Raw genomic sequence first — 57,185 nt, 5'->3', positions numbered from 1 at the left:
ATGATAGAAATTAACCAGATTGCCGTGCCAAGGAGTGCAAATCCCAAAACGACCCGAAGCTTGATCATCCACGGGCCAGACTTTGGCAAAAAACGGGCCAGTCCGGGTAGCGCTGCTACGGCAAGATAAGGAAAGGCCATGCCGACCCCGAGTGCCACGAAAATCTGGACAATTGTGAGAGGATCGCGCGCCAGGGCAAAACCAACTGCGGTGCCCACAAAGGGGGCGGAGCAGGAGGTGGCCAGAATGGTAGCGAATACTCCCGTGAAAAAAGCCAGGATGCGAGGATGGCTACGCATGCCGACCCCTGCCGCGTGTCGCGCAAAGCTCGGCGTCGAAACCGGGAGCCAGTCCCAAAGGTTTGCCGCAAATAATGTGGTAACAACCGCCATGGTACCCAGAAACCACGGCTGCTGGAATTGAATCCCCCAACCGATCGCCTGACCGGCTATTTTTAGAAGAATTAAAAGCGTTGCGATCACAAGGAAGGAAGACACAACACCTGCTGCGGTCGCCAGAAGATTGAACCTGAACTGCAGTCTTTGTGTGCCGGTTGCTGATATCAGGCCGAATAGCTTCAACGAGAGCACCGGCAATACGCAGGGCATAACATTTAAAATCAAACCACCGAGAAGTGCGATGAGGATAATGCCGGGAGTATTCTGGTCACTTGATTGTGCAGGCAGCGGACCATCTACAGGTGCGGCCGCAAATGTCGCGGGCTGCGTCCCACCCGCTAATGTAAACTGCAAATTTTTGCCGGCGATCGATGCAGCGGCATGGTTTTTTAGAAACACACTTAAAATGGCACGGTGATTTGTCGGATTGAGCGTAATCGTCGGAGCACCCGGTGCGGAGCCTAGTAATCCCTCTATAAAAACATCAGGATATAACAGAGGCTTTGAGCCCATGTCGATTATAACCGAAAGAACCGATCCCGGACTTGGGGTATCGACACGTGAAATAACAACCGATGAAACTCCAAGCCCCGCTTCGGCTGGTGTTCCTGGAACAGTGGTCCACGCATTGGCGATCATCGACGCCTCTGGCCCCGGAAGTGCCACGCCGGAAGGGAGCGGCAACGTGAACTTCGCGGTATAAGGAACACAAATATCCTTGCATGCTGCATAACGCACGCTGGCCTGCAGGCGCGCTGGCTGAGTTGCTCGCTCGAGCGTGACCGCAATCGGCAGTACCACGCTATTCTCATAGCCTTGGGTGATCAAACCATCTAGGATGAAACGCTTCGGTGCGGGCCAGAATAACTGGGCAGATTTTAAATTTTCGGAGCCACCCCAATCAATCGATGGCGGAAATCCTGCGTCGCCTGGACTGCGCCAATAGGCGTGCCAGCCTGGTGCCAAGCGTATCTGTAGAGCAGCATCGATTTGTCCGGCTGAGCCCGTCGCTTCCACGGCTGTAATCAATCTGGCCGCTGCGTTGCCATCGCCAACCCACGGCGTTGTTGCAGCAAAAGCAGACCGAGATATTAATGTCTGTAGTGTGAGGCTTAGACACAGCGTCAACGCGATAAATTGAAGCTTCGTTTTGATAACGTTCATGAGATAGCCATCAATTTCAATGACAATTTCCGCGCCAAATAGAGTGAAAGCATCGGAATTAAAATCCATTGTAATATGGGTAGAAGACCGGTTCCAACGAACGGTAGTCGTGGCATGTAAGCGCTGTAAGTCCAGAAATGATGAATGGACATATTTCGCCACTCGCTGAATATTGTATAAGCTAATCCTGCAAGAAGGGTCACAAAAGCACCCACTGGGAAAAACTGTCTCGATCGTAGAATGCGTGACGTGCATATCCCTAGAGCAAGGCAGGACGCCGCAATCATCACATCACCGATCCAGCAATGCACGATCGCAAAAGTCAGATAAACCAGAGAAGCTGTCTGCCACAATGTATAGAATGGCTGCTGGAGAATTTCCCAGAGGAGATTACCTGCCGCCATGGTGAGCATATAACGACGAATAAATTGCCATTGTATCACTGATGTCGGCTCTATTGAAATAACATCCTTCAAAATCTGGTTCCTCAGCGAGTTGGGCGCGGGGATGCACGGATTTAATCGTGCATCCCCGTCCAATCATTTATTTCAAAGCTTATTTTTGAGCCGAGCCAGCACCAGACGCCGCTTCTTGATTTAGCAGCTTTGTCTGAGCATTGATCTCGTTTGTCATGGCATTCATCATGTTGATTTGTGCTGTCATCATATTGGAGCATGACGCCATCATATTCATCATGCCCATCATATCACCGCCGGATTTTCCTTTCGTTTTATCATGGCCGGCCGTCATGCCGCCTCCGCCCATCATACCGCTACCCATCATGCCGCCACCCATCATTCCACCGCCATTTCCTGCGGTCATATCATTTGTTGGTGCAGGCGGCGTGGCTGCTCGCGCCGTCGAAATACCAGCTGCAACTCCAACTAAAACGGTTGATATTGCGATAACTTGTGCGATTTTGATCATTAACTTATTCCTTTGTTGGTTGCGTGTAGTTTCTTAGAATTCGCCCGGTTGAACCGTCGCATAAATGACGGGGGTCGATGTTCCAACCTCATAAACATTGATCGGGCCGGAGCTCATGCCCGTCATACTTGGCATTCCCGGTACACCTGCCGGCATGCCCGCAATGGCAATGCCTTTAATCGCAGGTCGCTCCGTCAAAAGTTTTTTTACAATCGAAGCTGGGACATGACCTTCGATCACATAACCATCAATCTTCGTGAGATGACACCCATTTAATGCTGTCGGCACCCCAGCTTCCTGAGTCAAGGCATCGAGGTTTGGTGACGGTATAACTTTAACATCAAAGCCGTTTTTATCGAGATATTGGGCATAGTTCTGGCAACAATCACATTCAGGGTTTTTATATAATGTCGCCTGGATAGGTGCCGCGATTGCGGATAACGGCGTCACCGCCGAGAGCGCGAATACTGCATATTTTAGCATGTTATTCATTGTTTTTGACTCCTTGTTTGATACAAATTTTAGGCGATACGAATTACGGTCATCAGGCCAAAATCCTGGTGTTCGACGACGTGGCAATGAAACATCCAATCTCCCGGATTGTTGGCGACAAACGCGATTGTCACCGTATCTTTCGGTCGCAGGATCACTGTGTCGCGGATGTGCGGGAATTGCTCGGCGTTCCCATTACGCGAGAGCACATGGAAACTGTAGCCATGCAAATGCATGGGGTGCCACCATTTGGTCTGGTTGATTAGGCTAATGACGGCAGTGCGGCCCAGCGGCAGCGTCAAAATCGGCGCCATGCCCTGGTTTAAACCGTCGGGTCCTTTGATACCCCATATTTGGGGCGTGGCGGCATTTCCGTCAGCCATCATCCCCATTCCACCCATCATGCCTCCCATACCCATGCCGCTCATTCCACCACCAACGATGGTAAGCTGATGGCGAACAGGGTTTGTGAGATCGGGTTTGGGAACCGGATTAGGCGGTAGAATAATCGGCTTCGTGGAGATGGTTAATTTTGAATCTCCTGAATAAGCTAGATCAACCAGCTTATAGCTCTGGTTATTCCCATAAAACTCGTCCGTAACCGGGTATTTGCTTCCAGGCTCGCCGGTTGCTTGAAGCAGCAGATCCACACGTTGTGCCGGCGCAATTACGGTTAGACCACCATCCGGCTCAAATGGCTGCGCAACCGGTTGGCCATCCAGTGCCATCACGACAACACGATGCCCGGCAAAGCGCAGCGCCATAAAGCGGGCAAGACAAGCATTAATCAGCCGCAGGCGGATCCTCTCACCAGCTCGGATGGATACCGGCGTCGGGATTGTACCGTTAATCGTCACCGTCGGGCCGATGCGGCCCGACATCATGCCTTCCATCTCATTATCAAAGCCATCAACAATCTGATTGTCTGAAAGCAGTTCCCAGTCTTGGAGAACCCAGAGCACATCGCGGTCAAAACCGGGCGGCTCTGGTTCTTCAACAATCAACGCACCAGCCATGCCGCGGCCCATTTGCTGGGCTGTATGGTCATGCGGGTGATACCAGAATGTGCCGGCATCCGGCGGTGTGAAAGCATAGTGAAAACTGCCACCAGGCTTGATGCTGGCTTGCGTCAGGCCGGGCACGCCATCCATGGCGTTGGGCAGGCTGATGCCATGCCAATGAACCGTCGTGCCTTCATTCAGTCCGTTTATAACATCGGCCTGAAACAGCTTGCCCTGCGCCAGTCGCAACACCGGCCCACTGACCATGCCGTTATAGGCAAGGACCGGCGTCTCCGCCTGCCCAGCCCCCATGATCGGCGCCAAACCTGGCGCGGGTTTGAGGGTTACTATATCCTTGTCGCCTTCGGCGACGGCACGCTGGGCAGCAAATAGAGGTATCGTTAAAGCGGCACTACTCGCCATTAGTAAACGCCGGCGACTCAACGCCTCCGGCCAAAAATTCGACATGAAACAATCCTCAACAGATGAACCACGATTTCCGAATAGATTGGTAAAATCGTAAGCAAATTGGCGCTAAGCGCCAACCAAGCTGCTAGAACCGCCTTCCGAAATTTCGGAGGCGGTTAAATCAGGTGATTCTGTCTGGGAGGGTATGGGTCAGGGTTTTGCGACATACCCAGCGGGAACGTCGCGGCAATAACCCGATGAACTATCGGGTAAGACACGGTGCTAAAAACCGCCACCGGGTTTGGCGCCAAAAGAAGAGGAGCGATGCAGAAAGCTGTCATGCAGGTTGCAGCTTTGTTTTGAACAGGGCTATTGGATTGATGGTCGCTACAAGGCTGCCCATGACAACCAACCATCACGCTCATATTCGCTTGAGCTTGACTGGTTTGCATCGACATGGCGCGGGCGAACGACGGGACGGACAACGTGATCACAATGATCAGCGCCAAAATCCCGCGTCCAAATGCCTTGTAAAGGTCCATCGTTGATTATGATAAGCCATGAACCGGTTAGCCTCAAGTAGCGGCGCATCCGTCGCCTCACGGATTAGTTACCCACGTGACAGCAGAAGTTCTACTCTCCAGCCGTCGCGGAAATTCAAAACCAAGAGACGACCGAGTTCGGCCAAAAATTTACGCCCGCACCGGGCCAAAACTCCTCACAAAACATTGATTTTATTTGTTTCAATCAATCAATCTCGCTAATACACTAAGGGGTTCTGAGCCGCGAATGCTAAGGAAGCGGCGATATCGGCAATCGACCTGAACAGCACCAGCGCGTCATCCGTCGACGGTAAAAAGCCACGGCGGCGCCAAAACCCCGCCGCCTCGTCATCAATGGCATTGACGATAAGCGCCCGCCCGCCGATCAGCACGGCGCCATTCACGCTGCGGGCAAGGGCGTGATTGAACAATCCCAGGCCAATCCCTTGCCCACCCCAAGCGTGGTCCGTCGCAAGCTGCCCGAGCAGAATACATGGCACCGGGTTCGGTGGCTGGCCGGTGCGGATCGCGCGTGGCAGGCTGGCTGGCACAATGGCGGTCGGCGCCAGGCCGTAATAGCCTACCACCCTGCCCCCCACATGGACGACCATGACTACCGTGAACCCCTTTTGCTGGTTGGCCAGCGCCCGGGTCTTCAGCCAATGGTCGAGCGAGGGCTTGCCGCAGGAGAACTGGGATACATCGTGACCGGCATTCAGCAATTCCGGCGCGGAGAGCCGCGGCTCCGCCATCAGCGTTTTGCCGTTTCCTTCTCCCACGGCGCCCTGCGGCGAAGCGATGCCGCCATTTCCGGCACGGGAGCGGCAGGCGCGGACACAGCTTGAATAAAGGCCTCAAACCCCTCTGTGCTCATACGCACCAGCGTGCTTTCCATAAGCACTTCCTCGGCAGCCCGCACCGCAGCCTCACGCACAAAATCCGTCCGTGAGCGCCCGCGCAAATCGGCGGCGCGGTCGATAATGGCGATGTCACCTTCCGGCAACCGCATCGAGAGCGGATGGTCCTTACGTTTGGCTGATGGGATCATGGCTGTGGCTTTTGTCATGGGATTCATATAGATCGCCGTAGCGCATTATACAATACAATCCGCTTACTTCCCTCATCGACCATGCCGCCTCATTTGCGTCCGCTGCTCCATGTGATCCTGCAAATCTTGGCCTCGTTGACCAACCCGATGCCAGAATTCCGCCTCAGCCTGGTGAGTGACCAACGGGCGACGGGCCAACCTGGCCAGAAGCTCCGCCACATCCGCGCCGATACGGGCAACATGTGCCAATGCCCCGCCATGACGGCGCATTTGCGCCGCCAAACCGGGTAGAATCTCGGCAAACGCCTGTGCAACCCGGCGGCTCATCAACCCCTCAGCCAGCATCGACGGCTGATCCCTGACATCCCCGCGCGCTTCCGCTGCCCGGTGAACCCTCTGCATCGCCTGGACCGCGCCACGCCGCAGGCCAACGGCACGATCGATCAATGCCAGCGCCGCTTCCTTTTCGGGCGCTTGCGCAAAATTGCGGATGATGTTGTTCAACAGATCACCGCGCCCAATCTCGCGCTTATCACCCAGCGGCCGCCGCGCAATCACCTCGGCCCGCTCCGCCCCTTCCGATGTCACGATAAAACTCTGCTCCCGATGTCGGCTGCCCGATGTATAGGCCCCAAACGCCGAGACCAGTTTCGTGCCGGCGGGCATCGCATGAATATGCTCCGTCACGGTGGTGCCCTGCGCGGTATTTGTTGTCAGCGCATCACCATAAGCCAATTGAACCCTGCCGCTGGCCTCATCGCGCAACGTTTCCCAGACGACCTCCCCCTCCCTGCCCACACCATTCCTGAAGATCAGCCCGGCGCCATCGACGGCTATAATTTCCAACACCGACCCGTTGCGACCGATATTCCCGACCGTGCCGGTCTCGGTGAATTTGGCATTTGTACGCCGGAACAACCGCACGCGGTCCCCCACGGCGAGTTCCAACTCATATTCTCGCTCTCCCGCTCCATCCGTGGCTTTGACGGTGACCTGATCCGGCCCAATTTCCCCCATGGTCCGGCGCTGCTGGCGAATAGCCAGGCTGATATCATGCGCTTCCGCGTTACTCGGCGCACTCACCGAAATGCTGAAGTCTGGCCGATCCCGGTTCGCCTCAAGCCGCTGCCGCCATAGGAAAGCCGTTTGCGCCACCGCCTCTTCATACCCGCCCGGAACAACCTGCAACGTGCCGTTGGCATCCTTGCGGCGCACGGCCTCCTCTGTCTGGCCATTGCGGAACATCAGCACGGTCTCGCGCTCGTCCGCCGCCTTTTGCCTGACCGAAGAGCCCAATTCCGGCACCTTGTCGGCGCCCAGGGCCTGGCGCAGCAGCTCGATCACCGGCCCGGCCTCCACCGCCTGCATCTGCTTGGGGTCGCCAATCATGACCAGTTGGAAGCCCTTCTCTGCCTGCGCCGCCATGATGGCGTTCAGCTGGCGTGTGCCGAGCAACCCCACTTCATCGACAACCACGACGGATTTGCGGCCGAGCACGAGCTTTCCCCGCTCCAAATCCCGCAGGAACGCCCTCACGGCGCGTGTATTCGCGGCCGCGATCCCGACTTCTGCCAGATCATCCGATTGCCTCCACGCCAGGGCGATGCCATGGACCACCCTGTCTTCCGCCTGCCAAGCCCGGACCAAAGGCTTCAGCAAGGTGCTCTTGCCGGAGCCCGCCACGCCAATGGCGAGCCCAACCCGTCCGCCAGTGCCCAGCTGATCGATGATCCGCCGCTGTGCGCGGCCATGCGCGCTGGTAAAATCGATGTCCGGGAATGAGGCCACCGCTGCCGCGATGGCTTTGCGCGAGAGCGCGGCACTGTGGTCCCGCGCCCCAACCCGTGCCGTCTCGATGAGCCTCTGTTCCTCACGAAGCTCGAGCGTCGTGGTCACCGCCACCCGGTCCCGGCCCTGGCGCCCCGGCACACGCCCCCAGATCAATGCGACGTCCTCACCCCGGCGCTGAACACCGCGTTCACGAAAGGCCTGCGTGATGGCGTCCACGTCAACGGCCTCCCCAATCCCCGCGGCGATCAGCCCCTTGGCGGCGGCGATCCGGGCATCCGCACCAGCAATTACCGCCCGTCGATCGAATTGCCTGCCCAGCAGCGGCAGTGCGGCCTGGAAGGCGGCCTCAAGCCGCTGCTCCCGGCTGGGACGAGGCATGACACCATCCGGACGCAGCACGCTTCGGTGCTCATAACCCAGCCGCTTTACCGTCGCTCGCCAGGCGGCGAGATCGCTGACATCATCGCTCTTGGCCTCACGCGGGTTCTGCACCCCGGCTTTCAGCAGGGCGATTTTGCGGGCCGGGGACAATGTTTCCCAATCAAGGCCAAGGGAGCGCGCATAGACCCGCGCCGCTGCGGTGCCGCCCATGGTCCGCTTGCTGAATTGCGCGACAATGCTGTCGGGCACGGCGGAGAGTTTGGCCATCTCGGTTCGGGCATCGAGTTCCACCTCCACGCCATGGGCGCGCAGATGATTGGCGAGATAGGCCTGATACAGCGCGCCCCATTCATGAATCCGCCCCTCAAGCAGAGCGAGGTTGATGCTGCCAACCCGCCCGCTCGGCGTCTCGACAAGGTTGAACACGGCAACATGGGTGTGCATCTGCATGTCGCCCGGTGCGCGGCCCTGCGTGCCGGTGAGCGTATGCAACTCCGTGACCGGCTGGCCCTGCTCATCCTCCCGCACGATCTCAACCGTCGGCCGGGCTGCGTAATGGTCGAAGGATACCCAACCGATGGATCCAGCCTCATAGCCCCGCTTAGCCGCGTCCCCGATTGAGGCCCGGCCGATCTCCTGCTCAATAGCGGCCATGACATTATCGATGGCATCCCGATGTGCCTGGTGCAGCATCGCTCGCTCGGCTTTGGTGGGAGCAAACGCCCAGGCGATGGAAAGCGATTTGGGCGCGGAGAAGGTCAGATCGATATAGCCGATTCGCATCTTGGCGGCTTCAAGAATAGTCCGGTATTGGCGGGCCTCCACCTCCCGCCCCTCGGCATCACGCCCGGCGTGAATATGCACGCGTTGTTCGGTAGTCAGCGTTTTGTCTTTGACGCACAGGCCCGAGAGCAAACGTCGCACCGCCCGCTCAGCTTCCTCGGCGGGCAACGCCTCGCCATTGACCTTCCGCCCGGCCAGCATCCGCGCCAGTTGTTCGGGCGTTGGCACCCGTGCTGCATCCAAGCCAAAAATCTGTGACAGCGGCAGGCTCGAGGCACGCTGCACCCGGCCCTCGATGGCGCTGCCATCCGCACGCTGCCCGTTCAGCAGGCACGCCACCTCATCCGGCTTCAACCCGCGCTGCGGCTCAATCCCCAGTCGCCGCGCCAGCATCGGGTTCATGTCCCGCCGGGGCGCTGCCGTCGCGCTGCTACGATCTGGCGCAACAACGGCCTCAGCCATCGCAGCATCGAAGCGCCTCTCGTTGTCGCCTGCCCCCGCCCCGCTCCCTTCGCTGGCTGGTCCCGCCCCAGACTGCCGAGCTAAGCTAGCCAGCGCCTCTTCACGGCCCACCAGCCCAGCCGCCGCGAAGGCTGCCAAGGCACGCAAGATCAGTTCATCCCGCCCGTCACCCGCGCCAGCGGCAAGCGCGACACCGCTCTCGGCGAGACGCTCTGCTTCCACCCGCACCAGCCCATCCAGCGTTTCCGCCGCCAAAGGAGTGCCACCGGCCGTGAACCGGCCGTAGCGCGACGCGGCCGCATCGGCGAGCGTTGGCGGCGTTACGCCCTGCTCGTAATATTCCGCCATCGCCGCCATCTCGGGCGACAAGGTCTGCTGCAATAAATGTTCGCTCATGAACCTCGCCGCAGCTGGCGCTCCCGCCGCCCCGGTGCGATAGGTCAGCATTCAGCCGCCCTCACCATCCATGGCCGGACTCTGTGGCCATTCCGGCCCGTTATGATCCGGCGGTGCTTCGCCGGGCGGCACGCCAAAGGCCACGCTCAGAACCTGAGCCAGACCATCGAATTTCCGTTCCACATCGCCGACCGATGCATCGAGCTCCATGATCGCGGCGGTCAGGCCCTGCAGGGTTTTGAGCAACGGCGAAGGCGCTGAATCCGCAGTGGCAAACTCATTGAGCTTGCGCAGCATCGTGGTCTGAACATGCAACGTATCGAGCATCAACCCCAGCGCGCCATTCATCGCCGCCTGCCCGGCATCAAGTGCGGCCAGCCGAGTGGCAATTACCTCCAGGGACAAATGCGAAGATGCGGGCGAGCCTCTACGATTCGCCTTGTCGTTCGGACTTTCCATCAGACAAGCGAGACGGCGCTACGGCAGCTCAGCGTGGAATCAGAACGAGTTTTCATGGCGTCAGCCGCCGCCGATGCGGCACGTCCAGGGGCGGTGCTTCCAGATCATTGAGCGTTGGCTGGCGCGCGCTGTCAGGGATACGCGCCTCCGCCCGTGCATCGCGCAGAAGGCTCACTGCCCGGGCCAGGGCGGCATTCTTCTCCGGTGTGGATTTACTCGCCACCGAAAGCCAGTACGCGGCGGCGGCACGGTCGAGATCGGCGTCAATTTCTGACATCGGTTCCTACTCCTTCCTGGTTTGATTGCTGGTTGGGACCTACCTGATATCCCGGCTTGTGGAAGCGGTTTTCCGCGACAAGCGCCCGCATCTCGGGTCTGCGGAAATAAATCGCACGCCCGCAGCGCAACGGGGCCATGCCGCGCGCCAGGACGAACATCTCATCATCACGCACATCATGCAGCAACTCCGCCTTACGGATCAGCGGCCGACCGATTTCATGGTAAGAAATATTTGAACCGCGCGAGAGCGAGGATGCTTGCATGGCTTTGCCGGATTTGCCGGTATTCATCCCCTCGGAACTCGCCATCACCCCATAGGTGCCAAAGGAGTTTTCGAGCTCAGTGGCGGTATCGAGATCCTGCACCGCCGCGTAGCAGCGATAGGAGACGCCGTCATACCAAGAGCGTTTGCCCTGTTCGCCCCATTGCTCGACGATCTGCCCGCTCGACTGATAAAGCAATTGCATGGTGATGCCGTATTTGCGCCCGGCATCCCGCGCGGTTTCCAGGATTTTCATATAGCCAAGCCGCGCCGCTTCATCGAGCAGGAACAACACCCGGCCCTGCATCGCGCCATCCGCCTCGTACACGGCATTCAACAGCGCGCCGATGATGGTGCGCGATATCCCGGGTTCGGTCTCCAACGCCTTCAACGGCATTTTCAGGAAGATCGTCACCTTGCCGTCCAGCAGGGCGGAGGTCCTAAAACTGTTGCCGGAGACCAGATTGGCAAAGGCCGGGTTGGCGAGCCAGGTGGTCAGCTCGGCGGCGCTGCCGATCACCCCGCTGAAGGTCTCATCCACCAGCCCGCATACCGGCCCGGCTAACTGGCGCGCATATGCGCTGGGGCTCGCCTCAAAAATCCCCCGCAGCACGGCCCTGACCTCATTGACCGGCATAGCGATCGCCCGGCGTACCGCGCGCAAGGTCTTGAGCTTTGCCGGCGCTGTCTCGTCGAACAGAATATGGGCCAAAAAACAGCGCACCATATTGCGCGCCATGCTGTCGAAAAAATCATCTTTTCTGGCCGCTGGCTTGGTATCCCCGCACACCCAGGCAACAACGGAATCGATGTTGGTGGCCGCCAGCGGCGAGGTGGTGTCGATCCAGTCCAGCACGTTGAAGCCAGTCCCTGCGCGCGGGTCGAGCTCATGCACCATGTGCCCCATCGCCTTACGCGCGTCCCGCAACATCGGCGCGATCTCTCCGGCGGGATCAAGAATGACCGCTGAGCCGGTCCAATGCAGCAAGGTGGAGACGGCCGTGGTGGTCTTGTAGCCACCGCTGCCGATGATCATCAGCGAATGGGTCGGCCCCTCACGGCACGGATCGATCAGCAAAGGCGCCTGACCGCCCTGCCCCCAGCTTTTGGCATCGTCCGGATCGAAGCGCCGAACCGCCACCTTCTCCTGGTCAACGCGATAAGCCTCACCGACGACAATGCCGCCAAAGGCAGGATTTGGGCCAGGAAAGCGTTCGCGCGCCGCCGCCATCGCCATCCATGCGGCGCGTCCATGATTATCGGTCACCGCCAGCGGCGATTTGACGATACCGCCAAAGAGTGGCCGCCGGAGTTTTGGGCCCACCACTTGCTGGCCGCGATAGATGAGTGCTGTGATCATCAGCACCGGTGGCATGGCACCCACCCCGGCACTGATTTTGAGCCAGAGCGACACGCGCGGGTTACCGTCAAAATTCAACGCATACAGCCACCATTGCCAGAATGGATGCGGAAACTCATGCAGCATTCCTGTGCCGAACAGAAATACAAATGATGCCACCACGGTCCAAGCGATCAATGTTAGGATAATGCCAAAACCTCCTTTGACGATGAATTGGCCGGTTTGTTCTGAGATGGAGACGCTCATGATTTATGCCGCCCGCAACAAATGCGCAGCACTCTCACCACGGCGCGCAGCGTCAGCCGCAAACCACACTTCCCCGATCTCGTACACCGCGCCCTCATTGTGGAATGGAATGATCAGATCGACGGCTGCGGATAAAAACTCCATCAGCGTCTTGTCATCCCACCTCCCGCCCTGCGGGCTACCCTTCACCAGGGCAAACAACCGCCTGAACGCCTGCTCGGGATTACGCCCATGGATGGTGGTAATCGAGCCGGGATGACCAGAAACGATTTCATTGATGTAGGTCCAGGCGGCATCGTCGCGTAGCTCCTGCAACAAGATCCGATCCGGCTTCATGCGCAGGCTGGCTTGCAGCAGCATTTCCGACGTCACCCGCGCCAAGCCGATATTATCCTTGGCATAGAGCAACCGGACATGATTAGGCTGGAGGATGACCAGCTCCAGCGTGTCCTCAATGGTGATCAGCCGCTCCTGCGACGGGATGGCGCTGATGAGGGTTTTACTCATCGTCGTTTTGCCCGAGCCGGTAGCACCGCACAGCAGGATGGTGAGCCGCGCCTGCACCGCGCGCTCCAAGAAGGTTTTGATGTCACCAGCATCATACAGGGCAAGCAAGGCGGCAAAGTCCCGCTGCGCCGCCTCTTTGCGGCTGGCCCAGTTATTCCAGCCCGCCACCTGGTAACGGCTCACCAGCGAGTCGAGCGGTGCCACCGAGCCTCCCGGCTTGCGGATGGTGATGCTGAGCGTACCAGCCGGAACGGCGGGCGGCATGCAGATTTGCAGCCGCTCCCCGCCGGGCAATTCGGTGGCGCAAAGCGGGCTGCGCGGTCCGACATCCTGCTTACGCAGCGCGCCGGCCAGCGTGGCGATATCCTCGAGGTCCGCATAATCGAGCGCTATGGCTTCCGCCCGGAACTGGCCGCGCTGGCGGACAAACAACTCCCCCGGCCGGTTGATACAAATCTCTTCCGTGGCGGGATCATCCAGCCAGGACGCCAGCGGCTGCATCAAATATGTCAGCAAGCGCGCTGCCTCACCCGCCATTGCCCGTCTCCGCGCCGGTATTATCCAGCCTCAACCGGTACACGCTGGAAAAATCCAGATCATGCGCCACGATCAGCGAGACGGTATCGCCCTGGTTCTTGGTCAGTGTCGGCGGAATGTTGATGGAATTCGCCAAGGCCGTGTTGGCAACCGACTGGCCATTGCTCTGCGCGGCATACACAAAGCCAAGTGCTGCCTGCTGCGAGGTCGAATTGCTGTTGCCATTCCCTGCCGCCGCCAGGGTTCCGGCCTGCAACCCGCCTTGCACCATCGTCAGCATCAGCGCCCCGCCAAACCGGTCCCAGAAATGATTATCCACCTCGCCCGGCAACCCCGCCCGGCCCAATTCATCGGAGCCGGGGGAATCCAGCGTGACGATGACATGATCCGGCGTCTCGGCCCGGGTCCAATCGACGAACACCCGGTTCTGTCCGTGCAGAAGCCCGCTCTCCAACTGGCCGACGATCTTTGTGCCTCGGTCGAGCAGCACGACATTGCCAGTAGCACCGCGAATATCGATCGGCACCACACAGGTCACAAACCCAGGCAACTGGCTATCGATAGCCGTTTGCAGGGTGCACGGGATCATCGTGCCCTCGGTGATCACCATGTCCGGATGCCGCATAACCGAGGCCTGCTCGCCATCGAGAACCGTGGGCTTAAGCCGCGCCGCCAAGGGGGAATTATCCTGCATCGGCGTCACCGCCGCCGTGGCGCCCGGCTGACTGACGCTCGAGGCGGCCGGCTGTTTGGGAACCGGCACCGACGATCCGGAGAAGGCCAGGATCGGCGCCGCAGCGGGCGAGGTTTGCGCGGGTGCGTCCAACAACCCAGTTTGTGTAGTGGCGGGCGCTGGTAGTTTTTGCGCGGCGGGCTTCATGGCCGAGTCCGGCGGCCCGTTAAAAACTTCGCCGCCATTCGTATATGCCGCTGGAATGATTTTTTGCTGGTCCGCCCACTTATGGCTGAACAGCGCGTTGAACCAGATGAAGCCCAGCCCCAAAACCGCCACCAGCGCCAGAATGCCAAGCTTGGTGCCGGTGGTCAGCTCCCGGCGCGGCGTGCCTGCAACGGGCGAACGCCCATCCTCCACCGGCGAGGCTGCCGCCTGATCGCTTCGACTCCCCATCTCCGGCCCGTTGGGAGCTTGCCCGCTCATGGCGTGGCTCCCGGCAGGTTGTTACCGGGCGGCACAACGACCCGCGACACATCCGGGCTGGTCGTACCCGTCTCCGGATTGCCACCCACCGACTGGTAACCGACGTTATAAATATCCAGCACCGTGCCGCCATCGCGCAGGCGCCATTCCCGTGCGGTCTGGTCGAGCTGCACGATATCGCCATTGACGGCATAGCTGGCCGTTGCCTCCTTCCCATCCGGGTCAATCACGAAGATCGAGGGGATGCGCGCGTTGCCTGCAAATTGCAGTAGCGTGGAATAGCCATTATCCCAGACTGCTAAGGGTGCCAGCGAGCGGTCTCCACGTGCGACGTATTTGTAATTGCGCGGCCCGGCATAAGGGTTGCTCTGCTCATTCTGAAATGCCGACTGTGCGGCGGTTTGTGTCGCCCGCGCCAAAGCCAGCCTGTTGAGCGCCGCCACCTTTTTGGCATCGGCAGCCGCGCGCTCCGCCGCCGCTTTAGCCGCATCCGCCGGATAGGTGAACTGCACCGAGTAGAACACACCCGCCGCCCCATCTGCCGTGCTCGGGGCATTCACGGTCTCGATCTCAAAAACATAGCGCCGCAGCGTGCCATTCGGGCGCTGGGTGAGCACGATAATCGGCTGCAAGGTGAGCGCTGCACTGGGCTTGAGGAACAGGTAATTGCCCTTCGGCACCGCCGCTAGATGCAAACTATCGGTCTCCGCCACCGAGGTCACCATCTCACCCGGCGCGAAGCTCACCACCATCGTCGCGCCGATGATCGTCGATAGATGCACAACCTGGCCCGGGTTGTAGGCGACATAGCGCATTCGGCTGTCATAATGGCCCGCATTCGGCGTCTGATCAGCATTGGCGCCGCGCGCCATCACCATACTTGTCACACCAATCACGAGCACCAACGCAAAAGCTCGTCTCATGGCGCTGTATCCTCTTCATCTTGATAGCTGGTAATGATGATGCCTCCAGGATCGTCCAGCCGTTCGGCATCAGGCATGGTATCGACCTGCTCGAATTGCTCCGTCGCAGTCCAGGTGGTGGTAACTGCGGTATTCATGCCCGCCTCAAAGATCCGTTGGTAGCGAACTTGCGCCACGCCAGGACCGATCAGCGCCACCGAAATCGGCTCCACGGTCACGACGCCATTCTTGCCGATGGTCACCTGCGGCGATTGCGGGTTTGGATAATTGAACCACGCCTGATAGGCGGCTTTTGTCGCGGCATCCGACATGCCGGAGACGATGTCATACCGATACCGTGCGGTATCGTAGGAATAACCTTCGCGCATCTGCACATATTGCCAGAGGGCCGCGCGGATCACCGCTTGATGCGTGGAGGCCGGCAAGGTTGAAAGCGCGACTGAATTATCGATCGTGCCATCCGGGCGGATGAGAAAATACACCGGCACCAATTTGGTCAGTGGCAACATCGAGGCCACCGCCCATGCCAGCCCCAGATTGGCGAGCATGGAGAGGCCGAACGCCACCAACGCGCCCTTGGAGAGCAGCCGGGCCGAGCGCGCCCGCGCTTCCTGAAACGACAAAACCTCGTTGTAATGCTTATCCAGCATGGCGGGCGCGAGCGGGAATGCGCCGGAATTCTGATCCATCACGCCCTACCGGTCCGCAACCTTGGGAGGGGCGGCCAGATCCTGCGGTGTCGGCTGCCAATGCCCCGCATTCAGCGCGAAGATCGGACCGGACGCCACGGCAAGATGATCAGGATTGGAACACCCAGCGAGAAGCCCGAAGGTGATGAGAATAAGACAAAATTTGATGAATTTGCCAGCGAATCCCAAAATACCTGGAAGCGGTTTGGATGACACGAACCGCCGGTAGAGAATCCACCCCCAAAAGGCGCAACTTGCACCCTCGGCAAAATATGGAACAAGACGAGCATTGCTGATCATCGGACCAATCCTGTGTTTGATTTACCACGTGAAGATTGAACGATACGCCCCGCTTGCGTTGCCGAGGCGGCCATGGCGAGCGGGCTGACGGAAATTCCGCCGCCGATATAAGCGGCGATCCCGGGCAAGAAGCAGGTGATCAAGCTACCAATCGCCAGAAAGATGACGAGCTGGGTACAAATCAAAATGGCTTCCGGCTTAGATGCCGTCGCGACATTTCCCAACGTGCTGTTCACGTAGGTGACGAAGCCATTGATGATAATCGCAAGCACAATATCAACCAACAACGTCAAAATCATCAAACCGATCAACTTGCCGATAAATCGGTCAGCCACGCCACGTGTTGCGCTGAATAAATATCCCGAGAGAACAAACGGCCCCAGGCACACAACAATATCCGTCAAAATCCTTGTCGATTCGTAGATCAAGAACACCAGACCAATGGGAAACACCATAAGGCTCTGCAAAATTGCCAGCTGAACTGAATAAAGTACGTTGAGGAAATTCATATGATTTTCGGCAATCGCAAAAACTTCTGATGCGGAATTCCAAAGCGCGTCAAACTGATGCGCTGCCGGTGCTGTTCCGGTCACCCCCAGGAATGACGAAGCAAAATAATTCGGCAAGCCCGCCGTGAAGAAGCTCACGATATATTGGTCGTAGAGTGTCGTGGACATCAAAATTGCCATGACCAGACTGACGGTAATAATCCTGCTGACCCCCTGGCGAACTCCGACGTCGCCGCGCATAACCAGAATGCCCGTGACTATGATCCACAGCACAACCAGTGCGGTCAGCGGCCCCTGCACAGCTGACATTGCCGCATTGACTGTTGTCTCCAGGCTGCTGGTAAACGGCGCCTGGATAATCTGATCAAAAGTGTAAAACGGCGCATAATTGTCAGCGCTGGCCATTTTTTACCTCATGGTGCCGCAGCGGCGTTTGGATTAGTGTTGGCGCTATTCGATATGGCAGCCTGATGCATCTCATCGGCAAGCAATTGTTCTTCGGCCGATTCAACATTTTGACAGGCCGCCTGCGATATTGAAGCGGCGTTGTCGCCACACCGCGCCTCATCCCTTTTGGCGATGGCGGGATTGGCAACATACCAGCTGGCCGTGTGCACTGTGGCAGCGGGCGCAGATATACCCGCCTGGCTCGGTGCCGCATTTCTGGACGAGCGCATGTTAAAATCAATACCAACAATCACGCCAGTCCCGGCAATAATAACGGCCAGGCCAATTATGATCTGCAATCTGGATGGATAAATCATCATTGACCTCCATTAGTAGCCGCATCGGATTGTAATTCGCTCACAAGGTTGGTCTGATCCTGATCGAAATGCTCTTGCTGCTGCTGTTGCTGCGACGACGCCTGCTCGCTCGCCAGCACCTGAAGGTTCTGTGCCTGCGCCTGCTGCGCCTGCACGAATTGCGATTCCGCCGCGATGCGGCCATTGATCGCATCGACCTGGGTGATCGAGGTAGCGGCGTTCAAATCCGATTCCAGATTCGGTAAATCCTGCATACGCTGTTGAATCGCGGCGAGATTCGTCGATGCAATGCCTTCGATATTTGCGATGGCATTGCCATTGGCGTTCAACTGCGCACTCGCGGCCGAACCATCCGTTGGTGCATAAACATGGTTCTGGTTATAATAACTTGCGGCCGCACCGGACGGCGCGGTTGTTCCTCCGACCAGCCCCGCCATCGCGTTCGCCATGGGCATCGGGTTTTCGATCGACTGGTTCTCCATTCCAGCCGCCATGCCCATGACATTAGTGGGGTTGGTGAACATCTGATAGGTCTGCTCAAGCTGCGACAATTGCGCCTTGAGCTGCTCCACCGCGATGACCGATTGCGCCGCGGTCTGGATGTTCTGTCCCAGATTGGCGCTGTCGATCACCGCCATTTGCGCGGCGGCCTTTGGCGCCAACCCGAGGCTCAGCATCACTCCCGCGATCACAACTGCATATGCAAGTCTATTCGGATTCAATTCATCCTCCTGTCAGTCCTTGGCGTCATGGTAGGATCTCAAAAATTCCGACAGCCATTTGTCTGGCTCATCGCCCAGCTCGCGGCGCAGTTTTTCTGCAAAGCGCACGGTATTCGTCCGGCCGGAAAGTATAGCGACATAATCGCGCATCTGGCCGAGATCGAATTCACAAATAACGCTGGCTTGCTCGCGCTTGAGCAGGAAGCGGCGCTTACCGACCGCCATCTCTTCGCGCACCGCGCGATATTCTCCTTCAGTGCATTTGAGGCCGTCAATATAAACCGCGCGGTCCGCCGTCGGCGACGGGAACATGATCTTGGTCTGACATTGCGCCACGATCGACGGCCCCAGCGGGCTCTCCAGAATATGCTCGGGCATCTGCAACGCCAGAAACACCGCGCCATTGCTCTTGCGCACCGTCAACAAAAGATTATCAACCACCGCCGCGAATTGCGGGTTTTTAAGGTAGAAGCGGAATTCATCGATACTCAGCACGACGCGCCGCCCATCGAGGATTTGTGTCACACGATAGAGCAGATAAGCCCCCGCCGGCGCGCAGACCTCGTCATGTTCGAGCAGTTGGGTCATATCGACGCCGGTGATCGCGCCATCGAGCCGCACCTCGTCGTGCTCCCCATCGAACGCCCAGCCCAGCGCATTACCCCGGCACCATTTCTCGAGGCGAGGACCCAGCCCCATCGGGTCGGCATGACCGAGAAATTCCCGCAAACCAGCCAGCGAACGCAGATTTTCCGGCATGCTCATCTGCCGGGCGATCGCACGCTCCAGGCGCTTCTCTTCCTCCGGATTTAGCCCGCCCTTGCCATCACTTTGCACTAACGCGATCAGCCAACCCCGCAGAAAATCCCGGTCCGCTTCGGTATCTTTCAGCCCACGCAGCGGTGCCAACCCCGACACCTCACCACGGCGCAATTCCAGATAAGTGCCGCCCGTGGCGCGCACCAGCAATTCCCCACCCCGGTCCTTATCGAAAAACACCACCGAGCCAGCCCGGCCCGATGGGGTATTTTCCTCCACCATCGCCTGCTCGAACATCGCCAACAGGAACATCAGCAGCGCGGTCTTGCCCGAGCCTATGGGACCGAAGATGATCGTCATCGCAACATCGGCAACATGCGGCACGTAGTCATAGGCTGTGCCACCATCCGTGCGGAAGCGCGCGATAGCAGCACCCCAATGTCCGCGCTCTTCTCCTGCTGGGAAATTATCAAAGCTCGACAGCCCAGCAAAATTGCGGGAATTGATTGCCCCGGGCCGCGTGCGCCATTCCAGATTACCCGGGAGTTGCGACCAAAAGGCCGCCTCCAGCCCCAGCCGCTCCTCGACCACCACCGCCCCGGCATCGGCCAACCGCCCGCGCGCCCGCCCCGCGTGCTCCTCTACCGCCGCCAGCGAATCTCCATAGACCGCCAGCGAGAGGTGATGCGCGCCCATAACAAATTCATTGGAGGCCAGGGCATCCGCCGCTTCCTCCAACCCGGCGATCTGGCTCACCGCCTTGTCCTGCGCGCCCAGCATCTGGGCGGATTTCAAAGACAGCCTATCCTGCGCCTGGGCACGGGTAACAAAGGCGAAGGATTGCGCCAGCACGATGGGGAACGGCACCGAAAGCAGCGTGTTCAAAATCCCAGGCCGGGTTTTTGCCGGATACTCCCGAAAGGAGAATATCGTCCCGAACAAGCTCTTATCCGGCGCGCGGATCTCTATCCCCCGCCGCCCGCAAATAACGCGATCAGTGTAAATCGAATCACCCAGATGCCCGGAAACAACCGGCACCGGCAGCGGCCTGCCGGTGATAATCAGGCGCAACGCCTCGGCGATTTCCGAGAAGGCGATCCCATCCCGCTCATACACACCAAGTCGCCTGACTCTGAACCCTTCCAGCCCATTGGCCAAAACAAGCCATTGGTCCTCTAACTCTCGCGCCAGCCCATCAGCTGCTTCCGGGGGGTTACGCCCAAGCCGCGCCCACCTTCTGGCCATGCCCGAGCCAAGCGGGCTGCGCGGCGAGATCAGCAGGCTGATAAAATAATCGTTCCGGTACAGCCGACCCGCCAACACCTCGTCGCGGTATGCGGCGTCCAGCGCGTGGGCAAAGCCGGAGCTGAAGCAGCGGGTGGGTGCTGCCCCCAGATCGGCATGGCGGATGAGATGCGTATGGATGGTGACATTGTCGTCGGCGAGATTGCGGTAGGTCGTGTTCAGTAGCCGCAGTCTTGCATTGCGCAGCGCATGATCGGCCAGCTCGAACGCCTGGCCCTCAACATGCCCCATCGCCAGCAGCGCCCCGCTTTCCAGCAGCACGGTCTGCGGCCCGATATGTCCGATATAGGGCAAATATTGCGTGGCGGCGCGCTCCGCGCGGGCGCTATCCCCCCACATCGCGCATACCCCGGTAACGAGCGCGGCCAGGAACCGGTGCAGGTGACACCGAGGCCCCGCCCCATCTCTTGCTGTCCACCGACCGGCCTGCGGTGCGCAGATACAGCATCACAACACCGACGGCGTTATAGTCCCGCGCCACCAACTCCCGAGCCGCCAGCCAGAGCGGCGCCATGACCACCAAATAAAGCGGGTTCTTGAAAATCACGACGATCAGCCCGGCCAGCATGAGCAGCATCGCCCCCAGACTAAGTGGCACGCCCATGAACATCGCGGGCCTCGTCGCCGCGAGATATAGCGTGTCAGCTTCAAGGGGCTCCATCTCAACCGCCCCCGGTCAAAGTCTGGCCGAGATAGGAAGCGCCAAACATGATGACGATGCCGCCGATGATGCCCGCGATCACGCCGAGCGACGCCCGGCCGAACATGAACAGAAACCCGATGCCGATAATCCCGAGCACGGCGATTGTCTCACCAAACGGCCCCAGGATGAAGGTGCAGACATTATTGATCATCGTCTGCGGGCTCGCCCCGCCTGAGACAGTCTGGGCGTAGGCAAACGCAGGAAGCCCAAGCATGACCGCCAGCAGCGTAACGGGCCACGTTCGGGCAGCCACGGGCCATAATCTGGTCAGGCGAAACATCCGTGCCTGCGCAAGAAGCATCCGGGCGATCATGTCCATCATGGCGACCTCATCGTTTGGGGTGGGGAAGCAGCCTCATCGGCCAGAGCAATTTTTAGCGCCGTCGCATCCAGCCCGAGCGGCACCAGCCAGGGCGCGCCATGTGTCCTCGCGTAACTGCCGGTGGCCGATACATCCCAGGAGGGTGGCATGTCTGGGGCGATGGCAGGCGGCAGCGGCGGAACGGATAGGGCCGTCGCCGCCTCATCAGCATGGCGCATTACGCGCCTCGCATAGCCGTTCATGATCCCTTTGAGTGGTGAGCCGGTATTGTAGATCGACAACGCCATGAGCAAAGCTGCCTGCTGCCTGGTGGGAACCGGGCCTGTGCCGTAAGCGGCTCGCAGCACTTCCGCACCGCCCGCCAATGACGAGCAAGGATCAAGCGCCGCGCCTATGGTCATTCCCAACGCGGGCAGGTTGGCGCTGTTGATTTGCATCAAGCCCAGATCGACAGAATGCCCTCTGGCCATCCAAGTGGCTGCCTGAGCCTCAGCGGCGGCGAAGCTCGCCGGGCTGGCACTGGCATGGGTACTGTTATCGTGCAGCATCCATGGATGAAAATCGCTCTCCGTGCGGGCAACACCGCGCAGAACCCATACCGGCACCCCTGGCGCGCAACGCGCCGCGAGACCGGCAAAATCCGCATCCGATAACGTCGCAGCGAAGACTGGTGCCGGGCCTGCCGCGATCAGGCACACCAGCATACCGGTGAGCCGATATCTCCGAAAGTTGGCCCGCCGCATGGCCATCTACGCCACCAGAACCCGGCGTCCGCTCGTCCGAACGGACAGGCGTTGACGCATGGATGAAAGCGCTGCCGGAGTAGCCTCCCAGATACCGGCGGTTATGTTCCCAATCTCTGGACGTGCGCGCGCCAGCGGTTCCGGGCTCCAGCCGATCCGCGCATAGATGCGGGTCATCGACGTTTCATAAACACCAACGACGAACTCAATGCCCGACGCCAGGCATAACTCGCACAAGCCGATCAGTAATTCGGCGGAGACTGTACCCACATCCGGGGCGGAACTGCCAAAAATAGGCGGCACGCAAAATCGCGTGCATTCCCAGATCGTGGGTGCCGCCACGTCGACGTCACCATCGAAGAAATGCTTAAACTCGCCTTGCAGCATCGTCGGCCCGGTGGTGGCAAGCAGCCGCAGCGAACCGTGCACGCGCTGATCGCCATCAACCGCGAGGAGATAGACGGGATCCGCCTCCTCGTCATAGCGATCCGTTTCACGACCGTCTTTAACAACGACATCCCAACCCAGGCGATCATGAAAGACCGCTGCGCGGGACTGAAACATCTGGTCAAATAACGCCGGATGCTCGATCCTATCGTCCCGGCTCAAATTTATGATCATCTTTGCTCCGCTTGAGTTCGTTGAAATATTTTGACTGCCGAAATCTGGTTTCCGCCGGGGGGGGGGAGTTTGCTGAGCGTCCCCGGCGCGGTGGATTCATTTTTACAAACCAGATCAGCGAGCTTGCAATCTTCCGAATCGGAATCTTGACACGAGCAATCAATCACGCATTTCATCGAAATTTTATCTAAATTTGGCCGGCGAGTTACGCGCTGGACAATGTAAATCACCCCGGTCACGAGACGTGCCAGGGCATGCTTTCAACCGATTGAGGATTTGACGGGACGGGTTTTCGTCGGGTGGCAGCCGCCGACTTAAATTTACGGGCGCAGCATCTCAAGTGTGATGGTCTTGGCAACTACCTGGTGTATCGTAGCACAATCAAGCTTAGCGCAAGCAGAACTCAAAAATAGACGAACGGCCCGGTCAGTAATTTTTAACTTACCTGCGATCTGCTTTACCGCTGCGCCCTGCGCTGCAAACTCAAGGCATGTCATTTCACGTGCCGATAACAATGGTTTTGGCTTGGCATCTCGATAGCCAGATAAATCCACAATTCGATCATGCATATAATGCGCGATCATCTGGAACTCTTTCATGTAGCCAATCCGGCGCTTGTCCCATTCTCTCATCGACATATTGGAGGTGATTGTGAACAAGGCGCGTTCTCCGGCTGCCCCTCGTACAGGCAAAGTTATTCCTTGTCTGCCGACATCATACCGGTCAGCTTCGGCGAAAAAGCCACGTGCAACTGCGCTCTCGCGGTCGAGATTTACCCAATCCAGGGGCAAAAAGCTCTTCGTGCCACTCACAACCACCGGATCGATTTTGAAGTAGTCGTTGTCCTTGTATCGTGCGATCCAGCCTGGATCATATGTCAGCAGTAGGATCGGATTGAACACCTTCGCACCCGGAATATAGAGCGCATGATAGGCAATGTTCGCCAGGTTGTAGACCTTGCATATGTCGCCAGCAATCTTTTGCATTGCGGCAAGGCTCTTGGCCTCGCCAATTTGCGTGACGATCTCTGCGTAGCAGTCATCGTTATTAGCAATCATTATAAGCCTCCCAGTCGATTTGGAGACAACGCATTTTGCACTACCGCATTACGAATGTTTGCGTAAATTGAAATATTGGTAATATCCGGGAAGCGCGAATGGACCGTTGGCTGTTCAGGGCGTTGCACTGCTGTTGTTGTTCATCACCACGTCATTGCTGCGGAAAATATCTCCGCGTGACCCTCAAGATTCCATCTCTACCGAATGCGCTAGCATTCCTTGGTCTGTCGTAGAAACGTAACCTGATACCACATCAGACAGACGAGATTAGAGATCAGGATTAAGCATAGGGATGAGGTTAGGATTGCACTCAGGATTGAGATTAGGAATCAGCATAGGAATGAGCACAGCTTTGGGCTGATGAACCAAATTTGACTTTGTCAAGATTCCGATTCGGAAGTTGAAATTCCAGAAGCAAAAATGCCAAGGTGAAGCTTTGAATTTCACCAAGCTGGTTCATCGCATGGCCCTCAAGCGTACCCCTTCCGATGATGAGATCAACGCCCTGGCCGCGAAGTTTCTTGCGCTATGGTCATCAGGTGATGTCATCCGCCCCTGGTTGCGCCTGCACGCCGAAATGCTGCTGGCGCTGGTGCAAAGTGGCTGGTCATGGGCAGCAATCGCGCGCGCCATGACCATGGCAGGCATCACCTACCGCACGGGTAAACCATGGACGGCGGATTGGCTGCAGAGCGAAGCCTACCGGGCACGTCTGCCATTGAAAGGCTATCGGCGCCGCAATCAGACAATGTCTTCGCAGGGGTTAGTGGCGCAAACACCGATGCCACCCGCTCCGCCAGTATCTGCACAATTTATCGAGCCATATCCATCGGATGTTGCGGGCGAGCCTGAATTTCAGCCAGCGCGTTTTATCGATTGGGAGGTCAGACGCTCGGAAACTGACGCGCCGCCTTCCGACGAGCCAGCCGCCCCCATCATCCGGCCGCCATCCCCCACTTACGACGAAGTCATGGAACGCCTGCTCGGCAAAAAGCCGCCGTCCTGAACAAGGCTGATCGACCTCTTTAAAAAGGAGCCCCACAATGCCTGAACAGAAAGACAACACGCCGGAATTACTACGGTTTCCAAATCCAACCTCCGGCCGGCCGCCCTCTCCTGCCACCCCGACATCAATATTCAATTTTGGGCAGGACGAAGATACCGGCCCGGAGATGGAACTGGTCAGCGCCGCCGGTCAGGCAATGGCTTTGCCCGGCCCGGCGCCCCTGACAGGCATGGATTTAAGCGGGCGGCACAAAATCATTTTCTGGGTGGGGCGGGGCAAGACCGGCAAAACCACCGGCATACGCTGGCTGGCGGAGAAAACCCTGCTGAACGGCACGCCTTTGCTAATGGCGGATCTGGACACTACGAACGACACCTTCTCCCGTTATATCGACAAAGTGGCGCGCCCGCCGGAAACCATCGACCCCGCAATGTCCCTGAAATGGCTGGATCGATTACTGCAGCACAGCCTGACCCAGAAAATATCGGCGCTGATCGACCTTGGCGGAGGCGACACCACGTTGCGCCGCCTCGCCGTCGAGCTACCCGATCTGGTCGCGCTGTTTGAGGCGCAGGGCTTCGCGGTCGTACTGTTCCATACGGTCGGGCCGCAGGAAGAGGATTTGTCGCCACTCGCCACCTTGCAAGGGTTGGGCTTCAAGCCAACCGCCTCCGCCATCATCCTGAACGAAGCCATGGTGGATGTCGGTGAGACGCGCGACATGGCCTTCGCGCGCATTCTGCGCCACAGCGCTGTCCGTCGTGCCATCAATGAAGGTGCTGTGCCGGTGTTCATGCCAAGGCTCGTGGCGGCCCAGCCCGTGGAAATCCGCCGGCTGAAATTCAATGACGCCGTCGCGGGCAAGAATGGCCGGGCCGACACACCGCTTGGTCCGTTCGACCGCGCCCGGGTCAGGCTATGGCTGGAAGCGATGGACGCCAATTTTGCGGGAGTCAGCTCATGGCTGCCGTAAATGAGCCCAAGGACGATCTCGACCTGCGCCGATACAGCGAGATACTCGGTCGGGATATCGCCCAGATGCAAGACGAGCTGGAGCGCGCCATCCAGGTCACCGGGCTTAAAAACGACCCCGTGCTGCCGCTCATCAAGGCTTTGTCCTCCTCGCTGCGCCTGCAATGGCGGCTGCATAACCAGGCCGTGCGGTATTTCCACGATGCCAGCGACCGGCTCGACCGTGAATATCACGACACAATCAAGAAGACGCAGCTTGCCATCCAGCAGACCGAGGCAACGCTCCAGACCAAACAGGCTGGTATCGTCGAGCAGCTGACGCCCAAACTCGCCGGAACGATCAATTACGCCGTACGGCAGCAGGCAAAGACAGTGAAGTACAAAACCATCGCCGCCTGGTGCGCCGCGGTGCTGGCGATTAGCCTGGTGCCCAGTATCTTCACCTACGCCGCCGGGCTCAATGCCGGGCGTTTCCAGGGCGAGGTTGCGTCTAACCTGATCACAGCCGCCATGAAGGCCGGACCATCGGAGGCCATCGCGTGGGGGCAGCTGATGCAGGACAATAACGGCGCCAGCGCCATGGCGGTGTGCCGCAAGAACCTCCAACAGGATGCCAGCGGCCGGCATTACTGCATGCTGCCGGTCTGGACCGATCCCATTTCACCAGCGGGCCCCTCAGCGCTTGCTCAATAGACGCCAACTCCGCCCCCACCCGCCGAACGAACCGCAGCCAAGTGCTTTCTCCTTGCCATCCCCAGCCCTCCGGCCTAAATATGACTACTGTAGTTCACCCCACCACCCGGAGGCCGCCATGCGGGAAATCCAACTTCGCGACGCCAAGGCCAGCTTGTCTGCCGTGGTTGACGATGCCGTGCGCGGCGAACCCGCCATCATTACCCGCCACGGCAAGCCCGAGGCAGTGGTATTGAGCTTCGCGGAATGGCAGCGGCTCTCGCATGTGCCTTCCTTCGGCCAATTGCTGATGGCGGCACCTCTCGATGCGGGCGATCTGCCGCCGCGCAACCCCTCCCCGCTCCGTGATAGCGGCCTTTGATCCTTGTATCTCGTCGATACCAATGTCATCTCGGCGCGCGCACCTTCGCGCGTTCCCCTGCCCGAGTTGGCCGCCTGGATGGACGCCCACTCGGCTGAATTATTTCTCTCCACCGTCACCATCGCCGAGATTGAGGATGGGATCGCCAAGGCCAAGCGTGAGGGGGCAACCCGCAAAGCCCGTGACCTAACCGCTTGGCTGGAGACCGTGCTGCACCTCTACGCGGCCCGCATCTTCCCCTTCGACCTTGCCACTGCCCGCCTCGCCGGCAGTCTATCCGACCGCTCCCGAGGCCAGGGTTATGCGCCCGGCTTCGCCGACATCATCATCGCCGCCACCGCCCAGCACCACGGACTGACCATCCTGACCCGCAACCTGCGGCATTTTGAGCCGCTGGGCGTGCCAGTGCATGATCCGTTTGCCCGCTTGCCCTGAGCATAATCATGGCCGGCAAGAAGTCGTCAAAAGCCACCATTCTGTTTCCAACGGCCACTTCCGGCGTCATTGCGCCCATACTCACCGTTTCTGGATGTTCATGGTCTGCTCCGACGCGGCCATTCGATGAACTCGACGGGCCGCATTGACAGCTCCGCCATAACGTAGTGTCCTGAATTCACCGAGGGGTGTTCCGTGAAGGAGCTGAGACGTCGCTTTGGGGCAACCCGCCGCGATAAACCCTTTGAACCTGATCCGGGTCATACCGGCGGAGGGACGGGGATTTGCAGATTGTCTTTGCACCCGCTCTCTGTTTTTTGGAGGGCGTTGCGCGTGACCATTCAACAGAAGCTGCATGAAGTAACCACCGGGCCGATTATCGGCTCGCGTAAAATCTATTCCGCACCACTGACACGACCAGACATACTGGTGCCGTTCCGTGAGATTGCGCTGCACCCCAGCGCCAACGAGCCGCCGCTGTGGCTCTACGACACCTCCGGCCCTTATACTGAAGATGCGGCCCGCATCGACCTCGATGCCGGGCTGGTAAAACCCCGCGCCGGGTGGCTCGCCGCGCGCGGTTTCGCAACCGCCACCGGGCGCGCGATCAAACCCGAGGATAATGGCTTTACGCCCGCCGACCGGCTGGTGCCGCTCTGCCCGGCGGCACATGAGATTCATGTGGCGCAGGATGGCCGGATGGTCACGCAATATGAGTTTGCCCGCGCCGGGATCATTACCGAGGAAATGATCTACGTGGCGCACCGGGAGAATCTGGGGCGCCACGCCGCGCATGAGCAAGCGGCTGCCCTGCGCGCCGATGGCGAAGATTTTGGCGCGGCGATCCCTGAGTTTGTCACGCCGGAATTCGTCCGCTCGGAAATCGCCGCGGGGCGGGCCATCATCCCGGCGAACATCAACCACCCTGAGCTTGAGCCGGTGATCATCGGGCGCAATTTCCTGGTGAAGATCAACGCCAATATCGGTAACTCCGCCGTCACCTCATCGGCTGCCGAGGAGGTTGAGAAGCTGGTCTGGGCGATCCGCTGGGGCGCGGACACGGTGATGGACCTTTCCACCGGGCGTAACATTCACAATATCCGCAGCTGGATCCTGCGCAACTCACCCGTGCCGATCGGCACGGTGCCGATCTATCAGGCGCTGGAGAAAGTCGGCGGTGACGCCAGCAAGCTTGACTGGGAGGTGTTCAAGGACACGTTGATCGAACAAGCCGAGCAGGGGGTGGATTATTTCACCATTCATGCCGGGGTGCGCCTGGCTTATATCCCGCTCACGGCCCGCAGGGTTACCGGCATTGTCTCACGCGGCGGCTCGATCATGGCGCAGTGGTGCCTCAGCCATCATCGCGAGAGTTTTCTCTATGAGCATTTTGGTGACATCTGCGACATCATGCGCAAATACGACGTGTCCTTCTCGCTGGGCGATGGCTTGCGCCCGGGCTCCAATGCCGACGCCAATGATGCCGCTCAGTTCGCGGAGCTGGAGACCCTGGGCGAGCTGACGAAAACCGCTTGGGGAAAAGGCTGCCAGGTGATGATCGAAGGCCCCGGCCATGTGCCGATGCACAAGGTCAAAGCCAATATGGACAAGCAGCTGGCCACCTGCGGCGAAGCGCCGTTCTACACGCTAGGGCCGCTCACCACCGATATCGCGCCGGGCTATGATCACATCACCTCAGCCATAGGTGCGGCGATGATCGGCTGGTTCGGCACCGCCATGCTCTGCTATGTCACGCCCAAGGAGCATCTTGGCCTGCCCAACCGCGAGGATGTAAAAACCGGTGTCATTACCTACAAACTCGCGGCCCACGCGGCAGATCTGGCGAAAGGACACCCCTCTGCCCGGCTGCGTGATGATGCGATTTCCCGCGCGCGGTTTGAGTTCCGCTGGGAGGATCAGTTCAACCTCAGCCTGGACCCGGACACGGCGCGCAGCTTCCACGATGAAACGCTGCCCAAGGAGGCGCATAAGACCGCGCATTTCTGCTCCATGTGCGGTCCAAAATTTTGTTCCATGAAAATCAGCCACGACATCCGCGAGGAAGCTGACCGCCTTACGGGGTTGGAAAAGCAGAACGAGGCTTTCGCACTGACGGGTGGTCAACTTTATGTCCCGCTCCGGGAGCGCGCTGCCGATACGCCGGAAGTAACAGCGCCCTCCCCGGGGTAGCGTTTATCTCAGATCGGCTGCGGGGTCGCTTCTGCGCGGCGGGTGGACGCCAGCTCAATGAAGGCGCGGATATAGTCGATGTCCGCATCTGCCTCGCGCAGCCCTAAGAAAATCTGCTTGGCAACGCCATCGCGCCCCAGGCGGACGGGGCTGACGTTGAACTTCGCGGCATTTTCCTCCACCAGCCAGCGCGGCAGGGCGGCCACGCCGCGGCCATGCGCCACCATCAGCAGCATGATGTCGGTGGTCTCAATCGGTTTATGCTGCCGGGGGCTGATTCCGGCGGGGGTAAGAAACTGGGTGTAGATGTCCAGCCGGTCGGCCGGGACTGGATAGGTAATCAGCGTTTCTTCGGCTAGCTGGTGCGGCAACACAAAATCGGCGTCGCGCAGCGGATGCTCTGGTCCGACTACCAGAACCTGCTCGTAATCAAACACCGGCGTGAAGCGCAGGCCCGGTTTATGGAGCGGATCGGGCGTGACCAGCATGTCGATCTCGTAGCCAAACAGCGCGCCGATGCCGCCGAACTGAAATTTCTGCCGCACATCCACCTTCACCTTCGGCCAGTTATCCAGATACGGCGCCACGATTTTGAGCAGCCATTGATAACAGGGGTGACACTCCATGCCGATGCGCAGCGTACCCCGCTCCCCTTTGGCGAATTGCCGCAGGCGCTCCTCGGCATGGGCAAATTGCGGCAGCAGGCGGTTGGCAGCCGCTAGCAGAAACTCGCCGGGCTGGGTCGGCTGCAGGCTGCGCCCTTCGCGCCGCCAGATTTTTACCCCGATCTGGTCTTCCAGCTTGGCGATGGCATGAGAGAGCGCCGACTGGGTCAGGTTGAGCTGCGCGGCTGCCGCCGTCAGCGAGCCCTGGCGCTCAACCTCGCGGATAATGGCCAGGTGGATGCGTTCGAGGATCGCCATGCGCAGCTCCATATGTGAATGAATTTCATCGATTTATGAATTTATACCATTTTTATTCATGAACTCAACCAGATAAGAAGCCGCCTCCTTCGCTCCTCATTTTTCAGGTGAACGCCCATGGTCACGACCCATAATCTCGGTTTCCCGCGCATCGGCGCCAAACGTGAACTCAAATTCGCGCTTGAATCCTACTGGAAGGGGCAATCCTCGCGCGAAGATTTGCTGCGCGCCGGCGCTGAGCTGCGCGCAAAGCATTGGCAGGACCAAGCCGCGCTGGACCTGGTGCCCGTGGGTGATTTTGCCTTCTACGACCAGATTCTCGACATGAGCTTCACCCTGGGCAACCTGCCCGCGCGCGTGCGCGGTTTCCACGGTGATGCGCTGGACAATTACTTCCGCGTGGCGCGCGGCCGCTCGGCGGCCGGGACCGATGACCATGCCTGCTGCGGTGGCGTGGCGGCGGGCGAGATGACCAAGTGGTTTGACACCAATTACCATTACATCGTTCCCGAGTTCGAAACCGGAACGCAATTCAAGCTCGACGCCTCCCGCCTGCTGGCCCAACTCGCCGAGGCCAAGGCCCAAGGCGTGAAGGCCAAGCCCGTGATCATCGGTCCGGTGACCTATCTGGCGCTGGGCAAGGCCAAGGATGGCTCAGACAAACTCGCGCTGCTCCCTCGCCTGCTGCCAGTCTACGCTGAGCTGCTGGCTACCCTTGGCGCGGCGGGCGCTGAATGGGTGCAGATTGATGAACCCATCCTAGTCACCGAGCTGGATGCCACCTGGCAGAACGCTTTCCGCGCCGCTTACCAGAGCCTCGATATCGGCGCGGTGAAACTGCTGCTGGCCATGTATTTCGGCCAGTTACAGGATAACCTCCCGCTGGCGGCCGCGTTGCCAGTGCAGGGCGTGCATCTCGATGCCATCAATGCCCGCGATGAGGTCAAAGCCTTGATCCAGGCCAGCCCGGCTGAGCGCGTCATTTCGCTGGGCGTGGTCAACGGCCGCAACATCTGGAAGACCGATCTGGAGGCCACGCTGGACTGGCTGGAGCCTGTAGCGAAAACGCTCGGTGAGCGGCTGTGGCTGGCGCCCTCGTGCTCGCTGCTGCATGTGCCGGTTGACCTGGAAAGTGAGCACAAACTGGATGCCCAGATCCGCTCCTGGCTGGCCTTCGCCGTGCAGAAACTTGGCGAGATCAGCGTGCTGGCCACCGCGCTGGCCCAGGGACGTGACGCTGTATCGCCTGAGCTTGCCGCCAACCGCGCCGCCGTTGCCGCGCGACGTGCTTCAGCGCGGGTGAATAGCCCGGCCGTGAAAGCCGCGGTGGCCGCGATCACCGCTGAGCTTGGGCGCCGCCAGAGCCCGTTCGCGGTGCGCGCGGCAAAGCAGGCCACCCTTCTGCATCTGCCGATCTACCCCACCACGACCATCGGCTCGTTCCCGCAGACCAAGGAAATCCGCCTGGCGCGCAGCGCGTTCAAGGCCGGCACCATTGATGAGACCGCCTACACCCAGGCCATGCGTGCTGAAATCGAGCACAGCGTGCGCGAACAGGAGGCGCTGGGGCTGGACGTGCTGGTGCATGGCGAGGCCGAGCGCAACGACATGGTTGAGTATTTCGGCGAGCAGCTTGAGGGCTACGCGTTCAGCCAGTCCGGCTGGGTGCAGTCTTATGGCTCGCGCTGCGTGAAGCCGCCAATTCTCTTCGGCGACATCAGCCGCCCGAAAGCGATGACGGTCGAATGGATCAGCTACGCCGCTTCGCTCACTGACAAGCCTGTGAAGGGCATGCTCACCGGTCCGGTGACCATCCTCAACTGGTCCTTCGTGCGTGATGATCAGCCGCGTTCCGTCTCCTGCTATCAGCTGGCGCTCGCGATCCGCGAGGAAGTGTTGGATCTGGAAAAGGCTGGCGTGCGCATCATCCAGATTGACGAAGCGGCGCTGCGCGAAGGGCTGCCGCTGCGCAAATCCCAGTGGCAGGATTATCTGGACTGGGCGGTGGACTCATTCCGCATCACCGCCAATGGCGTCAGGGATGAAACCCAGATCCACACCCATATGTGCTATTCCGAGTTCAACGACATCATCGCCGAAATTGCTAATATGGACGCGGATGTGATCACCATCGAGACCTCGCGTTCGGACATGGAACTGCTCGACGTGTTCGATGACTTCAACTACCCCAACCAGATCGGCCCCGGCGTTTACGACATCCACTCGCCCAACATCCCCGATCAGGCGCATATCATAGCGCTGATGCAAAAGGCGGCGGCGCGTATTCCCGCAGAGCGGCTATGGGTGAATCCCGATTGCGGCCTGAAAACCCGGCAGTGGAACGAGGTGATCCCGGCGCTCGCCAATCTGGTCAGCGCGGCACGCGCCTTGCGCGCGGCAGCGGCATGAATTCGCTTTCCCTCCCGCGGTTTTATGAAGCGCCGCTCTTTGCGGATGAAGCAGGCGATGTCGAAATTTCCTTCGAGTTCTTCCCGCCAAAAACGGAGAAGATGGAGATCACCCTGTGGGACACGGTGCAGAGCCTGGCCCCACTTGGCCCGCGCTTTGTCTCCGTCACCTACGGGGCAGGCGGATCCACGCGCGAGCGCACACATGCCACGGTTGCCCGCATTGCGCGTGAAAACAAAATTTCGGCGGCGGCGCATCTCACCTGCATCGATGCGGACAAGGCGAAAATCCTTGATATCACGCGTGCCTATTGGGATGCGGGCGTGCGTCGCATCGTTGCGCTGCGAGGGGATTCGCTGCAGGCCGGCCAGAAATATGCGCCACACCCCAACGGTTTTGCCAACGCCGCGGCACTGACCGCCGGGCTTACTGTAAATCCGTGGCACCTTTTGAAATATCGGTCGCAGCTTATCCTGAGCGTCATCCGGATTCCGCGAGCATGGAAGCCGATCTGGACAATCTGAAAGCCAAGATCGATGCCGGTGCCAACCGGGCTATCTCGCAATTCTTCTTTTCGCCAGATGTATTTTTCAGGTTTCGCGACCGCGTTGCCTCGGCCGGCATCGATGCGGAAATCGTGCCCGGCATCTTGCCGGTCTCCAACGTGGCGCAGACACGAAAATTCGCGACCATGTGCGGTGCGGCGATTCCTCAATGGATGGACCGGCTGTTCGAAGGTCTCGATGATCATCCCGAGACACGGCAACTGGTGGCCGCCACGCTGGCGGCAGAAATGTGCCGCAAGCTCTATGCCGGTGGCGTTCGTCATTTCCACTTCTATACACTGAACCGAGCCGAGCTGAGTTATGCAATATGCCATCTGCTCGGCAAAAGGCCTTTAACTAAGAAGACAAAAAACGCCGATTGAGCGCGGGGTTCATCGTCGGAAAAAGGCTAAAAGCACTGTCTGGTTTTAGCCGCTGCCTGTCCTAATGCAGTCCGTCTGGAATCGGCCCATCCTGCTTATTATCGGAAACGTCGATGGTAGCTGCGGAATGGCCGATTTTCGCAGTATAGCAGCCATTTTCGGAGTCATTACGAATGACTGAATTATTTGTGACCGATACTGAGCGTCAATATTTGTAAGTCATCTCGGATGAGGAGTTCCAGTATGGCCTGTCTACTCTGACAATTCAAAAAGTTTTTGGTGCAGCTTTTTTCAAAAAGCTGCGTGCTCCGTGCCTGGACTTTTTGCTAGCTGATATCGACATTTCCCAAAAGCTCCCGTCAAGTTTATAACACACCCCCGCCCGGCATCGCCGGGCGGGGGTCGTTGTGGTGCTTACTCCCCATTTTGTTTACGGCTGCGGGACCAGATGAGGGTGTACCCGTCGCTGCCTTCATCGCCGAACAGGTTGGCGTAAATCGGCGCGCTGAAGCTCGGATCATCCAGCTTGACCGAGATATAATCCCGCCCCTCAGCGGAGCGTTTGGACCAGCCAGCACCGAGATCAGCTTTTGAAACGTATATACGATGGCTGGGGGCGTTATCACTTGTACGGTTGGCTTCCGGCACGATGCGCACATTCTTCGTCTGTACGCTCAAGGTTACGATTTCACCGTGGAATTCATTGCCGACTTTCTTAAAGGTTCCGATGGTAGCCACGTCAATTCTCCTTGCTGTTTCGAGCCCGCGACCATCGCAGCCTCGATGGCGATCAATTGACCGGGGGCACGATCGGCCTGCACCGCATGCGGCCGTAGCGTCAGCGTAGGATGGCGGCGGCGGGCTTTTTTGAAGCGCAGCGCCCGCGAGGAGACAGCTTTAGCTGTCGGGGAAAAAAGCCCGCCGCCGCCATTGCAGGAAGGCGATCGTCCTTCGGTCAGATCAGCCACTGAGAGGCCGCGTGGTGCGGCGACCAACAGGCCTGGAGATAAACGGCAAACCCGGACCTGCGAGCAATCGGTAACAACAATAGTGAAATAACTGGACTTGTTTCACAGACATGCATGCTCGTCCTGCCGAAATCGGCACCAGCCACAACGCCACCGTCTTCATCACATGATGTGTCAAAGCTAAACACGGGTGAGTGCCAACATGCTCCAACGTGGGGGGAACAATCTCGGCCAACTACCCTGCCCCGGTTCACGCACCGCCTGCGCCAAACCGCGGCGATGCCGCCGACGGTCGTCACCTTTTCTGCTCCCATTCCGCCGAACAAAGTGGAGTTAAAGGCCCTCGATAAATCCCCGCCCAGTGTCGCCGGGCGGCTCAGTGTTCAAGCCGCCGACAGCGTCTCTATCAGCGGGCAAGCCGCCTCACCTCCGGCATCGCAACGCTGCACGGCCTCGGTCAAAACGCGTTCCATGGCCCGCAGATCGGCGACACGCCTGCGCACATCCTGCAAATGCGCGCTGGCAAGGTCTCGCACTTCACCGCACGCCTGCGCCCCGGCGCCTGCCAGATGCAGCAGTGCCCGCACCTCATCAAGCGTAAAACCAAGCTCGCGCGCCCGCCGCACAAAAACCAGCCGCCCAATATCGGTTGCTTCGTAGAGACGATACCGGCCCCGCCGGCGCGGCTTCGGCAAAATGCCGATCTTTTCATAAAACCGGATGGTCTCGATCGCGCAGCCCGTGCGGCGTGAGAAATCTCCGATCGGCATGTCATCCCGGCTCATGGCATCTCGGTTCATGGCATCTCGGTTCATCGGCCACCTTAATTCAGTGCTTGAGTCTGTAGCAACTACAGATGCTACGAGCCGATGACGCCTACCGCAAGGAGATCATAAAATGCCGCCAATCCCAACCGAACCAAACCCAACCAGTCGTCCCATTCGAGACACAGGTGCGACGCTCCTGACCTTGAGCGGCCTGGGCGCCGCGTTCGGCGTGGCCTCCTGTTGCGGCCTGCCATTCCTGCTGGCAACGGCGGGTCTCAGCTCGGCATGGCTATCCGGCATCGCGCTGTTCGCCGCGCCGCACCGGCCGCTGCTACTGGCCATGACAGCATTGTGCCTTACGGCGGGTGCAGGGTTGCTGTGGCGGCGCCAGCCCGCTGGCGCTTGCGCAACCGGCGCTGTGTGCGCCAAGCCCATGGTCCGTGGCATGACGATCATCAGCCTCATCGCCGGGCTGGTGCTGCTGGTTATCGGCTATCTCTATGCGTGAGGTATCTGTGATCCTGGAATCAACCATCACCTGCCCGCATTGCGGCTTTCAGGCGACCGAAACAATGCCGACCGATGCCTGCCAGTATTTTTACGAGTGCAAAGGATGCAACGCCCTGTTACGGCCCAAGCCCGGGCATTGCTGCGTGTTCTGCTCCTTCGGCAGCATCCCCTGCCCACCAATCCAAATCGATGGCGGGCAGGGTAGCGGATGCTGCCCCGTGGGATGAGGTGCTATCGTTTAATGCGGCGGATCGGCATTGTGAGGGCTATGCGCCCCCATTCCCAAAGCTCCACACCGGAATGCCGAGTTTTTTGGCCTTCTCGGCGAGGTTTTCCTGAATGCCGGTGCCAGGAAACACCATAACGCCGATTGGCAGGGCATCCAGCAGCGCATCATTGCGCTTGAACGGCGCCGCCTTGGCATGCCGTGACCAGTCGGGGCGATAGGCAATCTGCGTCACCTTGCGGGCATCGGCCCAGGCGGCGGCGATACGCTCGGCCCCCTTCGGACTGCCGCCATGCAGCAACACCATATCCGGGTGCTTGGCATGCACTTTGTCGAGCTTGTCCCAGATCAGCCTGTGGTCGTTGCACTCCATCCCGCCGGTGAAGGCGATTTTCGGACCGGAGGGCAGCAGCGGCTCGGTCTCGGCCCGGCGCTTGGCGGCGATGAAGTCACGGCTGTCGATGAGTGCGGCGGTCAACGCGCGGTGATTGACCATCGAGCCTGAGCGCGGGCGCCAGGCTGAACGTGTTTGGCGCTCAAACTGCTCGGCGGCCTGGTCACGAAAGAATTCCAGGCAGTCGCGCCGTTCCAGCAGTGTCTGCCCCTCGGCCGTGAGACGTTCCAGCTCGACGGAACGTATCTCGGAGCCATCCTGCTCCTTCTGGCTGCGTTTTTGCGCCTGCTCATTATCGTCAAGCGCCCGCTCGATCCGCCCAACGGCGCGGTGGAACAAATTGACCGTGGCCCAGAGCAGTTCCTCGAGATCAGGCTCCAGCCGCGTGTCGGACAGGGTGGCTGCGAAGGCATCAAATATATCCGCAACGGCGCCCGCGATCAGCGGCGCTTCGGGCAATGGCCGCGGGTCGGGCTCGTCCTGGCCAGGATGGTAGCCATAAAGCTGGAGTTCGTTGAGAATATGCGCGGTGGATGAAGCGGCATGCGGTGGCTCATAGCCGGTATCGTCAAAGTCGCGGGTCATGGGGTGCTCCTGTTTGCCGGAAGCCCGCGCCCATCGCGGCCTTCCATGGCGATCCCAGCCGTGGGCGGCGGCGGCCCGCACCGGTGAGGCCGGAGCGTAAGCGGAGGATGGCGGCGGGGCCGCTATTTTGCTTCGCGATGCAAAGCCCCGGCGTCACTCGGTATGATCAGTGTTGCTGACCGTTCCCCGGGGCGGCGGAAAATAGCGGCCCCGCCGCCATTGCGGGCCGCCGCCGCCCACGGCACAGAGCGCCCTCTCGGAAGGCCGCCGGCGCGGCCCCCGGCAACATAGGCATACCTGCCTGCGGTAACTCTACCGGCGTCATAGAGCAGCAATCAGCGCTTCCACCGCGTCAAATCTCAGCTGGCTTCATGAAGCGCGCGACATCCTGCGGCGTCAGTTGCACCCGCAACTTTGCCCGTAGTTCAGCGAGACCAAGCGCGCGGAGATCATCGTTGAAATCGCCAAGGGATGGCGAGAGGGTGATCGCCTCGATTCCGGCGGCATAGGCGCGTTCGGTCAAGCCCGCCAAGGCGCGCTCGCCCGCGGAATCAGCATCGCGGGCAATGTAGAGCCGCCGCAGCCCGGTAGGCAGCAGCAGGGCAGCCAAATGCCCGGCCGAGAGTGCGGCTGCCATCGGCATGTTGGGCATCACGCAGCGCAGCGACAGCATGGTCTCGATGCCCTCCCCGGCGACGAGCACATCAAGACCATTCGCCAGACCGAACCGGACGGCATGGCCGAGCAGATGGCCCATTGCACGCCGTGGTGTCTCAAGCGGTGCCTTGCCCAGCCGAATGCGATCAAAGCCGCCAGGATCGAGCCAGGTGCGGTGCACACCGGTGATCATGCCATCAAGATCGGTCACCGCCGCAATCAACGCGGGCCAGGCTTCCGGCATCGCGTCAGGTGTCGCACGATAGAAGCAGCGTGGGTGAAAGCGCAGCGCACCAGAGTCGATATCAGCAACCGCCACCGAGGTAATACCGCGACGACGCAAATAGGTTTCGCCAAGCGTTCCAGGCAGCGATTGAGCCTTGGCGAACAGACGCCGGGCAGAGCGTTGAACCTGTGCTGCCATAGCATCAGTATCGTCTGTATTATTTGGTGCGGGATCAATGCTGACAGCGGCTGGAGCGCTGTCGCTGCCAGCCAGCCCGAGAAACCGCCGCGCCTCCTCGGCTACGTCGCGGAAATCCGTCAGGCCGCAGTTTTCCCGGATCAAATCCAGCAAATCGCCATGCGTGCCCTCGGCGGCGTCCTGCCAACGCCCGGCGGCGCCCTTGCCCGTGCCGCCGCCACTCAGCCGCACAAATAAGGACCGCCCCGGCGTGTTATGAACATCTCCCACCAGCCAATAGTGGCCCTGGCGCCGGCCAGCCGACAGATAATGCCGGCACACTGCCTCAGCCTGCCGGGCCAGCATTTGCGCCAGCTCAGCCACAGGCATGGTAAAATCACGCTTGGGCATCGCTTTCTCCTCCACCACCAAAGAGTTTCCGCCAACCGGGGCACCAGCCCATCAAGCTGCCGAACAGCGCAGCCTATCGTTCCGCCCTGCCCACGCGCTATCTTCCGAATCGGAGGTTGGCCGGGCCACCACGCCCGCCAAAAATCTTCCACTCCCACGGCATCCGTGCTACAAGTGACCATCTAACTGGTCAGGAGCATCCCATGGGCAGCGTTAACCTCGCCGACGCCAAGGCGCATCTGAGCGAGCTCGTCGAACGGGCCGCCGCCGGAGAAGCCGTACGCATCACCCGAAGGGGCAAGCCGGTGGCGCAACTCGTCGCGGCTGATATCCCGCGCAAGCCGGTCAATCTCGGGGCGCTGCAAGCCACAACCGCGAATATGCCCACCCAGGCTGAGCCCGCGCGTGAGGCCATCCGTAAAATGCGCGACGAGGCGCGCTATTGAGCCTGTATCTCGACACGTCACTGCTGGTCGCCGCCCTAACCAATGAAGCCGAGACCCCGCGCATGCAGGCCTGGCTGGCGGCACAGCAAGCCGGAGACCTCGCCATCAGCGACTGGGTGATGACCGAATTCTCCTCGGCCTTGTCGATCAAATTACGCACCGGCCAGCTGCAACCCGTCCACCGCGCCGAAGCTTTGGCGATGTTCACACAACTCGCCGCTGAAAGTTTTTTGCACTTGGCCGTCAGCGGGCCGCAGTTCCGCACCGCTGCCCGCTTCGCGGACCAATACACGCTCGGCCTGCGCGCGGGCGATGCCCTGCACCTGGCCATCTGCGCGGATCACGGCGCCACCCTATGCACGCTTGACCGCCGCCTCGGCGAAGCTGGCGCAGCACTGGGCGTGAAAACGATGCTGCTGTAATCGCCCACGCAAAATGGGCCGTCCCGCTGCCGGGTTCGGCCCATCCGCATTGGTCATGGTTCTGCGTAAATTGTCCCGGGCATCCTTCTACCCGCCCTCCTGCCCGGCGATGTCGGCAAGACAGTCCGACAGAAACTCCGTGGTCGAGCAGGCTTTGATGGCCTCGGCGGTAATGAACAACGCCATGCCGCCAAAACCATCGGCGCGCATTTTCGAACAGGTGAACGCCGTCATCACGGTGATATAACGCAATTTGGCTGAGCGCCGCACGATGTCTTGGAGAATCACCTCCCACGACAACCCGCTCATATCCAGCTCAATGATGTCATCACCCGATGTGGCATTTTTGAGTTTCTCCTCCACATAGAAATACACTTGGCTTTTGCTGCCGCGGGTCGCGTCCAGCGCCGCGCTAAGTTCAGCGCGATTGACCCAGATCAGATCCGATGGGCCTTGCCAGGAATGGAAATACGTTCCGTCGCCATCCGAGTCCGCATCAAACATCTGCGAGAGCAACAAAAGCTCCAGCTTCGTCATATCCGCATTCGGAATGATTTCCGGTATCACGGTCGGTGAAAAATAATCCGCCATTTTGGCCTCCAGAAATGCAAAACCCGGCACGGGGCCGGGTTATTGGTTGAAAGAGATAAATGATAAAACGAGAAGGTCAGGCAGCATCGACTTCGAAAGGATCAAGCTGCTGATGCAGCGCCATGGTCCGGCCCATCCAGGGTTCGGGGCGGATCGCTCTGATCCAATCCGCGAAGCCTGGTATGAAGCCGAGATCTTCACGGACATGCTGCTCGCCGATCAGGCGCACAGGCACAATACGCCCCGTCGAGATCGTCATGACGGAACCAAAAAATCTCTCGGCCATGAAGATGCCTTCGGCATGATGGCGAAGTGCTCGATGCCGAAAATCCGATGAGATCATCTTGCTCTCATCGAACCAGGTATGCAGGCTCAAAAAATCTTCCGCCGTCCCGCCCCATTTTTTTGCAGAGGATAAAGCGTGGTGATAAGGATGCGCCATCTTCGCCTCCTCAAAATTCATGCGAATAGTTTTCGGAGGCGGTATAGCGCTCATTATAGTCGAGCGTGATGCTGCCCTCCGTTACGTCGAAGGTAAAATCGCCATAGGCGCCCTCATTATTCTCCCAGCCGCAATGCGTCTGCGCCAAAAAATCATAGGATAGCGCCTCAATGGCTTCGCGCACCGTATGGGTCTGGCGTTCAACGTCCGGGCTATCCCAGCCCGGCCGGAAAATCTCAATCCGCTCATCAGGCAATTCAACGACAACATCGCCGCTCTGGGCAGTGATGTCCTCGATCTGGCCGCTATCGCCATAGCCGTCGAAATTCACGATCACGGCGGTAATGCCATGTTCCGCCAGAATACCGAAAAGCACTTTCTTGTTGCCCTCGAGCACGGCACACGCGCGCTCGCGATACGCGCGTTCTTTTTGTTCCCATGCCGCCATAAAAAGATCAACCGCAGGAAGCGGTTGCTGACCAGATGCTGGATTGTGATTGTCTGACATGATCTGTCTCCAGAAATGCAAAACTCGGCACGAAGCCGGGTTTGGATGGTGTGAAGGAATAGAGGCGAGGCGGCCTTTGGGCCGCCTCGGGGTTCTGGGATCACTCCGCCGCGATCTCGTGCGGCTCGATCTGTGCTTCGTCTTCAGCGGATGGAAGATCGGCAGCCTCAACCACCTCGTCTGCCACATCCGCGCTGGCATCGGCGGCGACGGCACAATGCGTGGCTTCTGCCACAGAATCTGCCCACATCGTCATGGTCTCCACGCCTTTCGTGCGCAGCGCCTCTGGTAGCCAGCCAGAGCCCGCCAGCGCCTGCGCTGCGGCCTCGGCCATGGCGTCCTTCTTCAGCCCCTCAAGCCGTTGCGCGGCCTGCTCGCCCTTAGCCTCGCGCACCGCCTCCAGAATGCGCGCCTTCGTCACCCGGCCGAAATAATTCTCCGCCGTCGGCACCCACCCAGCAGCTACCAGATCAAGCGTCATCGTCTCAGCCAGCCGCCCTGCATGCGCCAGCGCCCGGGGGCGGCGATTATAGGCGTCATGCGTGGCATTCAGCGTCAGCGCCACGCAATGGGCGAATAAGGCCTCCCGGCTGTCGCTGTCGAACGCCGCCAAAACCTCCCATAATTCGCTGGTATCCTCCGGCAATTGCGCCGCCCAGGCCTCGTGCCGCGCATCAACCCGTGCCGCCAAGGGCGTATCAGCCAAGCCCTGCGCCTGGGCGCCGAACATCACGCTCTTCGCCTCAATCTCCAGGCAGGATTCGGCACCGTAGCGGTAGAATAGCCGCAGGCACAGCGCGTGCAGCAGGGCGAGGTAAGCAATACCGGGCTCATGGCCCAACGCCTCGCGCAGCGCCAGAGTGCGATAGGCCGTCAGCTCCGTCAGCAGCCGGTCGGGCAAAGGCTTGATGCCGTCTTCCTCCTCCGGCTCCGGATCGGCCGCATCACCGACATGCGCGACGATGATGCGGCTTTCCAGCATGGCGGGATCGCTATCATCATTTGCGATACCACTGCCCTCGCTTGCCAAATCCACCTCATCGGCTTCTTCAACCACCACCGGCTCATCCTCGGGGCGAACATAGCCGCGTTCCACCCGCAGCGCGCCACTGCCGTCGATACTGACAAACACACCTGCCATGGCAATTTCGGCAGGGTCATACACCGGCGGGCGCTGGGTCAGCGCGTCAATCTCCGCCTCGATTTCCGCGAGGCGAGCATCGGCATCATCGGAGACTTCATCCGCCACGGCGGCTTCCTCCTCGAGTTGCTCAGCCTCGACCCGTAACGCCTCGACCTGAGCGATTTCTTCATCGGTCAACGGACGGCGCGTGCCCGGAATGCGCCGCAGGCCGTAGCTGTGGCCATACGGAAATTCAGGTGCCATTTCGACCCATTTCCAGCCCTCGGCGCGGAGAGCATCGCCATCGCGCTCCAACTTTTCCGCCACCACGCGCACCAGCAGCCCGGCATCCTGCAACCAGCCGCCATCATCCTGCTGGAACAGATCGCGCATGATCGGCCCACCTGCCGCGATATAATCCTCACCGGCATATTGTGCCCGCTTGTCAGAGGCGCGCACCGCCCCTTCGGTCAGCATCCGGCGGATCTGGTAAGGCTCTTTGTTGTAGGAACGCTGCAGCGCCTCCCACACCTGCTCCTGGCGCTCATGGTCCGGGCTGACCGAGAACGCCATCAGCTGGTCGAGGTTCATCTCGTCCTCAGCATACACTTCCAGCAACCGGGGCGAGACGGCAGCCAGCCGCAGCCGCTGCTTCACCACCGAGACCGCGACAAAAAACACCGCCGCAATTTCCTCCTCGCTCTGCCCCTTCTCGCGCAACGCCTGAAACGCCCGGAACTGATCCAGCGGATGCAGCGGCGCACGCTGCACATTCTCCGCCAGGCTGTCCTCCTCTGCGATACCCTCGGTGCGCACAACGCAGGGGATCGGCGCGGTCTTGGCCAGGCGCTTTTGCTTCACCAGCAATTCCAGCGCGCGGTAGCGGCGCCCGCCGGCAGGGATTTCGAACATGCCGGTCTCGGCACCCGCCTCATCCAGCACGGGACGGACCGTGATGCTTTGCAGCAGCGTGCGCCGCGCAATATCCGCCGCTAATTCTTCGATCGAAACGCCGGCCTTTATGCGCCGGACATTGGATTGCGAGAGCACCAGCCGATCGAATGGGATATCGCGCGAGGCACTGAGCGTGATTTTCTGAACAGTTTTGGCCATGGGAAAAACTCCATGACGGGCGGCCCGGAGCCACTCTCCTGACCTATAACCCGTCACGAATTTTTGCTCCGCCCTCTGCCTCTCTGCCCGGCTCCATAAAAAATGCCGTGGACCAAAACCGGCCCACGGCAAACATAACCACGAAGAACAACGCGCCCGTTACGCCGCCCGTTCCAACAGCAGCTTCGCCTTGCCCTCCAGCTCCAGCCGGGCATCCTGATGCGGGCGCGAGCGCGCCAGCGCGGTGATGCCCTGCACGAAGTCGAACACGCTCTCCGGCGGATGACCTTCCTCCTCCAGTACGGTGGCGATAATCTTCGCTGTCTCGCCCTTGCTGAAACCGCGCTTACGCAGAAAACTCTCGCGCTCATCATCCTGGCGCGCGACAATCTGTTCCCGCGCGGCTCTAATCCCCGCCACGAACGGCGCGGGCGAGGAATTGGCAAATCGCCGCAGCGCCGGTGCTGCCTCATGCGCAAAACGCTGGGTCGCGAATTTGCTATGCCGGATGCTGATCTCCTGAAAATCCTCGGCGCCCCAGATGTTGCGATTGGCGCAAACCGCGCGCAGATAAAACGACGCGATACCCAGGGTCTTCGAGCCGACCTCGCTGTTCCAGCAATAGAACCCGCGAAAATATAGATCCGGTTCACCATTCGGCAACCGCCCCGCCTCGATCGGGTGCGTATCATCGACCAGAAACAGAAATACATCCCGGTCGCTGGCATAAAGCGTTGTCGTCTCCTTCGTCACATCCACATACGGGTTGTGCGTCATGGTCGCCCAGTCCAACACGCCCGGCACTTTCCAGGCGGTATCGCCGGTGCCATTGCCGGCGATCCGCATCACCGCCGAGACAAGCTCGTGGTCCCAGATGCGCCCATAATCCGGACCAGTAACGGCGCGCAGTTCTACCCGCCCGTCGTTGGTCTCCAGCGTCTTCACCAGCTCGGCGCGGTGATTGAGCAGTCCATGTTGCAGATTAATCCCCGCCAGCGGCGCGGGCAGTTCACGCATATACCCCGTCGGCGCACCCACCAGCCCGCAAAGCTGGGCAAAACTCCAATGGGTCGGCACCACCGGCCGCTCCTGTCCTGGCACAATCAGTGCCAGCCGATCGCCATCGTCACGCCGCGCCTCCACCCGGATGGCTCGGCTCTCCACGGTCCGCGCCTCAGCCCTCTCCGCACGGGCCCTCACCGCGTCATACAACTCCGGCAGCGACAGAAACCGCTCATCGTCGGGCCGCGAAAACCATTCCGACGACACCCGCCCCAGCCGCTCACCCCGGCTGACATCGACCTTAAAACCCGCCAACCCAGCCCGGCCAGCGTTCGCCCCTACAACCGCCACCGCGGTAGACGTATTGATATCCATGGCACTTCTCCATGACAGGCGCCGGAAGCCTCTCCTCCGGACTAAAACCTGTCATGAAGCGCCCAGCCCAACTTTTACTCTCTGGCCCGGAACCGAGACAAAAGTGGATGGAAACCTGTTTATCCGGGCTCACAAGTTTTTTATCAAAAAGCTTCGACTTGAACTATGGCCGGTGGTGCTTGCTGGTTTCATCAGCGCAGTGGTGACCAAACAGACGGAAGACGAAACACGCGTGAAGCCGGCCAGAACGAGCGCCACAGCAATGGATTCTCAAGCCAGAAGGGGCCATCGTTGGCCTGTTTACGTTGCCCGGTCTATGATTGACCGGCGGGCTTTATAAAAGAACGGACATGCAGCTTCTACTGGCCGAAGACGAACAGAAAACGGTTGATTACCTCACCAAGGGGCTGCGTGAGGATGGCCATGCCGTGGACACGGTGGGTAACGGTACGGACGCGCTAGACTTGGCACTGCGCCATGAATTCGACGTCATCGTCCTCGATGTCATGCTGCCAGGCCTGGATGGCTGGCAAGTGCTGACCCGCCTGCGTGCCGCCGGCCGCGCCACGCCGGTTCTGTTCCTGACCGCACGGGATCATGTGGAGGACCGCGTGCGCGGGTTTGACCTCGGTGCCAATGATTATCTAATTAAACCCTTTGCCTTCGCGGAATTGTTGGCAAGGCTGCGTAATCTGGCACGTCAGCCCAAGGCCGCGCGAGACAGCAGCGTTGTCGCGGTGAGCGATCTTGAGATCGACACCCTACGCCACCGTGTCTGCCGGGCGGGGCAGGAATTGCAGCTCACCGCCAAGGAGTATGCGCTGCTACTTCTGCTGGCGCGCAACAAGGGGCGGGTTTTGTCGCGCACAATGATCGCGGAGGCAATTTGGGGCCTGTTCCACGACCAGCAATCCAACGCCGTGGATGCGCTGGTGCGCCGCCTGCGCGCCAAGCTGGACACCCCCTTCGAGACCGCCCTGCTGCACACGATCCGCGGCACTGGTTATGTTCTGGAGTCATGAAAATCCGGCTCCGCCCAACTTCCATCAGTGGGCGACTGGCACTTCTTTACACGCTGGGCGCCCTGCTTGCGGTTGGGTTGTTCGCGCTGTTGGCCAACGGGAAGCTGGAGACGAATTTCACCGCCGCGCACAAGGATTTTCTCCAGGCCAAGGCTGCGGAATTTCAGGATGATCTGAACGAAGGCGATGGCGCGCCGAACCTACTCATCAATGAGATTTTGAAAGAGACTGATGGCGCCCGGCTGCGCGCCTATGAGGCCAGGGTACTGGTGGCGGGGCGGCAGGTGGGCGAGACGCCGGACATGGGCGCGCTACTGCCTGTGGCCATGTTCCCCGCCGTGCGCGGCGTACAGAGCCTGCCGCTCATCCCCTACCAGACAGGCAATAGCTCCTGGCTGCTGAGCAGCCTGCCCCTGCAAGGTGCCCAGGGGTCAGGTGGCGTGGTGCTGCAAATTGCCCTGGACATCACGCGGGACAAGGCGCTGCTGACGGATTTTCACCGCGCCCTGGCCGTGTTCTTCGTGCTGATGGTGCCGCTTTTGCTGGGGGCCGGGCGGCTGGCCGCCGCACACGCGCTGGCGCCAGTGACGCGCATCGCCAAGGTGGCGCAGAGCATCACGTCCGCGCAACTTTCCCGGCGCATCCCGCTGGACCCGCCCTGGCCACGCGAGCTGGCCGGGCTTGTGCAGGTCTTCAACCAGATGCTGTACAATCTGGACTCCAACTTCGGCCGCCTCTCACGCTTCTCAGCCGACATCGCCCATGAGCTGCGCACGCCACTCTCGAACCTCAATGGCAGCCTGGAAGTCTGCCTGACCCGCCCACGCAGCGGCGAGGAGTATCGCGATACGATTGCCTCAGCCCTGGAAGATTGTCAGCGCCTGACTGGGTTAATCGAGAACCTGCTTTTCCTGGCGCGCGTGGAGAACCCCAGTCACGCGCTTCGTTATGAACGTTTCGAAGCAATTGAACTTTGCGCCTGGGTGATCGCCCAATATGACGCCCAGGCGAACGCTAGAAATTTACTTATCCGCACCGAGGGTGCGGCTGCGCTTTATGCCGACACGCTGCTTTTCCGGCAGGCGGTGGGGAATGTGCTGGCCAATGCGGTGCGCCATGCGCCGCTTGGCTCGCAGATCACGCTGAGCATTTCCGGCTCGCCCGCCAGCGGCGTGGAAATTGCCATCGCCGACCAGGGGCCGGGTATCGCGCCCGAACATCTGCCCCGGCTGTTCGATCGCTTCTACCAGACTGACCCGGCGCGCGGCCATAAAGCCGCGCAAGGCTCGGGACTGGGACTTTCCATCGTACATTCGATTCTAGATCTGCATGGCGGACAGGTGACTATCGAGAGCGAGGTCGGCAAAGGTACGGTCGTGCGGCTACGCTTTCCGCCTCTGGAGGCGTGAAAATGATAAAATTGTCATCGAATTAGCGCCGTTCTGGTGGGCTGCCTCGCCTAATGGAGCCGGATGACTAGCTTATTAAGGAACGCACAACGCCCAATCTGGCTGATGCTGGCCGCTTTTGCCCTCACCGGCGAGGCGCCGCCCGGCTGGGTTACGGTCCATGCCACGCAACAGGCGCCGGTTCTCTCTGGCTTCGCCGCTGTGCAGCCCGGCACCGATGTCACCATCAATGTCTTGCAGCCCGGGATACTCACCAGCCTCTCTGTAGCACAAGGCGAGTCCGTGAAGCCGGGCCAGCTCATTGGACATCTCGGCGGGCCGGAGATCGCAGCAGCTTTGGTGGAGGCGCAAGGGGCCAGCAAAGCCGCGAATGCTACACTGGCTGCGGAACTGAGCAAACTCGCGAACCATTTTTCCACCCAAGCGGCGGTGGCGCAGGCCAGTGCCAATGCGCAGGCCGCAAAAGCCAAACTGACGGCGTTGCAAGCCGCCACATTGCTGCAAAGCCCCGTGGCCGGGCAGATACAAAGCCTGGCCGCCGGGCCTGGGGCGGCGTTGCTGCCAGGTCAGGCGGTGGCGGTCGTGCAGCCCGATTCCGGCGCCTGGGTGAGGGCGGTTTTGTATGGTGCGCAGGCAACTACACTCGTCCCGGGCACAGCGGCGCGGTTTATTCCCGCAGATGGCCAGCCCCCCGAAAGCGTGACACTGCGCGGTGTACTCAACAAGCAGGCGGATGGCGGGCTTGTCCTGGCATTTTCAGGCTTGGCGCTGCAACAGAACGAGGCGGGCACGCTCAGCCTCGCCCTGCCGCCTCGCCAGGTGTTGCTGGTGCCAAGTGAAGCGCTGGTGCTGGATGACGGGCGCTGGTGGGTGATGCAGCATGACTCCAAGGGTGACCGCGCCGTGCAAGTGGTGCCTGGCGAGGTGCAGGGCGCGCATACCCCCATCCTCTCGGGCCTTGCCGCCGGGGACCAGGTCATCGTGCAGGATGCCGCCCTGCTCTACCATCGCGGCATCGCCGCCCTCTACCAGCCGCCCAATTAAGCCATGCCAGCTTCTTTTCTCCGCCTGCTCAGCCGCCCAGCCTTGTGGCTGATGATCTATGCCGCTCTGCTCGGTTACGGGCTGTTCGCACTGTTCAACATTCCCGAAGAGGTGCTGCCCGCCTTCAATTATCCCGAGGTGAGTGTAACACTTCATCTGCCCGGCACCACGGCCACGGATATGGAGGCAATGGCCGCCACGCCGCTCGAGGGCGTGTTGCTCGGCCTGCCCGGCGTCTCCAATATTCGCAGCACGATCAGCGATGGGCTGGTCGAGACCGATCTGCGCTTCGCCACCGGCACCAACGCAGAATTTGATCTGCAGACCGTGAACGGCGCCATCGAGCGCGCCCGTACCAGCCTGCCGCCTGGCGCGCAGCCTTTCACGCAGATCATGGGGAATGCCATCAACGAGGTGGCGGATTATGCCGTACGCTACGCCCCCGGCACATCGCAGGCCGAGGTGGCGCGTGCCGTCGCAACAAGGCTGGTGCCCGCTTTGCGCGCCGTGCCCGGGGTGCAGCTCGTCGACACGGCAGGGCTGGGCAGCGAGGCGCTCTGGGTACAGCCCGACCTCACCGCCATGGAACAGGCCGGGGTAACAATACAGGCGCTGACCCAGGCGCTCGTAGGGCAAGCCATGCTGGTACCGGGCGGCTCTCTCAGCCTCGGCCATGACGATCTGCTTGTCACCTTCGCCAACGCCCCCAGCGTCGCCGCCCTGGCGCAAATGCCGGTAATGGGCCCACACGGGCCGATCGCGCTGGGGGCACTGGCGCGCATCCTGCACAGCACTGTGCCGGTGGGTCAGCGCGAATTGCTGGATGGCGAACCCGCCATCGCGCTCACCATCTTCAAGCAACAGGGCGCGTCTACCCTGCCCGTCACCCAGGCACTGGCGGACGCCGTAAAAGCCGTGCCATTGCCATCCGGCGTCTCGGTACTGCGTATCTACAGCCAAGGCCATCTGGTGGGTGCCGTCAGCGCCGATCTGCGCCGTAATCTGGTCATCGGCGGGGTGCTGGCCATTGCCGGGCTGCTGGCGGTGCTGGGGGTGAGCAGCGGCGCCTGGCTGCTGGCGCTCTCCATCCCTGCTTCGCTACTGCTTGGCATAGCCGGGCTGTATGCCACCGGGCAGAGCCTCAACCTGCTCACCTTCGGCGCCATCATCGTGGCACTGGGGCTGGTGGCGGATGACGCCATCATCGTGCTGGAGAGTATCTTCCACCGCTGGGAAGCCGGCGACGATAAATGGCCCGGCATCTGGCGGGGGGTTAGCGAAATCATGGCGCCAGACATCATCGGCACGCTCACCACGATGCTCGTCTTCGTACCGCTGCTCTTCACCGGCGGGCTGGCGGGGCTGTTCTGCGTACCCTTCGCACTGGGCATGATCTTCTCACTCGGTGCCTCGCTGCTGGTGTCGCTCACCTTGATCCCGCTGGGCCTCGGGCTACTGCCCCGCCATACCGTGCGGCCGCCGCGTACGGCCAATGCGCTGGTTATCCGGCTAATGGGCTGGAACCGCCGCCTGTTCCGTCTCGCTCTAGCCTATCCCAAACGCGCCGTGCTGGGCTGCGTGGTTCTGCTGCTACTCAGCCTGGGGGCGATGAGCCTCGTCTCGGTAAACGTGCTGCCCTTGCCGAATGAGGGCGTGCTTCTGGAATCCTTCACGCTCACCCCCGGCACCTCCCTGGCGGATACGGATGCGCTGATGCGCCGCCTCTCAGCCCGGCTGGCGCAGGACCCGGCGGTTGAGCATGTGCTGGCGCGCATCGGCTCGGCCTCCGATTCTACCTATACCGAACCCGCCTACGCGGGGGAGATCACCATCCGTCTCAAGCCCGGAGAAGGCGGTGCCAGTCTCGACGCCATCGCCAGCCGGGTGCAAGCCGAGACGCAATTCCCCTCCCTGCAAACAGGCATCGACACCCCGACAATCGAACGGCTGGGCGAGAGCCTGAACGGCCTGCCCCAGCCCTTCGCGCTCGACCTGTACGGAAATGATCTCAGCCAGATGTCCGCCAGTGCCGGGGCAATCGCGCAGCGCCTGAGCCACGTGCCGGGCCTGAGCGACCTGTTTAACGACGAGGGCTATCCCGAGACGCAGATCCGCATCACCCCGCGAACAGCCGCGCTGGCGGCGGCGGGGATGACGCCGGCAGAGTTGAGCGGGCAAGTCTCTGCCCTGCTAGCCGGGCAGGTTGTAGCAGAGCTGCCGGATGGCGCCGCGCCGCTACCGCTTTATTTGCGCCTGCCGAACCCGCATCTGCTCTCGCTGGCGGAATTGCGGGCCTTGCCGGTGGGGCCGGGCAGCGCCACGCCTTTAGGGACGCTGGCAGATGTCTCTCTCACCACCAGCCCAAATCAGTTCATGCATATCGATGGCGCCCGCGCTCTGGAGATTCTGGCCACGCCAACCACCGCGCCCAACCTCGCCATTGCCGAGGCTAAGCGCGCCCTGGCCAGCCTACATCTGCCGCCGGGCGAGCGGATCGTGTTCGGCGGTCTGTACCCGATGCTGGAACACGCCGCTTTGGGGCTGGGGATTGCCGCCGTCGCCGCCATCGCGTCCCTTGCCTGGGTTCTATTCCTGCGCTTCTCTGGCCGTCGCGTGCCGTTGCTGCTGATGGCACAAATCCCGTTGGCCATGACCGGTGGTGGCCTGGCTTTGGCGGCAAGCGGGCTGGGGCTGAACGGTATCGGGTTGATCGGCTTTCTGGCTTTGGCGGGGGTAAGCCTGAATCATGGCGTGGTGCTACTGGACCGCGCCCGGCGCAATGAGGCCGAAGGCATGAGCCCCGAGGCGGCTATCGACGAGGCGCTGAACGTGCGCTTCCGCCCCATCTTCCTTACGACCGCCGTGGCGATTCTCGGCATGCTACCAACCGCCTTAGGCTTCGGCACAGGTGCCGCGCCGGAGCAGGGGCTGGCCGTGGTGATCGGCGGTGGCATTCTCTGGAGCGCGCTGCTTTGCACCAACCTGCTGCCGGCGCTTTATCTGACGGGGCGCGGCGAGCGGAAGCCGGAGGGCCAGCCATGAAGCGCATGATCTGGCTGGCCTTGGCCGGGCTTTCCGGTTGTGCCGCCTATCATCCCGCCCCCTTGCACGACACGGCGCCGATTGCGTCGTCGTTGCCAGCCACCCAACCCTTGACGCTGGCGCAACTTGCCGCCCTGGCCGTGCAGCGGGACCCGGACCTGACGGCCGCGCGGGCGCAGGCCGGCATTGCTCAGGCGGAACTGCTGGCGGCCGGAACGCCGCCCGATCCCTCGCTTTCCATCGGGTTCGAGGCGCTGCTCGGCGGCCCGGCCTCGATGTCTTCCCTTGCGGGCAGCCTGGTGGAGGATGTCTCGCCACTTATCACCCGCTCAGCCACCATAAACGCCGCGAAGGCGCACTTGTTGCAGGTGAACGCAGACATCCTCTGGCAGGAATGGCAGGTGGCCGCGCGGGCGGAACAACTTGGCGTGGCGTTGACCGGCGAGGCCGCCGAACGGACGAGCCTGCTCAACGATGAGCAGGCGCTCACGGTGCTGGGCCAGAATGTGCAGGCACAGACCGCGGCGGGCAATCTCACCCAGCAGGATGAGTCCGTCGCGGAAACCGCACTGGCCATACTCCGAGCAGCACAGGACAGCGAGGAACAAGCCCAGGCGCGCGATGAAGCCCAGCTCGACGCGCTGCTGGCAGTGCCGCCAGGCACCCCGATCACACTGGCGCCGCCTGCTGTGGCGGCGATTTCGTCAGCGCAGTTGCAACAAGCTCTGGCAACCTTGCCGCAGCGCCGGCCGGATCTGTTGGCCCTGCGCTACGGCTATACCGAGGCTGACGAAAAACTCCGCGCGGCGATCCGCAGCCAGTTCTTGCCCATCAGCCTCGGCGGGCAAGGCGGGCGCGATACATCAGGCGTCACCAGCGCCGGGCCTCAGGTGACGCTGTCCTTGCCCCTGTTCAACCGCAACCGTCCAGCGATCAAAACTGACGAGGCCACGCGCGCCGCCCTGCACGCACAATATGACGCCAGTCTGGCCGATACAAGGAACGGCGCCGAGGCGCTGGGACAGAGCATCGCGCTGCTGCAACGCCAAAACATGCAGGCGGATCAAGCTGCCGCGCAGGCCGTCGGCATCGCTGCCAATGCGCGCCGCGCTTTTGTTGCAGGCGGGCTGGATGCCCGGGCAGAGACCGATCTCATCATTGCTGCGGGACAACGGCAGCGCGAGGGAATACAGCTGCGCACGCAACTGCAAACGGCGAAACTCTCCTTGGCCGTAATGCTTGGGCTCGGCTTGCCCGTTCACGACTGAGCAACTCGCTAGAATATTATTAAGGGAATCGTCGCGCCCATGGGCCTGCTGCACGCTTTTATTACCGCCATCATCGACTTTGCGGCCGCACATCGGCTGCTGGCTTATGGCGTGGCCTTCCTGATCGCTGGCGCGGAGACGTTTCCGGTTTTCGGCGCTTTGGTGCCAGGTACGGCGGTCATCGTGGGGCTTGGCGCGCTGGTGCCAGGCGGCGCCCTGGCGATGTGGCCGCTGATCGGGTTCACAGCCTTCGGCGCTCTTACAGGTGAAGGCCTCTCCTATCAGTTCGGCCGCCACTACAAGCAACGCGCCATGGGATTGTGGCCGTTCCGCGCGCGGCCTGGCCTGCTGAGGGCGGGGGAAGCATTCTTCGCCCGCGATGGCAGCAAGGCGGTGCTGATTTCCCGCTTTTTGCCTGGCGTGCGGGCCGCGATTCCCATGGTGGCGGGAATGGCTGGTATGTCCGCCATCAGGTTCTATATCGTCGACATTGTTGCCGCCGCTTTATACGCGTTGGCACATATTTGGTTTGGCATGGCGCTTGGCGCCTCTCTAACCATTTTACACGCCATTGCCGGGCGACTGATGGTGCTGGCATTGATTCTCTCTACCGCGCTGGCGCTGGTTGTTTGGCTTATACCGCGGGTTATCCGGTGGTCTGTTGTACTCATGGCGCGCCTGCGCGGGCCGGTACGGCGATGGGCTGCGGCGGGAGATGGCCGGGCGCGGCGGCTGGTCCTCTCGGCACTCGACCCGGAGCGGCCAGAAACGCTAGGCGTGCTGGCGCTGGGCGCCACTCTCATCGGCGGACTTTGGCTGTTCTTCGGTGTGCTGCAGGATGTTGTCGCCGGAGACCCGCTGGTGCGCGCGGATGCGGCGATCTTCCATTTTCTGCAATCCCTGCGCACGCCAGTGATCGACCAAGTGATGGTCGCCATGACTGAGCTGGGTGATGCGGCTGTCGTCATCCCTGTATTTCTGGTGACACTGGCCTGGCTCACCTGGCGGCGTGCGTGGCGTGCGGCGTTTTATGGGATTGCCGCGGTGGCCGGGGCAAGCCTGTTTGCGTTTCTGATGAAGATCACCTTGCAGTATGCCAGACCCACAGCCGGCTTTACGGGGTGGGACGCCTATTCCTTCCCCAGCGGCCACGTTACGGCCAGCACAGCCCTGTACGGATTTCTGGTGATTTTGATTTGCAGGGAGGTGGGAGCGCGCGCCCGCGTGCTGGTCACGCTGGCGGCGGCCTTACTGGTTGGCGCCATTGCCTTCTCGCGGCTTTATCTCGGTGCGCACTGGCTGTCGGACGTGACGGCGGGATTGGCTTTCGGTGTGGCCTGGGTGGCATTGCTGGGAATCGTTTATTTGCAGCATGTGCGCAGGGAGGTTCGCGCCCCCGGCCTCGGGGCGGCAGCGCTGGCCACATTGCTTTTGGCCGCCGGGCTGCATATCGGAACCAAACACGCCGCGGATATGCGGCGCTACGCGCTCAATTTGCCGGTGCGGGAGATGTCCCTCACGGATTGGCGCAACGGCGGATGGGCCAGCATGCCGGTATGGCGTGTCGATCTGACAGGTGACTACGAGGAACCATTTATCCTGCAATGGGCAGGGCCGTTGCCGCTGCTGAAAGCTGCATTGCTGGCCCATGGCTGGCAAGTGCCGGTAGCGTGGAATTTGTCGTCGTCCGCAGAATGGCTGTTATCAGATGCGAAAGCAAACGCGCTTCCCGTGTTGCCACATCTCGAGAATGGCCGCGCGGAAGCTCTGCTGATGATTAAAGCCGGCCAGGATGTGCCGCACGGTCAGCGGTTGATTTTACGGGTCTGGCCGTCTGGGACGGCACTTACCGATGCTGGGAATACGCAACCGCTCTGGATCGGAACCGTGGTCGCTGAAAAGATCGAACACCTGAAACCACTCGGCACTTTGGTCGATGAGCAAGACGGTGTCGACGAGCCTATGCAAGTTCTCGAATCCGCACTGCCAGGAACACAGCCGGAAGCCCGAATCCCCCCAGGGCCAAACTGGAATGGCGTGGTTTTACTCGGACAACCTTAAAAAGCTTGACTCTCGCGACGAAAGTGCGGAGCGGCCCAAGACGCTCTGTTTCCACAATATGGCAAACAGCGATTTTTGTGATGGCAACAGCTCTGGGCTGCCCCTAAGGCCTGAGTAATGGTAATTTCCAGACTTCCAGGGGCGAATGTTTTCGAGATACCCGCCCGCAACCGACAGGAGCATCACCCTTGAGCGAGGCCATCACAAAATCCAGATTCCGCCGTACCGTGTTCTGGGCAGGCGCGCTTAACCTCGCCTACTTTGGCATCGAGTTCACTGTGGCATTAGCCATCGGCTCGGTCTCGCTTTTCGCCGACAGTATTGATTTCCTGGAGGACGCATCGGTCAACCTGCTCATCGTGCTGGCGCTGGGTTGGAGTCTGCGCCAGCGGGCGCGTTTGGGGATGGTGCTCGCTGGCATCCTGCTTCTGCCGGGCCTCGCTACGCTCTGGATGGCCTGGCAGAAATTCCTGCACCCCGTGCCGCCGTCACCGGTGGTACTCTCGGTGACGGCCGTCGGCGCGCTTCTTGTCAACGCCGCCTGCGCGCTCATGCTGGCACGCCACCGCGCGCACGGCGGTAGCCTCGCCAAAGCTGCCTATCTCTCAGCGCGCAACGACGTACTGGCCAATATTGCCATTATCCTCGCGGGGGCTGTGACAGCGTATTTATGGCGCGCCGCTTGGCCCGACCTGCTAGTCGGCCTCGGCATCGCTGCCATGAACGCCGATGCCGCCCGCGAGGTTTGGATCGCTGCCCGCGAGGAGCACGGCGCGGCTGCTTGAGGGCATTGCCGATGCGCAATGAATATAAGTTAAGCGGGGCCAAGCCCCTGATTGCGCACCCGCAAGGGGTGCGCTTTTGGGCGATCCGCCAAGCGGATCGCTTCTTGGCGGGTGAACCGGCTTCAGATTAGCGGCGTTGTGCGCTGTGTTTTCACTACAACCATTTTACGTTTAATCGGCATCCATGCTGGCAGCTTTTGCTTTCAGCTTCCTATGCGCAGCCTTCTTTCGCACCACGTTGATCGCTGCCGCATCAAGCGTGTTCTTTAGATGGACGGCGTAATGCTTCTCGATCATCTCGACCGAGGTGCGGCAATTCTTCGCGACCTGATAGATATCCGCACCTTCCATCAAACGCATGCAGATATAGGTATGGCGCAAACTATAGGCAGTCCTGGCTTTGCCATCGCGATCAATCTTCAGCCCTGCCCGCTCAAGCAGATTGTTAAACAGCTTGATGTGATTGCCTGGGAACACGGGGTCGGTTGGCTTCGGATATTCGAGCTCCGGCATCGCCGGCGGTTCACCGCCGCTCTTGCGACGCAGTTGCCGCTCGCGTCTAGACTCGCCATGCGCTGGCTTTGCGCGGGCGAGTAGCCGCTGATAGACGCGCACTGCCCCCGGCATACTTTTACAATGACCAACACCACGCTTGCCGCGAACCTCGATCTCCAGAATTTCCGCCTTATTGCTTTCTTCCTGGGCAATCGTCACGTCTCGGTGCTGGAGGTTGAAAGCTTCGTCCGGCCGCAGGCCGGTGTTCGCCATGAACAGTACAAAGTCATAAACCTGCTCGGCATTCCATCTGTAGTGAGCCCGCTCCGGCGCCTTCGCATTCGCGCGCGCCGCCTCGTAGAGTTGCTTATATTCCTCAGGGCTGAACCAAGGCCGGTGCACAATCTTGCCCTGCGTCCGATAGGGCGGTGTGAGGTCCGGCAAATGCTCCAGCCAGCCATGCCGGATGGCAGTTTTGAGCACCATCCGCAAAGTCACCACCTCATCATGCAAGGTGCTGCGTGCCGGCGGCTTGGACTTCGGCTTATGCTGACTTTTGGAATGCGCGTTTGGTGCGCCGTAGGTCGTCATCCGGTGAACCCGGTATTCTTGTACCTTGCCGGGCGTCACCTTGTCGAGCGGCAAATTGCCAAAGAACGGCAGCAGATGAACTCGCAACCTGATCGCGTGGCTTTCGGTCCATTTCTCGGAACGCTCACCTTCTGTGATAACGCCGTATTCCTTGAGGAACTGATCGGCCGCTTTTTTGAAGGTCGGGCGGTCATTCAGCACGCCGGCCTGGCTCTTGCCTTGCAGGCTAAAATACCACGCCTCGGCGGCCTTGGCCGCCAGATCCTGAATTTCCTGCTTGGTGCTGAACTGCCGCTGCTTGTTGCCGACAGACGCCCGCGCCTGCCAAAAGCGGCTATTGCCGCGCTGATAAATCTGGACCTTTCCGCCCAGCAACTCGATGGTCGGCATGACGCCCCCTTGCGCACATATTGCGCTGCGGTTGAGGATCTAGTCAGGCAACGACCATAGCCCATCAGGTTTTGGATTTCGAGTTAAATTACCCTAACACTGCCCTAGGGCGTCAGAACGCCAAAAGCCACCTTGCGGTGGCTTTAAGCTATTGATCTTGTTTGATTTTCTGGTTGCGGGACCTGGATTTGAACCAGG

The 57,185-nt window shown here is 60.5% G+C and carries 56 protein-coding genes, 1 pseudogene and 1 riboswitch (1 of these 58 running past the window's edge); of the genes and pseudogenes, 19 read left to right on the top strand and 38 right to left on the bottom strand.

The genetic code is table 11. The features are described from left to right. From LI953_RS10475 to LI953_RS10350, 26 genes are all read right to left on the bottom strand, one after another. On the bottom strand, positions 1-1,631 hold the 5' portion of the coding sequence (locus LI953_RS10475; RefSeq protein ID WP_227076020.1) for a protein-disulfide reductase DsbD. The gene continues 604 nt to the left of window position 1, outside the view; only the first 1,631 of its 2,235 coding nucleotides appear in the window; it begins with the start codon at positions 1,629-1,631; its stop codon lies beyond the left edge, outside the window. Further along, on the bottom strand, positions 1,559-2,038 hold the full coding sequence (locus LI953_RS10470) for a hypothetical protein (RefSeq protein ID WP_227076019.1): 480 nt from the start codon (positions 2,036-2,038) through the stop codon (positions 1,559-1,561). Before LI953_RS10470 ends, LI953_RS10475 begins: the two co-directional genes overlap by 73 nt. A 79-nt stretch (positions 2,039-2,117) precedes the next feature. After that, positions 2,118-2,489 carry a hypothetical protein gene (locus LI953_RS10465; protein WP_227076018.1) on the bottom strand — a complete coding sequence of 124 codons (372 nt, stop codon included), beginning with the start codon at positions 2,487-2,489 and terminating at the stop codon, positions 2,118-2,120. Between the two features lie 33 nt (positions 2,490-2,522). Further along, entirely contained in the window at positions 2,523-2,981 is a 459-nt protein-coding gene (locus LI953_RS10460; RefSeq protein ID WP_227076017.1) for a DUF411 domain-containing protein, read from the bottom strand. A gap of 29 nt (positions 2,982-3,010) precedes the next feature. Further along, positions 3,011-4,450 (bottom strand): multicopper oxidase family protein, encoded by a 1,440-nt coding sequence (locus LI953_RS10455; protein WP_227076016.1) that lies wholly within the window; start codon positions 4,448-4,450, stop codon positions 3,011-3,013. Positions 4,451-4,566: 116 nt separating this feature from the next. Next, positions 4,567-4,932 carry a hypothetical protein gene (locus LI953_RS10450; RefSeq protein ID WP_227076015.1) on the bottom strand — a complete coding sequence of 122 codons (366 nt, stop codon included), beginning with the start codon at positions 4,930-4,932 and terminating at the stop codon, positions 4,567-4,569. A gap of 218 nt (positions 4,933-5,150) precedes the next feature. Beyond that, on the bottom strand, positions 5,151-5,684 hold the full coding sequence (locus LI953_RS10445; RefSeq protein ID WP_227076014.1) for an N-acetyltransferase: 534 nt from the start codon (positions 5,682-5,684) through the stop codon (positions 5,151-5,153). Further along, the gene (locus LI953_RS10440) at positions 5,684-5,980 is read right to left on the bottom strand and encodes a DUF1778 domain-containing protein (RefSeq protein ID WP_227076053.1); all 297 of its coding nucleotides are present in this window, start codon (positions 5,978-5,980) and stop codon (positions 5,684-5,686) included. The genes LI953_RS10445 and LI953_RS10440 overlap by 1 nt, the downstream gene beginning before the upstream one ends. A 72-nt stretch (positions 5,981-6,052) precedes the next feature. Further along, positions 6,053-9,793, bottom strand: coding sequence for a MobF family relaxase (gene mobF / locus LI953_RS10435; protein WP_227076013.1), 3,741 nt, complete (start codon positions 9,791-9,793; stop codon positions 6,053-6,055). A gap of 51 nt (positions 9,794-9,844) precedes the next feature. Next, the gene (locus tag LI953_RS10430) at positions 9,845-10,198 is read right to left on the bottom strand and encodes a hypothetical protein (protein ID WP_227076012.1); all 354 of its coding nucleotides are present in this window, start codon (positions 10,196-10,198) and stop codon (positions 9,845-9,847) included. Positions 10,199-10,304: 106 nt separating this feature from the next. Then, positions 10,305-10,529: a hypothetical protein gene (locus LI953_RS10425; protein ID WP_227076011.1), complete on the bottom strand. Its 225-nt coding sequence runs from the start codon at positions 10,527-10,529 to the stop codon at positions 10,305-10,307. Next, a complete protein-coding gene (locus LI953_RS10420; protein ID WP_227076010.1) occupies positions 10,516-12,399 on the bottom strand; it encodes a type IV secretory system conjugative DNA transfer family protein in 1,884 nt (627 codons plus the stop codon). Before LI953_RS10420 ends, LI953_RS10425 begins: the two co-directional genes overlap by 14 nt. 3 nt (positions 12,400-12,402) lie before the next feature. Further along, positions 12,403-13,443, bottom strand: coding sequence for a P-type DNA transfer ATPase VirB11 (gene virB11 / locus LI953_RS10415; RefSeq protein ID WP_227076009.1), 1,041 nt, complete (start codon positions 13,441-13,443; stop codon positions 12,403-12,405). After that, on the bottom strand, positions 13,433-14,602 hold the full coding sequence (gene virB10 / locus LI953_RS10410; protein WP_227076008.1) for a type IV secretion system protein VirB10: 1,170 nt from the start codon (positions 14,600-14,602) through the stop codon (positions 13,433-13,435). The genes virB11 and virB10 overlap by 11 nt, the downstream gene beginning before the upstream one ends. Then, the gene (locus LI953_RS10405) at positions 14,599-15,525 is read right to left on the bottom strand and encodes a TrbG/VirB9 family P-type conjugative transfer protein (RefSeq protein WP_227076007.1); all 927 of its coding nucleotides are present in this window, start codon (positions 15,523-15,525) and stop codon (positions 14,599-14,601) included. Before LI953_RS10405 ends, virB10 begins: the two co-directional genes overlap by 4 nt. Beyond that, the gene (locus tag LI953_RS10400) at positions 15,522-16,214 is read right to left on the bottom strand and encodes a type IV secretion system protein VirB8 (protein ID WP_227076052.1); all 693 of its coding nucleotides are present in this window, start codon (positions 16,212-16,214) and stop codon (positions 15,522-15,524) included. Before LI953_RS10400 ends, LI953_RS10405 begins: the two co-directional genes overlap by 4 nt. Before the next feature lie 6 nt (positions 16,215-16,220). Beyond that, positions 16,221-16,514, bottom strand: coding sequence for a type IV secretion system lipoprotein VirB7 (locus tag LI953_RS10395; RefSeq protein ID WP_227076006.1), 294 nt, complete (start codon positions 16,512-16,514; stop codon positions 16,221-16,223). Continuing rightward, the gene (locus LI953_RS10390; protein ID WP_227076005.1) at positions 16,511-17,428 is read right to left on the bottom strand and encodes a type IV secretion system protein; all 918 of its coding nucleotides are present in this window, start codon (positions 17,426-17,428) and stop codon (positions 16,511-16,513) included. Before LI953_RS10390 ends, LI953_RS10395 begins: the two co-directional genes overlap by 4 nt. A gap of 8 nt (positions 17,429-17,436) precedes the next feature. Continuing rightward, a complete protein-coding gene (locus LI953_RS10385; protein ID WP_227076004.1) occupies positions 17,437-17,787 on the bottom strand; it encodes a hypothetical protein in 351 nt (116 codons plus the stop codon). Beyond that, complete coding sequence (locus tag LI953_RS10380; RefSeq protein ID WP_227076003.1) at positions 17,787-18,509, bottom strand: type IV secretion system protein; 723 nt, start codon at positions 18,507-18,509, stop codon at positions 17,787-17,789. Before LI953_RS10380 ends, LI953_RS10385 begins: the two co-directional genes overlap by 1 nt. Positions 18,510-18,521: 12 nt before the next feature. Then, positions 18,522-20,912: a VirB4 family type IV secretion/conjugal transfer ATPase gene (locus LI953_RS10375; protein ID WP_227076002.1), complete on the bottom strand. Its 2,391-nt coding sequence runs from the start codon at positions 20,910-20,912 to the stop codon at positions 18,522-18,524. Beyond that, a complete protein-coding gene (locus LI953_RS10370) occupies positions 20,899-21,234 on the bottom strand; it encodes a type IV secretion system protein VirB3 (RefSeq protein ID WP_227076001.1) in 336 nt (111 codons plus the stop codon). The genes LI953_RS10375 and LI953_RS10370 overlap by 14 nt, the downstream gene beginning before the upstream one ends. A 1-nt stretch (position 21,235) precedes the next feature. Further along, on the bottom strand, positions 21,236-21,490 hold the full coding sequence (gene virB2, locus LI953_RS10365) for a pilin major subunit VirB2 (RefSeq protein WP_370635789.1): 255 nt from the start codon (positions 21,488-21,490) through the stop codon (positions 21,236-21,238). Positions 21,491-21,594: 104 nt separating this feature from the next. After that, on the bottom strand, positions 21,595-22,302 hold the full coding sequence (locus LI953_RS10360; RefSeq protein ID WP_227076000.1) for a transglycosylase SLT domain-containing protein: 708 nt from the start codon (positions 22,300-22,302) through the stop codon (positions 21,595-21,597). A 45-nt stretch (positions 22,303-22,347) separates the two neighbouring features. Then, a complete protein-coding gene (locus LI953_RS10355; protein ID WP_227075999.1) occupies positions 22,348-22,962 on the bottom strand; it encodes an acyl-homoserine-lactone synthase in 615 nt (204 codons plus the stop codon). A 320-nt stretch (positions 22,963-23,282) separates the two neighbouring features. Beyond that, on the bottom strand, positions 23,283-24,020 hold the full coding sequence (locus tag LI953_RS10350) for a LuxR family transcriptional regulator (RefSeq protein ID WP_227075998.1): 738 nt from the start codon (positions 24,018-24,020) through the stop codon (positions 23,283-23,285). 400 nt (positions 24,021-24,420) lie between these two features. Here LI953_RS10350 and LI953_RS10345 point away from each other — a divergent pair, with 400 nt between their 5' ends. The 6 genes from LI953_RS10345 (at position 24,421) to thiC (ending at position 29,677) form a co-directional block, all read left to right on the top strand. Beyond that, positions 24,421-25,026, top strand: coding sequence for a recombinase family protein (locus LI953_RS10345; RefSeq protein ID WP_227075997.1), 606 nt, complete (start codon positions 24,421-24,423; stop codon positions 25,024-25,026). Between the two features lie 37 nt (positions 25,027-25,063). Further along, positions 25,064-25,999 (top strand): hypothetical protein, encoded by a 936-nt coding sequence (locus tag LI953_RS10340; protein ID WP_227075996.1) that lies wholly within the window; start codon positions 25,064-25,066, stop codon positions 25,997-25,999. Then, entirely contained in the window at positions 25,987-26,691 is a 705-nt protein-coding gene (locus LI953_RS10335) for a hypothetical protein (protein ID WP_227075995.1), read from the top strand. Before LI953_RS10340 ends, LI953_RS10335 begins: the two co-directional genes overlap by 13 nt. A 118-nt stretch (positions 26,692-26,809) precedes the next feature. After that, positions 26,810-27,052 (top strand): type II toxin-antitoxin system Phd/YefM family antitoxin, encoded by a 243-nt coding sequence (locus tag LI953_RS10330; RefSeq protein WP_227075994.1) that lies wholly within the window; start codon positions 26,810-26,812, stop codon positions 27,050-27,052. 3 nt (positions 27,053-27,055) lie between these two features. Next, positions 27,056-27,487, top strand: a complete 432-nt coding sequence (locus tag LI953_RS10325) for a type II toxin-antitoxin system VapC family toxin (protein WP_227075993.1) — start codon at positions 27,056-27,058, stop codon at positions 27,485-27,487. Between the two features lie 174 nt (positions 27,488-27,661). Continuing rightward, positions 27,662-27,781: riboswitch (TPP riboswitch) on the top strand. A 39-nt stretch (positions 27,782-27,820) separates the two neighbouring features. Then, positions 27,821-29,677 (top strand): phosphomethylpyrimidine synthase ThiC, encoded by a 1,857-nt coding sequence (thiC, locus tag LI953_RS10320; protein WP_227075992.1) that lies wholly within the window; start codon positions 27,821-27,823, stop codon positions 29,675-29,677. Positions 29,678-29,685: 8 nt separating this feature from the next. Here thiC and LI953_RS10315 read toward each other — a convergent pair whose 3' ends face one another. Beyond that, the gene (locus LI953_RS10315; RefSeq protein ID WP_227076050.1) at positions 29,686-30,600 is read right to left on the bottom strand and encodes a LysR family transcriptional regulator; all 915 of its coding nucleotides are present in this window, start codon (positions 30,598-30,600) and stop codon (positions 29,686-29,688) included. Positions 30,601-30,717: 117 nt separating this feature from the next. On the opposite strand from LI953_RS10315, the gene metE reads away from it, so the two are divergent. Next, a complete protein-coding gene (gene metE / locus LI953_RS10310) occupies positions 30,718-33,009 on the top strand; it encodes a 5-methyltetrahydropteroyltriglutamate--homocysteine S-methyltransferase (RefSeq protein ID WP_227075991.1) in 2,292 nt (763 codons plus the stop codon). Continuing rightward, positions 33,006-33,937 (top strand): annotated as a pseudogene (gene metF / locus LI953_RS10305) (methylenetetrahydrofolate reductase [NAD(P)H]). Before metE ends, metF begins: the two are co-directional and overlap by 4 nt. A 414-nt stretch (positions 33,938-34,351) precedes the next feature. Here the strand turns inward: metF and LI953_RS10300 are convergent. The 3 genes from LI953_RS10300 to LI953_RS10290 all read right to left on the bottom strand — a co-directional run bounded on the left by LI953_RS10300 (position 34,352) and on the right by LI953_RS10290 (position 35,720). Further along, positions 34,352-34,675, bottom strand: coding sequence for a DUF736 domain-containing protein (locus LI953_RS10300; protein WP_026440823.1), 324 nt, complete (start codon positions 34,673-34,675; stop codon positions 34,352-34,354). Beyond that, entirely contained in the window at positions 34,618-34,905 is a 288-nt protein-coding gene (locus tag LI953_RS10295; RefSeq protein WP_227075990.1) for a hypothetical protein, read from the bottom strand. The genes LI953_RS10300 and LI953_RS10295 overlap by 58 nt, the downstream gene beginning before the upstream one ends. Before the next feature lie 383 nt (positions 34,906-35,288). Then, positions 35,289-35,720 carry a helix-turn-helix domain-containing protein gene (locus tag LI953_RS10290; RefSeq protein ID WP_227075989.1) on the bottom strand — a complete coding sequence of 144 codons (432 nt, stop codon included), beginning with the start codon at positions 35,718-35,720 and terminating at the stop codon, positions 35,289-35,291. Between the two features lie 154 nt (positions 35,721-35,874). On the opposite strand from LI953_RS10290, the gene LI953_RS10285 reads away from it, so the two are divergent. Further along, positions 35,875-36,180, top strand: a complete 306-nt coding sequence (locus LI953_RS10285) for a mercuric transporter MerT family protein (RefSeq protein WP_227075988.1) — start codon at positions 35,875-35,877, stop codon at positions 36,178-36,180. After that, positions 36,173-36,409: a GDCCVxC domain-containing (seleno)protein gene (locus LI953_RS15540; RefSeq protein WP_304505189.1), complete on the top strand. Its 237-nt coding sequence runs from the start codon at positions 36,173-36,175 to the stop codon at positions 36,407-36,409. The genes LI953_RS10285 and LI953_RS15540 overlap by 8 nt, the downstream gene beginning before the upstream one ends. Positions 36,410-36,448: 39 nt before the next feature. On the opposite strand, the gene LI953_RS10280 is transcribed toward LI953_RS15540, so the two are convergent. Further along, positions 36,449-37,387, bottom strand: coding sequence for a DUF2493 domain-containing protein (locus tag LI953_RS10280; RefSeq protein WP_227075987.1), 939 nt, complete (start codon positions 37,385-37,387; stop codon positions 36,449-36,451). 352 nt (positions 37,388-37,739) lie between these two features. Further along, the gene (locus LI953_RS10275) at positions 37,740-38,858 is read right to left on the bottom strand and encodes a toprim domain-containing protein (RefSeq protein WP_227076049.1); all 1,119 of its coding nucleotides are present in this window, start codon (positions 38,856-38,858) and stop codon (positions 37,740-37,742) included. A gap of 203 nt (positions 38,859-39,061) precedes the next feature. Between LI953_RS10275 and LI953_RS10270 the strand changes: the two genes are divergently transcribed. Together LI953_RS10270 and LI953_RS10265 are read left to right on the top strand one after the other, a co-directional pair. After that, the gene (locus LI953_RS10270; protein WP_227075986.1) at positions 39,062-39,304 is read left to right on the top strand and encodes a type II toxin-antitoxin system Phd/YefM family antitoxin; all 243 of its coding nucleotides are present in this window, start codon (positions 39,062-39,064) and stop codon (positions 39,302-39,304) included. Beyond that, the gene (locus tag LI953_RS10265) at positions 39,301-39,726 is read left to right on the top strand and encodes a type II toxin-antitoxin system VapC family toxin (protein ID WP_227075985.1); all 426 of its coding nucleotides are present in this window, start codon (positions 39,301-39,303) and stop codon (positions 39,724-39,726) included. Before LI953_RS10270 ends, LI953_RS10265 begins: the two co-directional genes overlap by 4 nt. 87 nt (positions 39,727-39,813) lie before the next feature. On the opposite strand, the gene LI953_RS10260 is transcribed toward LI953_RS10265, so the two are convergent. From LI953_RS10260 to LI953_RS10240, 5 genes are all read right to left on the bottom strand, one after another. Beyond that, positions 39,814-40,317 carry a hypothetical protein gene (locus tag LI953_RS10260; RefSeq protein ID WP_227075984.1) on the bottom strand — a complete coding sequence of 168 codons (504 nt, stop codon included), beginning with the start codon at positions 40,315-40,317 and terminating at the stop codon, positions 39,814-39,816. Positions 40,318-40,393: 76 nt separating this feature from the next. Then, positions 40,394-40,759 (bottom strand): DUF6915 family protein, encoded by a 366-nt coding sequence (locus tag LI953_RS10255; protein WP_227076048.1) that lies wholly within the window; start codon positions 40,757-40,759, stop codon positions 40,394-40,396. Between the two features lie 10 nt (positions 40,760-40,769). Further along, complete coding sequence (locus LI953_RS10250) at positions 40,770-41,267, bottom strand: DUF6878 family protein (RefSeq protein ID WP_227075983.1); 498 nt, start codon at positions 41,265-41,267, stop codon at positions 40,770-40,772. 100 nt (positions 41,268-41,367) lie between these two features. Next, positions 41,368-43,503 (bottom strand): ParB/RepB/Spo0J family partition protein, encoded by a 2,136-nt coding sequence (locus tag LI953_RS10245; RefSeq protein ID WP_227075982.1) that lies wholly within the window; start codon positions 43,501-43,503, stop codon positions 41,368-41,370. A gap of 159 nt (positions 43,504-43,662) precedes the next feature. Beyond that, the gene (locus LI953_RS10240; RefSeq protein ID WP_370635788.1) at positions 43,663-44,880 is read right to left on the bottom strand and encodes a DUF932 domain-containing protein; all 1,218 of its coding nucleotides are present in this window, start codon (positions 44,878-44,880) and stop codon (positions 43,663-43,665) included. Between the two features lie 350 nt (positions 44,881-45,230). Between LI953_RS10240 and LI953_RS10235 the strand changes: the two genes are divergently transcribed. From LI953_RS10235 to LI953_RS10205, 7 genes are all read left to right on the top strand, one after another. Then, positions 45,231-45,902, top strand: a complete 672-nt coding sequence (locus LI953_RS10235; RefSeq protein ID WP_227075981.1) for a heavy metal response regulator transcription factor — start codon at positions 45,231-45,233, stop codon at positions 45,900-45,902. Beyond that, the gene (locus tag LI953_RS10230; protein WP_227075980.1) at positions 45,899-47,311 is read left to right on the top strand and encodes a heavy metal sensor histidine kinase; all 1,413 of its coding nucleotides are present in this window, start codon (positions 45,899-45,901) and stop codon (positions 47,309-47,311) included. Before LI953_RS10235 ends, LI953_RS10230 begins: the two co-directional genes overlap by 4 nt. 105 nt (positions 47,312-47,416) lie before the next feature. Then, positions 47,417-48,355, top strand: coding sequence for an efflux RND transporter periplasmic adaptor subunit (locus LI953_RS10225; RefSeq protein WP_227075979.1), 939 nt, complete (start codon positions 47,417-47,419; stop codon positions 48,353-48,355). Positions 48,356-48,358: 3 nt separating this feature from the next. Next, on the top strand, positions 48,359-51,397 hold the full coding sequence (locus LI953_RS10220) for an efflux RND transporter permease subunit (protein ID WP_227075978.1): 3,039 nt from the start codon (positions 48,359-48,361) through the stop codon (positions 51,395-51,397). Then, entirely contained in the window at positions 51,394-52,665 is a 1,272-nt protein-coding gene (locus tag LI953_RS10215) for a TolC family protein (protein ID WP_227075977.1), read from the top strand. The genes LI953_RS10220 and LI953_RS10215 overlap by 4 nt, the downstream gene beginning before the upstream one ends. Positions 52,666-52,704: 39 nt before the next feature. After that, positions 52,705-54,726 carry a bifunctional DedA family/phosphatase PAP2 family protein gene (locus LI953_RS10210; RefSeq protein ID WP_227075976.1) on the top strand — a complete coding sequence of 674 codons (2,022 nt, stop codon included), beginning with the start codon at positions 52,705-52,707 and terminating at the stop codon, positions 54,724-54,726. 188 nt (positions 54,727-54,914) lie between these two features. Then, complete coding sequence (locus LI953_RS10205; protein ID WP_227075975.1) at positions 54,915-55,511, top strand: cation transporter; 597 nt, start codon at positions 54,915-54,917, stop codon at positions 55,509-55,511. A 171-nt stretch (positions 55,512-55,682) separates the two neighbouring features. Here the strand turns inward: LI953_RS10205 and LI953_RS10200 are convergent, their stop codons facing one another. Beyond that, positions 55,683-56,987, bottom strand: a complete 1,305-nt coding sequence (locus tag LI953_RS10200; RefSeq protein ID WP_227075974.1) for a site-specific integrase — start codon at positions 56,985-56,987, stop codon at positions 55,683-55,685. Between the last annotated feature and the right edge of the window lie 198 nt (positions 56,988-57,185).

This window comes from Acidocella sp. KAb 2-4 (assembly GCF_020567705.1).
Taxonomy (GTDB): Bacteria; Pseudomonadota; Alphaproteobacteria; order Acetobacterales; family Acetobacteraceae; genus Acidocella.
Note: the sequence above shows the minus strand (reverse complement) of the source record. Positions and strands in the feature narration are given on the sequence as shown.

Excerpts from the sequence above, each read along its gene's own strand:
- LI953_RS10400 (WP_227076052.1), bottom strand. The coding sequence starts at position 16,214 with ATGGATCAGAATTCCGGCGCATTCCCGCTCGCGCCCGCCATGCTGGAT.
- LI953_RS10225 (WP_227075979.1), top strand. The coding sequence starts at position 47,417 with ATGCTGGCCGCTTTTGCCCTCACCGGCGAGGCGCCGCCCGGCTGGGTT.
- LI953_RS10355 (WP_227075999.1), bottom strand. The coding sequence starts at position 22,962 with ATGATCATAAATTTGAGCCGGGACGATAGGATCGAGCATCCGGCGTTA.
- LI953_RS10450 (WP_227076015.1), bottom strand. The coding sequence starts at position 4,932 with ATGGACCTTTACAAGGCATTTGGACGCGGGATTTTGGCGCTGATCATT.
- LI953_RS10240 (WP_370635788.1), bottom strand. The coding sequence starts at position 44,880 with ATGGATATCAATACGTCTACCGCGGTGGCGGTTGTAGGGGCGAACGCT.
- LI953_RS10360 (WP_227076000.1), bottom strand. The coding sequence starts at position 22,302 with ATGCTGGTGTGCCTGATCGCGGCAGGCCCGGCACCAGTCTTCGCTGCG.
- LI953_RS10255 (WP_227076048.1), bottom strand. The coding sequence starts at position 40,759 with ATGGCGCATCCTTATCACCACGCTTTATCCTCTGCAAAAAAATGGGGC.
- LI953_RS10280 (WP_227075987.1), bottom strand. The coding sequence starts at position 37,387 with ATGACCCGCGACTTTGACGATACCGGCTATGAGCCACCGCATGCCGCT.
- LI953_RS10370 (WP_227076001.1), bottom strand. The coding sequence starts at position 21,234 with ATGGAGCCCCTTGAAGCTGACACGCTATATCTCGCGGCGACGAGGCCC.
- LI953_RS10460 (WP_227076017.1), bottom strand. The coding sequence starts at position 2,981 with ATGAATAACATGCTAAAATATGCAGTATTCGCGCTCTCGGCGGTGACG.
- LI953_RS10250 (WP_227075983.1), bottom strand. The coding sequence starts at position 41,267 with ATGTCAGACAATCACAATCCAGCATCTGGTCAGCAACCGCTTCCTGCG.
- LI953_RS10405 (WP_227076007.1), bottom strand. The coding sequence starts at position 15,525 with ATGAGACGAGCTTTTGCGTTGGTGCTCGTGATTGGTGTGACAAGTATG.
- mobF (WP_227076013.1), bottom strand. The coding sequence starts at position 9,793 with ATGAGCGAACATTTATTGCAGCAGACCTTGTCGCCCGAGATGGCGGCG.
- LI953_RS10330 (WP_227075994.1), top strand. The coding sequence starts at position 26,810 with ATGCGGGAAATCCAACTTCGCGACGCCAAGGCCAGCTTGTCTGCCGTG.
- LI953_RS10245 (WP_227075982.1), bottom strand. The coding sequence starts at position 43,503 with ATGGCCAAAACTGTTCAGAAAATCACGCTCAGTGCCTCGCGCGATATC.
- LI953_RS10395 (WP_227076006.1), bottom strand. The coding sequence starts at position 16,514 with ATGATCAGCAATGCTCGTCTTGTTCCATATTTTGCCGAGGGTGCAAGT.
- LI953_RS10315 (WP_227076050.1), bottom strand. The coding sequence starts at position 30,600 with ATGGCGATCCTCGAACGCATCCACCTGGCCATTATCCGCGAGGTTGAG.
- LI953_RS10420 (WP_227076010.1), bottom strand. The coding sequence starts at position 12,399 with ATGAGCGTCTCCATCTCAGAACAAACCGGCCAATTCATCGTCAAAGGA.
- LI953_RS10335 (WP_227075995.1), top strand. The coding sequence starts at position 25,987 with ATGGCTGCCGTAAATGAGCCCAAGGACGATCTCGACCTGCGCCGATAC.
- virB2 (WP_370635789.1), bottom strand. The coding sequence starts at position 21,490 with ATGCTTGGGCTTCCTGCGTTTGCCTACGCCCAGACTGTCTCAGGCGGG.
- LI953_RS10465 (WP_227076018.1), bottom strand. The coding sequence starts at position 2,489 with ATGATCAAAATCGCACAAGTTATCGCAATATCAACCGTTTTAGTTGGA.
- LI953_RS10385 (WP_227076004.1), bottom strand. The coding sequence starts at position 17,787 with ATGATTTATCCATCCAGATTGCAGATCATAATTGGCCTGGCCGTTATT.
- LI953_RS10200 (WP_227075974.1), bottom strand. The coding sequence starts at position 56,987 with ATGCCGACCATCGAGTTGCTGGGCGGAAAGGTCCAGATTTATCAGCGC.
- LI953_RS10425 (WP_227076011.1), bottom strand. The coding sequence starts at position 10,529 with ATGTCAGAAATTGACGCCGATCTCGACCGTGCCGCCGCCGCGTACTGG.
- LI953_RS10210 (WP_227075976.1), top strand. The coding sequence starts at position 52,705 with ATGGGCCTGCTGCACGCTTTTATTACCGCCATCATCGACTTTGCGGCC.
- LI953_RS10235 (WP_227075981.1), top strand. The coding sequence starts at position 45,231 with ATGCAGCTTCTACTGGCCGAAGACGAACAGAAAACGGTTGATTACCTC.
- virB11 (WP_227076009.1), bottom strand. The coding sequence starts at position 13,443 with ATGGCGGGTGAGGCAGCGCGCTTGCTGACATATTTGATGCAGCCGCTG.
- LI953_RS10445 (WP_227076014.1), bottom strand. The coding sequence starts at position 5,684 with ATGGCGGAGCCGCGGCTCTCCGCGCCGGAATTGCTGAATGCCGGTCAC.
- LI953_RS10455 (WP_227076016.1), bottom strand. The coding sequence starts at position 4,450 with ATGTCGAATTTTTGGCCGGAGGCGTTGAGTCGCCGGCGTTTACTAATG.
- virB10 (WP_227076008.1), bottom strand. The coding sequence starts at position 14,602 with ATGAGCGGGCAAGCTCCCAACGGGCCGGAGATGGGGAGTCGAAGCGAT.
- metE (WP_227075991.1), top strand. The coding sequence starts at position 30,718 with ATGGTCACGACCCATAATCTCGGTTTCCCGCGCATCGGCGCCAAACGT.
- LI953_RS15540 (WP_304505189.1), top strand. The coding sequence starts at position 36,173 with ATGCGTGAGGTATCTGTGATCCTGGAATCAACCATCACCTGCCCGCAT.
- LI953_RS10270 (WP_227075986.1), top strand. The coding sequence starts at position 39,062 with ATGGGCAGCGTTAACCTCGCCGACGCCAAGGCGCATCTGAGCGAGCTC.
- LI953_RS10340 (WP_227075996.1), top strand. The coding sequence starts at position 25,064 with ATGCCTGAACAGAAAGACAACACGCCGGAATTACTACGGTTTCCAAAT.
- LI953_RS10260 (WP_227075984.1), bottom strand. The coding sequence starts at position 40,317 with ATGGCGGATTATTTTTCACCGACCGTGATACCGGAAATCATTCCGAAT.
- LI953_RS10215 (WP_227075977.1), top strand. The coding sequence starts at position 51,394 with ATGAAGCGCATGATCTGGCTGGCCTTGGCCGGGCTTTCCGGTTGTGCC.
- LI953_RS10275 (WP_227076049.1), bottom strand. The coding sequence starts at position 38,858 with ATGCCCAAGCGTGATTTTACCATGCCTGTGGCTGAGCTGGCGCAAATG.
- LI953_RS10440 (WP_227076053.1), bottom strand. The coding sequence starts at position 5,980 with ATGATCCCATCAGCCAAACGTAAGGACCATCCGCTCTCGATGCGGTTG.
- LI953_RS10230 (WP_227075980.1), top strand. The coding sequence starts at position 45,899 with ATGAAAATCCGGCTCCGCCCAACTTCCATCAGTGGGCGACTGGCACTT.
- LI953_RS10290 (WP_227075989.1), bottom strand. The coding sequence starts at position 35,720 with ATGAACCGAGATGCCATGAACCGAGATGCCATGAGCCGGGATGACATG.
- LI953_RS10220 (WP_227075978.1), top strand. The coding sequence starts at position 48,359 with ATGCCAGCTTCTTTTCTCCGCCTGCTCAGCCGCCCAGCCTTGTGGCTG.
- LI953_RS10390 (WP_227076005.1), bottom strand. The coding sequence starts at position 17,428 with ATGGCCAGCGCTGACAATTATGCGCCGTTTTACACTTTTGATCAGATT.
- LI953_RS10350 (WP_227075998.1), bottom strand. The coding sequence starts at position 24,020 with ATGATTGCTAATAACGATGACTGCTACGCAGAGATCGTCACGCAAATT.
- LI953_RS10375 (WP_227076002.1), bottom strand. The coding sequence starts at position 20,912 with ATGTGGGGGGATAGCGCCCGCGCGGAGCGCGCCGCCACGCAATATTTG.